55 protein-coding genes, 5 tRNA genes, 1 rRNA gene and 2 riboswitches (1 of these 63 running past the window's edge) are annotated in these 57,671 nt (G+C 42.9%); of the genes, 12 read left to right on the top strand and 49 right to left on the bottom strand.

What is annotated here, in order from left to right:
• The 8 genes from H8Z79_RS15865 to H8Z79_RS15830 all read right to left on the bottom strand — a co-directional run.
• Positions 1-996 carry the start of a hypothetical protein gene (locus H8Z79_RS15865; RefSeq protein ID WP_118041279.1) on the bottom strand. The gene continues 1,503 nt to the left of window position 1, outside the view, so 996 of the gene's 2,499 nt are visible here — the first part of the coding sequence; its start codon is at positions 994-996; the stop codon falls past the left edge of the window.
• Between the two features lie 202 nt (positions 997-1,198).
• On the bottom strand, positions 1,199-1,810 hold the full coding sequence (locus H8Z79_RS15860; RefSeq protein ID WP_118041277.1) for a single-stranded DNA-binding protein: 612 nt from the start codon (positions 1,808-1,810) through the stop codon (positions 1,199-1,201).
• Positions 1,811-2,486: 676 nt separating this feature from the next.
• Complete coding sequence (locus H8Z79_RS17650) at positions 2,487-2,699, bottom strand: helix-turn-helix domain-containing protein (protein ID WP_118041275.1); 213 nt, start codon at positions 2,697-2,699, stop codon at positions 2,487-2,489.
• 189 nt (positions 2,700-2,888) lie between these two features.
• The gene (locus H8Z79_RS15850; RefSeq protein WP_118041273.1) at positions 2,889-3,644 is read right to left on the bottom strand and encodes a CHC2 zinc finger domain-containing protein; all 756 of its coding nucleotides are present in this window, start codon (positions 3,642-3,644) and stop codon (positions 2,889-2,891) included.
• A gap of 15 nt (positions 3,645-3,659) precedes the next feature.
• On the bottom strand, positions 3,660-4,034 hold the full coding sequence (locus H8Z79_RS15845) for a hypothetical protein (protein ID WP_118041271.1): 375 nt from the start codon (positions 4,032-4,034) through the stop codon (positions 3,660-3,662).
• 39 nt (positions 4,035-4,073) lie between these two features.
• Positions 4,074-4,586: a hypothetical protein gene (locus H8Z79_RS15840; RefSeq protein WP_118041269.1), complete on the bottom strand. Its 513-nt coding sequence runs from the start codon at positions 4,584-4,586 to the stop codon at positions 4,074-4,076.
• A gap of 219 nt (positions 4,587-4,805) precedes the next feature.
• Positions 4,806-5,276: a hypothetical protein gene (locus H8Z79_RS15835; protein ID WP_118041267.1), complete on the bottom strand. Its 471-nt coding sequence runs from the start codon at positions 5,274-5,276 to the stop codon at positions 4,806-4,808.
• A gap of 63 nt (positions 5,277-5,339) precedes the next feature.
• Positions 5,340-5,684, bottom strand: a complete 345-nt coding sequence (locus H8Z79_RS15830) for a hypothetical protein (RefSeq protein ID WP_118041265.1) — start codon at positions 5,682-5,684, stop codon at positions 5,340-5,342.
• An 895-nt stretch (positions 5,685-6,579) separates the two neighbouring features.
• Here H8Z79_RS15830 and H8Z79_RS15825 point away from each other — a divergent pair.
• A complete protein-coding gene (locus H8Z79_RS15825; protein WP_015540865.1) occupies positions 6,580-7,251 on the top strand; it encodes a lysozyme family protein in 672 nt (223 codons plus the stop codon).
• A 127-nt stretch (positions 7,252-7,378) separates the two neighbouring features.
• Positions 7,379-7,451, top strand: a tRNA-Gly gene (locus H8Z79_RS15820).
• Positions 7,452-7,739: 288 nt separating this feature from the next.
• Here H8Z79_RS15820 and H8Z79_RS15815 read toward each other — a convergent pair.
• The 10 genes from H8Z79_RS15815 to H8Z79_RS15770 all read right to left on the bottom strand — a co-directional run bounded on the left by H8Z79_RS15815 (position 7,740) and on the right by H8Z79_RS15770 (position 19,801).
• Complete coding sequence (locus H8Z79_RS15815; RefSeq protein WP_015540864.1) at positions 7,740-8,924, bottom strand: phosphoribosylaminoimidazolecarboxamide formyltransferase; 1,185 nt, start codon at positions 8,922-8,924, stop codon at positions 7,740-7,742.
• Between the two features lie 16 nt (positions 8,925-8,940).
• Positions 8,941-9,654: an IMP cyclohydrolase gene (locus H8Z79_RS15810; protein ID WP_118041263.1), complete on the bottom strand. Its 714-nt coding sequence runs from the start codon at positions 9,652-9,654 to the stop codon at positions 8,941-8,943.
• 53 nt (positions 9,655-9,707) lie between these two features.
• A riboswitch (ZMP/ZTP riboswitch) is annotated at positions 9,708-9,788 on the bottom strand.
• Between the two features lie 52 nt (positions 9,789-9,840).
• Entirely contained in the window at positions 9,841-11,295 is a 1,455-nt protein-coding gene (guaB, locus tag H8Z79_RS15805; protein WP_015540862.1) for an IMP dehydrogenase, read from the bottom strand.
• A 68-nt stretch (positions 11,296-11,363) separates the two neighbouring features.
• Entirely contained in the window at positions 11,364-11,867 is a 504-nt protein-coding gene (locus H8Z79_RS15800; protein WP_015540861.1) for a DUF6106 family protein, read from the bottom strand.
• An 89-nt stretch (positions 11,868-11,956) separates the two neighbouring features.
• Positions 11,957-13,582 carry a chaperonin GroEL gene (groL, locus tag H8Z79_RS15795; protein ID WP_015540860.1) on the bottom strand — a complete coding sequence of 542 codons (1,626 nt, stop codon included), beginning with the start codon at positions 13,580-13,582 and terminating at the stop codon, positions 11,957-11,959.
• Positions 13,583-13,752: 170 nt separating this feature from the next.
• Positions 13,753-14,037 (bottom strand): co-chaperone GroES, encoded by a 285-nt coding sequence (groES, locus tag H8Z79_RS15790; RefSeq protein ID WP_015540859.1) that lies wholly within the window; start codon positions 14,035-14,037, stop codon positions 13,753-13,755.
• Positions 14,038-14,289: 252 nt separating this feature from the next.
• Positions 14,290-15,078: a GTP-sensing pleiotropic transcriptional regulator CodY gene (codY, locus tag H8Z79_RS15785; RefSeq protein WP_015540858.1), complete on the bottom strand. Its 789-nt coding sequence runs from the start codon at positions 15,076-15,078 to the stop codon at positions 14,290-14,292.
• A gap of 130 nt (positions 15,079-15,208) precedes the next feature.
• On the bottom strand, positions 15,209-17,278 hold the full coding sequence (gene topA, locus H8Z79_RS15780; RefSeq protein ID WP_015540857.1) for a type I DNA topoisomerase: 2,070 nt from the start codon (positions 17,276-17,278) through the stop codon (positions 15,209-15,211).
• A 48-nt stretch (positions 17,279-17,326) separates the two neighbouring features.
• A complete protein-coding gene (gene dprA / locus H8Z79_RS15775) occupies positions 17,327-18,214 on the bottom strand; it encodes a DNA-processing protein DprA (protein WP_118041289.1) in 888 nt (295 codons plus the stop codon).
• Positions 18,215-18,280: 66 nt separating this feature from the next.
• The gene (locus tag H8Z79_RS15770) at positions 18,281-19,801 is read right to left on the bottom strand and encodes a YifB family Mg chelatase-like AAA ATPase (protein WP_118041261.1); all 1,521 of its coding nucleotides are present in this window, start codon (positions 19,799-19,801) and stop codon (positions 18,281-18,283) included.
• A gap of 255 nt (positions 19,802-20,056) precedes the next feature.
• Between H8Z79_RS15770 and H8Z79_RS15765 the strand changes: the two genes are divergently transcribed.
• Positions 20,057-20,272: a helix-turn-helix domain-containing protein gene (locus H8Z79_RS15765; protein ID WP_015540854.1), complete on the top strand. Its 216-nt coding sequence runs from the start codon at positions 20,057-20,059 to the stop codon at positions 20,270-20,272.
• 89 nt (positions 20,273-20,361) lie between these two features.
• Here H8Z79_RS15765 and H8Z79_RS15760 read toward each other — a convergent pair whose 3' ends face one another.
• From H8Z79_RS15760 to H8Z79_RS15715, 10 genes are all read right to left on the bottom strand, one after another.
• The gene (locus H8Z79_RS15760; protein WP_015540853.1) at positions 20,362-21,288 is read right to left on the bottom strand and encodes a YARHG domain-containing protein; all 927 of its coding nucleotides are present in this window, start codon (positions 21,286-21,288) and stop codon (positions 20,362-20,364) included.
• Between the two features lie 47 nt (positions 21,289-21,335).
• Positions 21,336-23,291, bottom strand: a complete 1,956-nt coding sequence (locus H8Z79_RS15755) for a fructose-bisphosphatase class III (RefSeq protein ID WP_015540852.1) — start codon at positions 23,289-23,291, stop codon at positions 21,336-21,338.
• An 84-nt stretch (positions 23,292-23,375) separates the two neighbouring features.
• Positions 23,376-27,851: a PolC-type DNA polymerase III gene (locus H8Z79_RS15750; protein WP_118041259.1), complete on the bottom strand. Its 4,476-nt coding sequence runs from the start codon at positions 27,849-27,851 to the stop codon at positions 23,376-23,378.
• Positions 27,852-27,866: 15 nt separating this feature from the next.
• Positions 27,867-28,922 carry a flavodoxin-dependent (E)-4-hydroxy-3-methylbut-2-enyl-diphosphate synthase gene (gene ispG, locus H8Z79_RS15745; RefSeq protein ID WP_118041257.1) on the bottom strand — a complete coding sequence of 352 codons (1,056 nt, stop codon included), beginning with the start codon at positions 28,920-28,922 and terminating at the stop codon, positions 27,867-27,869.
• A gap of 66 nt (positions 28,923-28,988) precedes the next feature.
• Positions 28,989-30,161 carry a toxic anion resistance protein gene (locus tag H8Z79_RS15740; RefSeq protein ID WP_015540850.1) on the bottom strand — a complete coding sequence of 391 codons (1,173 nt, stop codon included), beginning with the start codon at positions 30,159-30,161 and terminating at the stop codon, positions 28,989-28,991.
• A 65-nt stretch (positions 30,162-30,226) separates the two neighbouring features.
• Positions 30,227-31,429 carry a 5-bromo-4-chloroindolyl phosphate hydrolysis family protein gene (locus H8Z79_RS15735; protein ID WP_015540849.1) on the bottom strand — a complete coding sequence of 401 codons (1,203 nt, stop codon included), beginning with the start codon at positions 31,427-31,429 and terminating at the stop codon, positions 30,227-30,229.
• A gap of 138 nt (positions 31,430-31,567) precedes the next feature.
• Complete coding sequence (locus H8Z79_RS15730; RefSeq protein ID WP_015540848.1) at positions 31,568-32,593, bottom strand: branched-chain amino acid aminotransferase; 1,026 nt, start codon at positions 32,591-32,593, stop codon at positions 31,568-31,570.
• Positions 32,594-32,686: 93 nt separating this feature from the next.
• Positions 32,687-33,178 (bottom strand): dihydrofolate reductase, encoded by a 492-nt coding sequence (locus tag H8Z79_RS15725; RefSeq protein WP_015540847.1) that lies wholly within the window; start codon positions 33,176-33,178, stop codon positions 32,687-32,689.
• A gap of 46 nt (positions 33,179-33,224) precedes the next feature.
• Entirely contained in the window at positions 33,225-34,073 is an 849-nt protein-coding gene (gene thyA, locus H8Z79_RS15720; protein WP_015540846.1) for a thymidylate synthase, read from the bottom strand.
• Positions 34,070-34,222, bottom strand: a complete 153-nt coding sequence (locus tag H8Z79_RS15715; RefSeq protein ID WP_015540845.1) for a hypothetical protein — start codon at positions 34,220-34,222, stop codon at positions 34,070-34,072. Before H8Z79_RS15715 ends, thyA begins: the two co-directional genes overlap by 4 nt.
• 162 nt (positions 34,223-34,384) lie before the next feature.
• Between H8Z79_RS15715 and H8Z79_RS15710 the strand changes: the two genes are divergently transcribed.
• Entirely contained in the window at positions 34,385-34,918 is a 534-nt protein-coding gene (locus H8Z79_RS15710) for a VanZ family protein (RefSeq protein WP_015540843.1), read from the top strand.
• A gap of 45 nt (positions 34,919-34,963) precedes the next feature.
• On the opposite strand, the gene H8Z79_RS15705 is transcribed toward H8Z79_RS15710, so the two are convergent.
• The 3 genes from H8Z79_RS15705 to H8Z79_RS15695 form a co-directional block, all read right to left on the bottom strand.
• Positions 34,964-35,404 (bottom strand): DUF308 domain-containing protein, encoded by a 441-nt coding sequence (locus H8Z79_RS15705; RefSeq protein ID WP_015540842.1) that lies wholly within the window; start codon positions 35,402-35,404, stop codon positions 34,964-34,966.
• Complete coding sequence (malQ, locus tag H8Z79_RS15700; protein WP_015540841.1) at positions 35,397-36,983, bottom strand: 4-alpha-glucanotransferase; 1,587 nt, start codon at positions 36,981-36,983, stop codon at positions 35,397-35,399. Before malQ ends, H8Z79_RS15705 begins: the two co-directional genes overlap by 8 nt.
• Before the next feature lie 212 nt (positions 36,984-37,195).
• Entirely contained in the window at positions 37,196-38,128 is a 933-nt protein-coding gene (locus H8Z79_RS15695; protein WP_015540840.1) for an alpha/beta fold hydrolase, read from the bottom strand.
• 155 nt (positions 38,129-38,283) lie between these two features.
• Between H8Z79_RS15695 and H8Z79_RS15690 the strand changes: the two genes are divergently transcribed.
• Positions 38,284-39,381 (top strand): DUF5067 domain-containing protein, encoded by a 1,098-nt coding sequence (locus H8Z79_RS15690; RefSeq protein ID WP_015540839.1) that lies wholly within the window; start codon positions 38,284-38,286, stop codon positions 39,379-39,381.
• Positions 39,382-39,477: 96 nt separating this feature from the next.
• Positions 39,478-39,693, top strand: coding sequence for a DUF378 domain-containing protein (locus tag H8Z79_RS15685; protein WP_015540838.1), 216 nt, complete (start codon positions 39,478-39,480; stop codon positions 39,691-39,693).
• Here the strand turns inward: H8Z79_RS15685 and deoD are convergent, their stop codons facing one another.
• From deoD to H8Z79_RS15665, 4 genes are all read right to left on the bottom strand, one after another.
• Entirely contained in the window at positions 39,694-40,407 is a 714-nt protein-coding gene (gene deoD, locus H8Z79_RS15680) for a purine-nucleoside phosphorylase (RefSeq protein WP_015540837.1), read from the bottom strand.
• A 61-nt stretch (positions 40,408-40,468) separates the two neighbouring features.
• Positions 40,469-40,541 (bottom strand) — tRNA-Gly (locus H8Z79_RS15675).
• 5 nt (positions 40,542-40,546) lie between these two features.
• A tRNA-Gly gene (locus H8Z79_RS15670) sits at positions 40,547-40,617 on the bottom strand.
• Positions 40,618-40,776: 159 nt separating this feature from the next.
• A complete protein-coding gene (locus tag H8Z79_RS15665; protein ID WP_118041253.1) occupies positions 40,777-41,709 on the bottom strand; it encodes a serine O-acetyltransferase in 933 nt (310 codons plus the stop codon).
• A 159-nt stretch (positions 41,710-41,868) separates the two neighbouring features.
• Between H8Z79_RS15665 and H8Z79_RS15660 the strand changes: the two genes are divergently transcribed.
• Positions 41,869-41,956 (top strand) — tRNA-Ser (locus H8Z79_RS15660).
• Positions 41,957-42,026: 70 nt separating this feature from the next.
• Positions 42,027-42,097 (top strand) — tRNA-Trp (locus H8Z79_RS15655).
• A gap of 116 nt (positions 42,098-42,213) precedes the next feature.
• Here the strand turns inward: H8Z79_RS15655 and H8Z79_RS15650 are convergent.
• From H8Z79_RS15650 to H8Z79_RS15620, 7 genes are all read right to left on the bottom strand, one after another.
• Positions 42,214-42,795, bottom strand: coding sequence for a thiamine phosphate synthase (locus H8Z79_RS15650; protein ID WP_225877035.1), 582 nt, complete (start codon positions 42,793-42,795; stop codon positions 42,214-42,216).
• On the bottom strand, positions 42,788-44,047 hold the full coding sequence (gene thiH, locus H8Z79_RS15645; RefSeq protein WP_118041249.1) for a 2-iminoacetate synthase ThiH: 1,260 nt from the start codon (positions 44,045-44,047) through the stop codon (positions 42,788-42,790). Before thiH ends, H8Z79_RS15650 begins: the two co-directional genes overlap by 8 nt.
• Before the next feature lie 15 nt (positions 44,048-44,062).
• A complete protein-coding gene (locus H8Z79_RS15640; RefSeq protein ID WP_015540833.1) occupies positions 44,063-44,827 on the bottom strand; it encodes a thiazole synthase in 765 nt (254 codons plus the stop codon).
• A 48-nt stretch (positions 44,828-44,875) separates the two neighbouring features.
• The gene (gene thiS / locus H8Z79_RS15635; RefSeq protein WP_015540832.1) at positions 44,876-45,070 is read right to left on the bottom strand and encodes a sulfur carrier protein ThiS; all 195 of its coding nucleotides are present in this window, start codon (positions 45,068-45,070) and stop codon (positions 44,876-44,878) included.
• 218 nt (positions 45,071-45,288) lie between these two features.
• Positions 45,289-46,467 (bottom strand): cation:proton antiporter, encoded by a 1,179-nt coding sequence (locus H8Z79_RS15630; RefSeq protein ID WP_015540831.1) that lies wholly within the window; start codon positions 46,465-46,467, stop codon positions 45,289-45,291.
• 50 nt (positions 46,468-46,517) lie between these two features.
• Positions 46,518-46,596: riboswitch (Fluoride riboswitch) on the bottom strand.
• A gap of 439 nt (positions 46,597-47,035) precedes the next feature.
• Positions 47,036-47,665 (bottom strand): flavodoxin family protein, encoded by a 630-nt coding sequence (locus H8Z79_RS15625; protein ID WP_015540830.1) that lies wholly within the window; start codon positions 47,663-47,665, stop codon positions 47,036-47,038.
• Positions 47,666-47,691: 26 nt separating this feature from the next.
• On the bottom strand, positions 47,692-48,837 hold the full coding sequence (locus H8Z79_RS15620) for an aldo/keto reductase (protein WP_015540829.1): 1,146 nt from the start codon (positions 48,835-48,837) through the stop codon (positions 47,692-47,694).
• Between the two features lie 193 nt (positions 48,838-49,030).
• On the opposite strand from H8Z79_RS15620, the gene H8Z79_RS15615 reads away from it, so the two are divergent.
• Positions 49,031-49,321, top strand: a complete 291-nt coding sequence (locus H8Z79_RS15615; RefSeq protein WP_118041246.1) for a hypothetical protein — start codon at positions 49,031-49,033, stop codon at positions 49,319-49,321.
• Between the two features lie 18 nt (positions 49,322-49,339).
• On the opposite strand, the gene H8Z79_RS15610 is transcribed toward H8Z79_RS15615, so the two are convergent.
• The 5 genes from H8Z79_RS15610 to H8Z79_RS15590 all read right to left on the bottom strand — a co-directional run bounded on the left by H8Z79_RS15610 (position 49,340) and on the right by H8Z79_RS15590 (position 53,616).
• Positions 49,340-49,960: a methylated-DNA--[protein]-cysteine S-methyltransferase gene (locus H8Z79_RS15610; RefSeq protein WP_118041244.1), complete on the bottom strand. Its 621-nt coding sequence runs from the start codon at positions 49,958-49,960 to the stop codon at positions 49,340-49,342.
• Positions 49,961-49,997: 37 nt separating this feature from the next.
• Complete coding sequence (locus tag H8Z79_RS15605) at positions 49,998-50,537, bottom strand: hypothetical protein (RefSeq protein WP_015540826.1); 540 nt, start codon at positions 50,535-50,537, stop codon at positions 49,998-50,000.
• 225 nt (positions 50,538-50,762) lie between these two features.
• The gene (locus tag H8Z79_RS15600) at positions 50,763-52,121 is read right to left on the bottom strand and encodes a M20 family metallopeptidase (protein ID WP_015540825.1); all 1,359 of its coding nucleotides are present in this window, start codon (positions 52,119-52,121) and stop codon (positions 50,763-50,765) included.
• 78 nt (positions 52,122-52,199) lie between these two features.
• Complete coding sequence (locus H8Z79_RS15595; protein ID WP_015540824.1) at positions 52,200-52,682, bottom strand: CinA family protein; 483 nt, start codon at positions 52,680-52,682, stop codon at positions 52,200-52,202.
• 49 nt (positions 52,683-52,731) lie between these two features.
• Positions 52,732-53,616 carry a 4Fe-4S binding protein gene (locus H8Z79_RS15590; RefSeq protein ID WP_015540823.1) on the bottom strand — a complete coding sequence of 295 codons (885 nt, stop codon included), beginning with the start codon at positions 53,614-53,616 and terminating at the stop codon, positions 52,732-52,734.
• Between the two features lie 84 nt (positions 53,617-53,700).
• Here H8Z79_RS15590 and H8Z79_RS17525 point away from each other — a divergent pair, with 84 nt between their 5' ends.
• From H8Z79_RS17525 to H8Z79_RS15575, 3 genes are all read left to right on the top strand, one after another.
• Positions 53,701-54,033: a LysR substrate-binding domain-containing protein gene (locus H8Z79_RS17525; RefSeq protein ID WP_334291032.1), complete on the top strand. Its 333-nt coding sequence runs from the start codon at positions 53,701-53,703 to the stop codon at positions 54,031-54,033.
• 99 nt (positions 54,034-54,132) lie between these two features.
• On the top strand, positions 54,133-55,161 hold the full coding sequence (locus H8Z79_RS15580; protein WP_015540821.1) for an RluA family pseudouridine synthase: 1,029 nt from the start codon (positions 54,133-54,135) through the stop codon (positions 55,159-55,161).
• A gap of 32 nt (positions 55,162-55,193) precedes the next feature.
• Complete coding sequence (locus tag H8Z79_RS15575; RefSeq protein WP_118041242.1) at positions 55,194-56,543, top strand: MATE family efflux transporter; 1,350 nt, start codon at positions 55,194-55,196, stop codon at positions 56,541-56,543.
• 31 nt (positions 56,544-56,574) lie between these two features.
• On the opposite strand, the gene H8Z79_RS15570 is transcribed toward H8Z79_RS15575, so the two are convergent.
• Together H8Z79_RS15570 and H8Z79_RS15565 are read right to left on the bottom strand one after the other, a co-directional pair.
• On the bottom strand, positions 56,575-57,216 hold the full coding sequence (locus tag H8Z79_RS15570; RefSeq protein ID WP_118041240.1) for a DUF4317 family protein: 642 nt from the start codon (positions 57,214-57,216) through the stop codon (positions 56,575-56,577).
• 276 nt (positions 57,217-57,492) lie between these two features.
• Positions 57,493-57,671, bottom strand: a 23S ribosomal RNA gene (locus H8Z79_RS15565); the annotation flags it as partial.

Here is a 57,671-nt window from a genome sequence, read left to right as displayed (position 1 = left end):
AGAAACGATTGTTTCCGGACGGGTCTTTTCGGATAAATTCTGCATATTTTTAATAACTTTCGCCAAATCTGAAAACAATCTATTTTCCGATGGTGAGCGCATATCCTTTTTAACGGTCTTGATATCATCCCTGATATCAGCAACAATTGCTAAAATTTCGTCCCATTTTGACCGCCAAACCTTGCCATATTCTGCATTTCTCTCCTGACGTCCCAAATAGAGATCTATATGCATCTGCCCTTCGGCTTTTGTTCCGTTGGTATTATCAGGCAGCTTGATCGCGTTAATTCGGTCGATTTCCAGCTGCAGATCCTCTACAAGTTTCTCGGCATACCGTTCTGCACGTTTGGCGGTACGACCGATGTTTTCTTCCCATTCGCTCTCCGGGCGGATTGTTTCACGGAAGACTCCGACCTGCTGCTTTATCTGGCTGTAATACCAGCTCTGGGAATCTACGTCCTGTATTGCTTCATCGCAATAAAGCGCATCCTTCCAATTGGCCTGACCCATGCGGTAGATCGTACAAGCGTTCCTGCGGACATCGGAATTAACCATCAGAAATCTCTGAGTGCTAAGAGCTACTAAATGCGATAAAATCAAGGTCTTCCACTCTGTCGCCTCGACCGTATCCCAGTCTGAGAGCCATGCAACATCATTTTTGACTTTCAGCCATTCCGTTCCACCCTGCTGATGGATCGCAGATTCAATATCATCTTTAAGGCGCTGGTTACTATCTGTCATCATTACTGCATCCAATTTGCCCTCGGCCGCCAAAACTGCAATGCCACGCATCAGAGAGCTCTTGCCGAGTCCACATGGTGCATCGATCACAGTGATTTTTCCGGGCTGGATACCCTTAAGAAAAACTGTTAAATTATAAAGTTCTTCAACGATCTGGAGCCGTTCTGGACTCCAGACCCTCATGTAACTCGGAAGCGTTCCATTTTTAAGCGCCATCTGGAAGCTGTCCGGCTGTGCTTTGTAACGTCTACTCATATTTACCCTCCTCCCAACGAGGGAAATAATCCTCAATTGACATCTGCGGGTCTTCCGATTTTTGATCGCGGCACCTATTCACGTTTTCCGTAATCGCTCTACTAGACGCCTCCAATCTACTCGTTACCAGCTGTAAATTTCTCGATTTTTTCATTTTATGTTCACCTCAATTGTCAAAATTCTTTTGTACATCTGCCCGTTATTAATTAAACGGGCAGTCATCTACGCCCTCTGGAATTTCCAGAAAGTCCGTTTTCGGCTGTGCATACGCCGGTGCTGCCGGATAATCGCCATTTCTTCCTGGGGCAAATCCATTTCTGGACTGCGGCTGTCCGCTCCTGCAGGCATCCTGATAAATAGGTGCGCTGTTGCGATAATTCGGAGTCGGAGCCTGCTGCTGTGCAGGTCTCTGCTGATAGTTACCATTGTTCTGCGGAGTCGGTGGCGTCTGCGGTACGTTCTGCTGTGGACGCGGTGCCTGTCCAGACGGCTGATTGTTCTGCTGGTTCGGATTTTTGCTCAAGAATTTGACTTTGCGAACCATAATAGTTGTGCTCGGAATTTTTACGCCGTCACGATTGGTATATTCATCCGTTGTAAGTTCGCCTTCTGCGTAAATCGTCATCCCTCTAGCTCCATACTGTGCTACATATTTCCCGGCCTGATAATTGGCCATGCAATGCAGGAAATCTGTTTTGCCAGCAATAGAGCTGTCCGATGCAATGTTAAACAGTGTTACCGGCTCGCCGTTGGATTTGGATTTTCCAACTGTCGGATCCTGCGCGAGCCTTCCGATAATAGTAATGTTGTTCATAGATAGATTTTCTCCTTTAAAAATAGAAATAAAAATTAAAAATGTTATGCGAGAAAACCAAATAGAATGTTGTATAAAATTTTAAAATTGAGGTTCCTGCCGGGATTCCGGCTATAAGAATTTAGAAAGAAGAAAAGAAAAAGAGACAGTGATATCAGATTTCTTTTCAAATCTTAATTTGAAACTTGATTTTTTTTTACAGAATTATTCCTTGTTTGGAGATTCCATTTCCTATTTCTTTTCAAAATTTCACCTGTATTCAGGATCCATTTCTATCAGAATATATCTGTTTTCAGGGATTCTGTATTATTCAGAATAATCCCATTTTTCAGATATTTCTGTTTTCCTACAAAATTTCTTCTATATAATGCGGATGATCCGTATCTACAGAATGATTCTGTGGAAAATGGAAAAGAAATTTCCGAGTCTGAACAAAACCTGTTCGTAATTTCGTCCAGATAATTCTGTGTTGCTCAAGTTTTTAAGATTTTTTACTCGGCCCTACCTGCAATGGGTAGAGCGCATTTCATCTGATATCATCTGTCTCTTTGTAAAATTTGGATTTTCTAAAGATTTTTTTTGAGATGATATATAGCAAGTTCCTTCTAATGATTATAATATAAAATTTGTGAACATAGTATTCGACTTTCAAGGTACTTTTTTTGAGATTATTATGTTAATCTCTGGTTTCCACGTCGATAATTTCGACAGGGACCTCATACAAATTCGCGTATGCTAACAGCTGCACGTATGAGGGATTCACTTTGCCGCGTTCGTGGTTCGTCAACGTTGCAGGTGACATGTGCAGTTTCTCGGCTGCTTCTTCCTGCGTCAAATTTTTGTTTACGCGACAGGCGGCTAAAGTCCATTTTAAATTACTAACGTCCATTTTTTGCCGTCCTTTCTGTGCTGGGGTTTACGTGTTACTAAAGTTTTCCTAAAATAATAATATAATATAAAGTGTTGCAAGCTTTTTTTTGGAGTTCTTGCTATCTCCTCTTTACACATATATATTAACATACATATGTTCATTTGTCAATAGTTTTTTCGTAATTCTTTTAGTTTTTCTATTGTTTTTTTATGATGCTGTCCTTCTTGCAATCTGAATCGTCTTTATTTTATTCATTATAGCATCACATTTTCTAATCTGTGCCAGGCAGTAATCCCGGACATCTTTTTTAAATACAGGGTCGCGGGCAGCGCTTCTGCCGTACTCGGTCCATGGATTATCCAATTCCACCAGTACCTGCTGGAATTGTTCTGCAGTATCTCTGCATTTACCAACCAGAATGCCTTTTGCTGTTACTGGATCATTTTCCAGCAGTTCGTAAAAGGAATTTGAGCGTTCCTGTCGATAAATTCCGAATTCTTCCAGACCGTCACGATCTACAAAATACCCGTCCGGAAGTTCCTCGTTTTTGTCATCTGCGCAGTTTACATAATTCTTTACATATCTTGCGGAAGGGAAACCAATCCCGATAAACTCTAAATCTTTTACAGACAATACCGGATATTTTCTCTTCTCAGGTCTGTCATATTCTGGAAGGCTTCGTCCGAGGATAGTCGTCCAGATAAATTCAACCGCCTGTATGTACTGCAGGTTTTCAAACATCATTACCAAATCGATTGCGTTTGCGCTGCGGTTGCAAGAGAAACCTCGTATGTACCCGCGATCCCCTAAAACACAGTTTCCCAAATGCCTGTCGTTATGTCCAGGGAATGGACATAACATCCTCTTGTGCGTAACATGGATGTTGTAATATGCCAGAGTCTGCTCCAGCTCCCGTTGGCCAATCTGCCGTTTCATGTCATTTATGGCGTCCAGTTTGTTCATTTTTTCGCCTCCTTCCTATACGCGATGATAACCTACACTGGGGATCTGGAGATTAAATCCCTCCACAATCGCCAGGGCGTCCAGATGCTGCAAGTCCGTCTCCGTTCCGTGGTTTATCGCACGTACCGCTTGTAAACAGATCTGCCCAGAGCTCTTCATGGTGGTTGTCCGCCCGAACAGGATTATCGCCTCGGCTGGTTTCAGATCCTCCACAACCGCCCTGACAAGATCACCGGTGGCGTAAATTTTATAGCTGCCGGTTTCTCCCGGTACCAATATAGAAAATTCCGCAAACTCGTTGCCGTTTTTTAATACATGCAGTTCCGGCACCTGTTCGGCGTAGCCGGCTAATATACACAAATTAAATGCCGGCATTTTCAGTGCAACCATACTATCACCTCCTCTCACAACAGCTCTACTAAGCTATTTTTATACAGACACTTTCTCAATAAATCTAAATCCGTTTGCAGATGTTTTCTTTTTGCTTCCGTCTTGTCTATAGAACCACTGTCCTTTAACAATCCCTTCCTCAACAAGTTCAGTTGCTTTCGGATGCTTACGGCTGCCTGACCATTCAAGGAATGCACACTTCCATCTCTCCTCCGCAGGTTCTCTTCTTTTCTCTTCTGATTTACATTCTTTAAGCAATTTTTCAATTTTCTCATCTGTAAGATTTCCGATATATTCTTCGTCCAGAGCATAAAAATCTGTCTGATTGTAATAATTGCTTGTGTGATGCCATGATGAGCGAGTTAAGCATACTTCTTTCAGTACTTTTACTGGCAGCTTCTGTAGTTTGGAGATTGAGCATTTAAGCTCAATCTCTGATACTGATATCGCCTCTAAAATATCAGACTTACGCCATCTGCTTAATGGCCTCTCACCATTTTCATACGCTTCAACCGCATTATTGCTCATGCTATATCCATAGTATCCTGACATTGGTATTTTCCCCTTTCATTTTCCCGGAGGAACGTTCCTCCGGGAATGCTTACACGAATATTATTTTACATCGTAGATTTCGCCGTCATCATCGATGTATAATGTCACTTCTGGCGAACCTTCCGTAGCTACATATAACACTGCTACGCGGGTCTCCGTATTAAAATCAATCTGTTCATATTTCGCATCTCCATTCTCTATATAGCTAGTCCCATGGAGCTACAGATCGTACGTGGTACAAATGTCGTCCCAGTCTACAAGCACATCATCCTCCTCGACATCGCAGAGAGCCACCAGCCAATCAGCCTTCTTGCCTACAATCTCCTCTTCCAGGCCTATTGGCGCCTCTGTAGGAGTGTTTATTTTATAAACCTCGTCTACCTTGTTATTGCTATCAATGCAGATCTTAAAGCGCCAATCCTCTCCGTCCTCATTTTCCAGATAAATGTACTGTTTATTCCAATCATCTCTGCTTTCTCTCTCTCCAACTGTTACTACAGCAATGTCTTCCGGATTTTCCGGATTAATGCCGGTGTAGCGGTGTTCTTTCCACTCCTCGTTCCTGCCTACACAATCGTTTTTCTCTGTGTAGTTATACCCAAGTGCTTCCAGAACTTTAATTGGTGTAAAATCCATGCCTTCAAGTGCCTTTACAGTTTCTGCTGTTGCTAATGCGTTTGTTTTTGTCATTTTTTTTCTCCTTTCTGTGGGCCGGAGGGAAGCCCCTCCGGAAATATATTGTTAAATTATTTTTTATGCAATTTCCTTTTTATCTGCAAGAGCTGCCTGCATGCGTTTCAGGCTATTTCTAATAGCTGTCAAAGTCGTAATTTCTCCATCTCTGGTATAAGTTCCGGATGCATATACGTTCCTGCAGCTACAACTAACATCATACCTGGCGGTATAAGTGCGTCCGCCTTCGGTCCACGCTACCTCTCTATAGGTATTTTCGTGTTCCATGTAGCCTCTACCAGATGCATATTTCGGTGGAGTCCAAAAATACGAATTACGAAATCTTTCTGCGGTCTCCACGATAGCCGCTACCGTTGCTACAATATCGCTGTCATAGTTGTCTGCTAATTTTTCTGTTTTTCTCATAATCAAGTTCTCCTTTCAATTTCCCTGCGGCGGCGGAATATAAACGCAAAAAAGGCAGTGTAGTATTGTTTTAATATACAGGTTAATCTAATAATCTGTATACGCATAGCGTTATTACACGCTAATGCTACAATACCACACTGCCAATATGGTCGATTTCCGTGTCAATTCTATTATGCCCATCTCATCATCATTATATAGGGGCAGACCCGGTTTATCCCACACTGCTTTTAAGTACAGGGGTTCATGTTATTAATTTTTTAAAGTGCTGTGTTGCCTATACACACAAGAGATTTTAAATCAATATTTTTTTAATCCAGCTCTCCATGTAGCCTTCAGCCCGTCAGCGTCCTATCTCTCTATAGGAGGCCCGCTTCCTTGCCATGCCTGTCAGGATTTTTATTAATTTGTTATCTCTCTTGTTTGTAACTATAATATATCATACCCTCATCTATATGTCAATAGGTTTTTTGTAATTATTTCAGATTTTTTATATTTTGTAAAAACGTACATTCGGGAAATTCTGCAGTTGCCATATACTACACTATTCAGCTGTTAAAAATCAAGCGTTTCGCCAAATTGGACTAAGGCGATTTTTTCTTCTATATATATAATGTAATTCGGATTTTTTCAGACATGATTTTGGACATAAAAAATAGAGAGGACCCGAAGATCCTCTCACGATAAATTTAGGAGCATAATGTGCTCATAATGCCCTTTTTCAGAGATTTTTTAAAAATTTATGCTAAAATTATGCTAAAATCAGGAGTCTGGAGCCCGGAATGCCAGTGTTTATGCGGGTCTTTCAAATTTACACAGTTTTTTCACCAAATTTTAAGAAAATCCTTAGAATTCTTTTCTTTTCAAATGACCACCAGCAAGCTACAATAGAGATATGAAAACACAAAAGCAAAACACAAACCTTACGAAAAAACAACGGCTTAAGAACCGCCAAAAACAGGTACAGATCCAGAAACTGATTCTGGCATCTGTATGTATCATTCTTCTTGGTATTGCAGTTCTCCGTCCCGTTTATAACCATAAACCAAAAACCTGTACGATCAACTCCACCTGTGAGGGCTACCGCAGCAAAGTTGAAACAGAAGCAGCGAATTATGATATGTCAGATTATGTTGATCTGATTCTTGCACTCATGATGCAGGAAAGTTCCGGACAGGGTACAGATGTTATGCAGTCTTCGGAAGGCGCCTACAACACCAAATACCCACAGGTGCCTAATGGAATCACCGATGTAGACTACTCCATTTCCTGCGGCATTCAGGAGCTGAAATATGCCCTTAATAAAGCCGGTGTCACAGATCCTGATGATCTGGATCATATCCGACTTGCACTTCAGGGGTACAATTTCGGTGCAGATGTATACTTCAATTATCTCGAAAAAAACGGAATCACCTCCTGGTCTGTCGAAAGTTCCGAAGCTTTCGCCAAAATCGCCAGCGGCGAGACTGCACGTTCCGAAGAAGATCCACTGTATACCACCGCCGGTCCGTGGGACTACGGAGACCAGCATTATCCCGAACACGTATTACGCTATTATCATATTTAGTCCCTTTTTATGCCGGAATTATATTTTTATAAATTTTTCAAATTTTTTCAAAAAAACATTTGACAAGTACAATTATATCTGGTATTATATGTCTTGTCGATGAGGAACACACCTCAGCAAGACACATGCGATAGTGGCGTAGTTGGTAACGCGCGACCTTGCCAAGGTCGAGACCGCGGGTTCGAGCCCCGTCTATCGCTCTTTTTATTTAAGAGTCAGGATAATTTCCTGATTCTTTTTTATTTCTAATAATGCACCTTTTATTACGCAATGCCCTGTTAATCCTATTTCTTATATTATCAGCAACCTTCTATATATTTAACCTTATATTTCCTTCACCAATACCTCCCACTGCTTCGCTTTGCTCCCGTCCCCTATATACAGACCACCCGGTCATTTATGTATCTCGTTAAAAACCTCTGCAGAAAGTTCCAGATTTCATACAGATACATAAATGACCGGGTGGTCGTAATATAAATATTTTTTCTTTAATGATGGAACAGTCTGATTCCCGTAAACGCCATCGCCATTCCATATTTATTACAGGTCGCGATCACATCGTCATCTCTCACGGATCCACCCGGCTGTGCAATAAATTCCACACCGCTCTTATGTGCTCTCTCAATATTATCACTAAATGGGAAGAACGCATCGGAACCAAGTGTTACACCTTTTAACTGATCCAGCCATGCACGTTTTTCTTCTCTTGTAAATGCTTCCGGTTTCTCAGTAAATCTTCTCTCCCATTCTCCGTCAGCAAGCACATCCATGTATTCCTCACCGATGTAAACATCGATCGCATTATCTCTTTCTGCTCTGCTGATGCCGTCCTTAAATGGAAGTTTCAACACCTTCGGACTCTGACGGAGGAACCAGTTGTCAGCTTTCTGTCCCGCAAGTCTGGTACAATGTACACGTGACTGCTGTCCGGCTCCGACGCCGATTGCCTGACCGTCTTTTACAAAGCATACGGAGTTGGACTGCGTATATTTCAGAATGATCAGAGAAATTTTAAGATCACGTTTTGCATTTTCTGTAAGAGTTTTGTTTTCGGTTACGATGTTTGAGATCAGTTCATCATCGATTGCAAGATCCTGACGTCCCTGTTCAAAAGTCACACCAAATACCTGTTTGTGTTCCAGCGGCGCCGGTACATAATCAGGGTCGATCTCGATCACATTGTAATTTCCTTTTTTCTTCTGTTTCAGAATTTCCAGTGCTTCTTCTGTGTATCCCGGTGCGATCACACCATCAGAAACTTCTCTTTTGATCAGCATTGCTGTATCCTTGTCGCAGACATCAGAAAGGGAAATAAAATCGCCGAACGATGACATTCTGTCTGCGCCTCTCGCTCTTGCATATGCACATGCAAGCGGAGAAAACTCTTTCCAGTTCATATCATCTACCCAATAGATTTTTGCAAGTGTCTCTGTAAGTGGAAGTCCTACAGAAGCCCCTGCCGGTGAAACATGTTTGAAAGAAGTTGCAGCCGGAAGTCCTGTGGCTTTCTTAAGATCACGTACAAGCTGCCAGCCGTTAAATGCATCAAGGAAATTGATATATCCCGGTTTTCCGGAAAGAACTTTGATCGGAAGATCTTTTCCCTCTTCCATGTAGATTCTGGAAGGTTTCTGATTCGGGTTGCATCCGTATTTTAACTGTAATTCGTTCATCTTCACCTTTTCCTCCTTAGTTGTTCTTATTTATGATTTTTGTTGTATAAGTACCTGTTGCAATATCAATATAACGTACAAACAGAGAAACTTTATTATCTTCATTCAGGCTATTCCAGAGCAGTTCTGTAAATGCCTCTATATCATCCGGAATATCAACCAGTTTCGGTTCTCCTTCAAAGCTCGGAAGCGGATTTCCGTCACATTTGTATGTATGAATGAAACGACCTTCTCCGGCAACTGCTTTTTCATAAGCGTATGTATAACGGAGACAGGAATCCGGATTTCCATTATCACTTTTCAGAATGGACATCGCATAGCTGTAATTTCCATTCTCAATGTGCATCACACCGGAAATTCGAGGTGTATAGTTCGGTCCATCCGGTTCAAATTCACGAGATCGTAAGGACTGCTCAAAAGTAAGCTGTTTGTCCAGCCCTTCATAAATTGTATCTGTCTGATCACCGTTTGTCACGATGGTTTTGTTTCCAAGGACACGCACCGGTGCATAAATGATCAGGCTCGGATCTGTCAGCTTAGAAGGATCAAACGCCTGTGTACGGATACCTTCTCCTTCTGTGACAAATACGCGGTTTCTGCTGTTTTCGCTTCTTCCCATGATAAAGTAAGCAGTTACTGCTTTTGTTCCGTCTGCGGAACGTCCGATGATAATTCCGCGTCCCGGATAAGAATTGTTTTTCAGTTCATTTTCCAGTGAGATTTTTTCCATGATCATTCTCCTTTAGTGTAATAAAGTAAATCGACCGCCTGGTCAGTCTGTCATCAGGCTGCCCAGGCGGTCGGCACATTCACTTACTGCACTCCCTGTAGTTCATCCTACTTCCGCCAGTCATGCAGTCGTTGTCTTCATAATATACTAATTTATTCAGTTTAGCAAGAACAAAAATTGAAACAATTATTCGTCCACGCTGTAGTTCGGAGCTTCTTTTGTAATATGAATATCATGTGGGTGAGATTCTTTCAGGGAAGCTGCAGAGATTTTTACAAATCTGCCGGTTGTCTTCAGTGTTTCGATATCTTCTGCTCCACAGTAACCCATACCGGAACGAAGACCTCCCATAAGCTGGAATACAGTATCCTCCAAATGTCCTTTGTAAGCCACACGGCCTTCTACACCCTCCGGAACAAGTTTCTTCGCATTCTCCTGAAAATAACGGTCTTTACTGCCGTTTTCCATGGCTGCGATAGATCCCATACCACGGTATACTTTGTACTTACGTCCCTGATAAAGTTCGAATGTTCCCGGACTCTCATCGCATCCTGCAAAGATACTTCCCATCATGCAGACATTCGCACCGGCTGCAATTGCTTTTGTGATATCTCCGGAATATTTAATACCGCCATCTGCGATAACCGGAATACCGTAGCGTTTTGCCACTTCATAACAATCCATAACTGCTGTAATCTGCGGAACACCAATACCAGCAACTACACGTGTGGTACAGATAGAACCAGGTCCGATACCAACCTTAACTGCATCTACACCAGCATCGATCAGAGCTTTTGTAGCTGCGCCGGTTGCAACATTACCTGCAATTACCTGAAGATCCGGATATGCATCCTTGATCTGGCGTACGGCACGGAGAATATTTTCGGAATGACCATGCGCAGAATCTACTACGATTACGTCAACATTTGCTTTTACAAGAGCATCTACACGTGCAAGCACATTGGATGTAATACCAACAGCTGCACCGCAGAGCAGACGTCCCTGCTCATCTTTTGCTGCAAGAGGATATTTGATCTGTTTTTCGATATCTTTAATCGTGATCAGACCTTTTAAGTTAAAATCGTCATCTACAATGGGTAATTTCTCTTTACGGGATTTGGCAAGAATTTTCTTTGCCTCTTCAAGTGTGATTCCTTCTTTGGCTGTGATCAGTCCCTCAGAAGTCATGCATTCTCCGATTTTCTTTGTGAAATCAGTTTCGAATTTCAGGTCACGGTTGGTGATAATACCTACCAGTTTTTTGCCTTCTGTGATCGGCACACCTGAAATACGGAATTTTGCCATCAGATTATTGGCATCTTCGAGTGTATGATCTGCGGATAAAAAGAATGGATCAGTAATAACACCGTTCTCAGAACGTTTTACTTTATCTACTTCCTCAGCCTGTGCTTCAATGGACATATTTTTATGAATGATACCGATACCACCCTGTCTGGCCATCGCAATTGCCATTCTATGCTCAGTAACTGTGTCCATTCCTGCACTCATCATAGGAATGTTCAGCTTGATTTTTTTCGTTAAGTGTGTTGTAACATCTACCTGATTCGGAATTACTTTTGAATATGCCGGAACTAACAGGACATCATCAAATGTAATGCCTTCACCGATAATTGTACCCATTGCATTTCCTCCCTTGTATTATGTTGTTTTGATTTTGATTCAAAGTGTAACAAAAAAGAACTGAGGTGTCAATCCAAAAAAACTTTGCTCGGAGCTGAATTTTTGATAGCTTTTGCCATCTCATCATCCGGCTCAATGATGATCCGGCTGTTCTCTCCACCGGCTTTCATGATGATTGCAAAACGTTTGTGCTCCGGATTTCCTGAAGAATAATCCAGTGTTTTCATGCGGCTGTTTCCATTGTAATAATCCATTTTGTGGGAATTCAGCGGAGCGATCAGATCTGCTTCTGACAGATTCACAGACATCACTTTTTTACGTTTTGACTTTGCCATAACCATGTCAATGTCAAATTCCCCGTTTACAAAAAGATACTCGTACTCCAGATCCGTCCGTGGAATCACAAAATAACATGCAACTCCCAACGCAATTGCCAGGACCAGAAGCAATGGATTGATAAACAGCCCGGCTCCTGCCGCAAGAACTGTCAGCACGATCAGCCCATACTTCACTATGGCATCCTTCGCTGTCGATTCTTTCTTCACAAGAAATTCTGAATAAAGATCACTCATATCATTTTCTCCTTAAATGTATTTTAATAATTCTATCACAAAAAGGGATCAGCGTCTATGACGCCAATCCCTTAATTTTTGTACTTTATTTACATCATGCCGCCCATTCCCGGAGCACCTGCCGGCATAGCCGGAGTATCTTCTTTGATTGTGGCAACTACAGACTCTGTAGTCAGGAGTGTAGAAGCAACACTTGTTGCATTCTGAAGAGCACTTCTTGTAACCTTAACCGGGTCAAGGATACCAGCGCCTACCATATCTACATATTTCTCATTCAGAGCATCGAAACCAATGCCTGGTTCGGATTCTCTTACTTTGTTGATAATAACGGAGCCTTCCAGTCCTGCGTTTGCAGAAATGTGGAATAACGGAGCTTCCAGAGCTTTGAGAATGATGTTCGCACCAGTCTTCTCATCACCTTCCAGCGTTGTAGCAAGCTCAGCAACTTTTTTGGATGCGTGGATGTATGCAGATCCGCCACCTGCGATGATTCCTTCTTCTACTGCTGCTCTTGTAGCTGCAAGAGCATCTTCCAGACGAAGTTTTGCTTCTTTCATCTCAGTTTCAGTTGCAGCACCAACACGGATAACAGCTACGCCGCCTGCCAGCTTTGCAAGTCTTTCCTGTAATTTTTCTTTATCGAATTCAGATTTTGTTTCTTCGATCTGTTTACGAATCTGAGCAACACGGTCTTCGATTGCTTTCTTGTCACCAAGTCCATCAACAATAACTGTGTTTTCTTTTGCAACTTTAACGGATTTTGCACGTCCAAGCTGAGCCATTGTAGCTTCTTTGAGTTCCAGTCCCAGTTCTTCGGAAATCACCTGACCGCCTGTCAGGATTGCAATATCCTGAAGCATTTCTTTTCTTCTGTCACCATATCCCGGAGCCTTAACAGCTACTACCTGGAATGTTCCTCTTAATTTGTTTACAATCAGAGTGGTAAGTGCTTCACCTTCTACATCTTCAGCGATGATGAGAAGTTTTGCACCGGCCTGAACAACCTGCTCCAGTAACGGAAGAATTTCCTGAATGTTACTGATTTTTTTGTCAGTGATCAGGATATATGGATCTTCAAGGTTTGCTTCCATTTTTTCCATATCTGTGGACATATATGCGGAAATATATCCACGGTCAAACTGCATACCTTCTACAAGATCAAGCTCTGTATGCATGGTCTTGGATTCTTCTACTGTGATAACACCGTCGTTGGAAACTTTTTCCATTGCATCTGCAACTAACTGTCCGACTTCTTCATCACTTGCAGAGATAGAAGCAACGTTTGCAATCTGAGCTTTTCCACTGATTTTCTGGCTCATCTCTTTGATTGCATCTACTGCAGTATCTGTTGCTTTTTTCATACCTTTTCTCAGGATGATCGGGTTTGCACCTGCTGCCAGGTTCTTCATTCCTTCATGAACCATTGCCTGCGCAAGTACGGTAGCTGTAGTAGTACCATCACCTGCTACGTCGTTTGTTTTGGATGCAACTTCTTTGATAAGCTGTGCACCCATGTTTTCAAAACCGTCTTCCAGTTCGATTTCTTTTGCGATTGTAACACCATCGTTTGTGATAAGCGGAGCACCAAACTGCTTGTCAAGTACTACGTTTCTTCCTTTTGGTCCGATTGTGACTCTTACTGTATCTGCAAGTTTGTTTACGCCAGCTTCAAGTGCGGCTCTTGCTTCTGCGCCAAATTTAATTTCTTTTGCCATGATGACTGTCCTCCTGAATATTATTCATAACTGTTCAGTACCCTCTCAGTTACGAGTCAAAATGCATTCCAACTCACCTTCGGTGATAGCATTTTGCCTTGTATGTCTCGGGCTTTTGGCAAAAACATGCCAAAACACCTCGCGGGATACTACCTACTGCATACTTACTACTATTCTACAATTGCCAGAATGTCGCTCTGTTTTACGATGATATATTCTTCACCGTCAAGTTTTACTTCTGTTCCTGCATATTTGGAATAGATAACTTTGTTTCCTACAGCAACTTCCATCTTCACTTCTTTGCCTTCGACTACTCCACCAGGTCCTACAGCGATAACTTCTGCCTGCTGTGGTTTTTCCTGCGCCTGTCCCGGAAGTACGATACCGGATTTTGTTGTTTCTTCTGCTTCTAACTGTTTTAATACAACTCTGTCACCTAAAGGTACTAATTTCATGATCTATGTCCTCCTTTATTGTTGCTTTCTTTTTATTACTAGCACTCATTTCACTTGAGTGCTAATCACTGTCCCTATATTATTGAAATTTACGATTTTGTGCAACTCTTTTCACAGTCATAAATTAGCATATATCTATTTATTATCTTTTATTATCTTTTATTTTCTCTCTTTTTCTTACTTTCTGATTTTAAATAAAGAAAAACCTTTCCTCAAAAACGGGAAAGGCTTTCACTCTACATATAATTCTGTTTATGAAGACTTTTTATTTCTCTGCGCCTTGATTTCTTCCAGTTCGTCAAAAATCACTTCATTCAATACTTTAATGTACGTACCCTTCATTCCGGAAGAACGGGACTCGATAACCCCTGCACTTTCGAACTTACGAAGTGCATTGACAATAACTGATCTCGTAATACCCACACGGTCTGCAATCTTGCTTGCAACCAGAATGCCTTCCTCACCATCAAGCTCATCGAAGATATGAATGATTGCTTCCAGCTCAGAAAATGACAGAGTATTAAATGCGGATTTAACAACCTGCTGCTTGCGATCCTCTTCTGCATTTTCTTCATGGACTGCACGCATCATTTCCAGACCGACAACGGTCGTACCATATTCACTGACAATGATATCCTCAATATCATACGGTCTGTCATTTCTGTACATAAATACAGTTCCCAGACGTTCTCCCGCAATATCGATCGGATTGATGATACCATAGCAGCTGCTGTTTACATGTTCAAAGCCAAGGGTCTGGAGATTTACATTTTCTTTGGTAGATAATACACCCAGGAAACGTTCATTCAACAGGGAATCGATATGTCCGCCTACGTTATCTTCAATCAGTTCAGTGATTTCTTCAACTCCCGGACACAGACTGATTCCAAGCACTTTACCCTTTTTGCTGAGTACCAGAATGTTAGAGCTTAAAGTTTCCATCAGTACCTGACAGATATCATTAAACACAACCTTACTGGAACTGCTGTTGTGCAAAAGTTTATTAATTTTTCTGGTTTTATCCAACAACTGAACGCTCATTACGGCCTCCTTCTCATGTTTTCTCGATGTTTCTGTCTTTATGTTCTAATTTTACACGTTTCGTAGTGAAAACACAAGATATTTTTATATTTTTTTCGATTTTGTCCGCATTTTCAGAAAATTTATATATTTAGTCTTCTTTAGACTTTTGCTCCACATAACCGCAAGTTGTCTCACTGCAGACAATCTTATTTCCTTTTTCGACCATATAGCTTCCACACTTCGGACATTTCTTTGCCGATGGCTTCTGCCATGACATGAAATCACATTCCGGATTGTCGATACAACCGTAATATTTACGTCCCTTCTGAGTCTTTTTCAACACGACATCCTTACCGCACTTCGGACATGCCACACCAATCTTTTCATAATATGGCTTGGTGTTTCTGCACTCCGGAAATCCCGGGCACGCAAGGAATCTTCCGTGAGGTCCATATTTGATGACCATGTTGCGACCGCAGACATCACACACTTCATCACTGACTTCATCCTGGATCTCAACCTTTTCCAGTTCCTTCTCTGCCGCGTCTACATCCCGCTTCAGATCCGGATAGAAATTACGGACAACTGTCTTCCACTGCACCGTACCTTCTTCCACGCAATCAAGCAGCCCTTCCATCATCGCAGTAAAACGAACATCTACAATGCTTGGGAAAGCCTGTTTCATAATGTTGTTGACAACTTCTCCGAGTTCTGTCACGTAGAGATTTTTCTGTTCTTTGGACACATAACGGCGGCTGATGATCGTTGTGATCGTCGGCGCATACGTACTCGGACGTCCGATTCCCTGCTCTTCCAGTGCTTTTACCAGAGATGCCTCTGTATAATGTGCCGGCGGCTGTGTGAAATGCTGTTCCGGCTTTAATTCTGTCAATTCCAGTTTCATGCCCTTTTCGAGGCTCTGACTTAATACATTGCCTTTCTGATTGTCCTCTTCCTGTACATATACAGACATAAAACCATCAAACACAATCTTTGAAGCAGCAACCGTAAATGTATATTCTCCTGCTCCGATCTTTACAGATGTTGTCTCATATTTTGCCGCAGACATACGGCTGGCAGTAAAACGTTTCCAGATAAGCTGATACAGACGGAACTGATCTCTGGACAGAGATTCTTTGATCATTGCCGGAAGTCTGGTAATATCGGTCGGACGGATTGCCTCATGCGCATCCTGGATCTTCTGTTCCTTTTTGACTGTCTTTCCTGTAGTAGAAACATAGTTATCTCCATACTGCGCTTCGATATACTCCCTTGCTGCCTGATCTGCCTCCTGTGAGATTCGTGTGGAATCAGTACGCAGATAACTGATCAAACCAACGGTACCGCTGCCCTTAATGTCTATACCTTCATATAACTGCTGTGCCAGACGCATTGTTTTCTGAGTGGAAAAATTTAACGTCTTGGCAGCTTCCTGCTGCAGAGTACTGGTCGTAAACGGAAGCGGCGCATTCTTGGTACGTTCACCCTTTTTGACTTCTGTAATCTCATACTGTGCGTTTTCCAGTGCTTTCAGGATCTTATCCATCTCCGCTTTGTTGTGGATTGGAAGTTTCTTATCCGTACCGTAGAATTTAGCCTGCAGAGGTTTCTTCTCTCCCTTTATCTTAAACTCGCCGTCAAGACTCCAGTATTCTTCCGGAATAAAGGAATTGATTTCCTCTTCTCTGTCACAGATAATGCGCAGCGCAACTGACTGTACACGGCCTGCACTTAATCCTCTTTTGACCTTAACCCACAGAAGCGGGCTGATCGTATAACCTACCATTCGGTCAAGCATTCTTCTTGCCTGCTGTGCATCTACAAGATTCAGATCCAGATCACGCGGCTGCTTGATTGAAGCCTTCACTGCGGTCTTGGTAATCTCGTTGAAAGAAATTCGGCGCATTTTGGCCGGATCTTCTTTCAATGCCTGCATCAGATGCCAGGAAATTGCCTCTCCTTCACGGTCGGGGTCAGTTGCGAGATAAATTTTATCTGCTTTTTTGGCTGCCTTTCTGAGATTGGCCAGAAGTTCGCCTTTTCCCCTGATTGTAATATATTTTGGTTCAAAATCATTCTCCACATCAATACCGAACTGGCTTTTCGGGAAATCACGCACATGTCCGTTGGATGCCTGTACATCATAATTACTTCCCAGAAATTTCTTTATAGTTTTTACTTTCGCAGGTGACTCTACTATCACCAGATATTTCGCCATGCTATCTCTCCTATTCAAAAGCTTCCGGGAAATCACGGTCACTCATTGTTATGCAGTCTTTACATAGTAGTGCCTGCCGACTTCAAGTGCCAGTCCTGACAGTGTCAGTTCCAGCAAAAGACTGCCGATTTTTTCCGGCGGAAGTCCTGTTTTCTGAATCAAAAAATCCATAGATTTTGGTCGTAAATCGAGACAACTATACACCAATTTCAAATCGGTTGCAAGCCCTAAGTCATTTTTTGTCTTTATTTTAACGGGATTTTCATACTCTATCCCCATCTCACGGAGCAGGATTTCCGGCGTGTATGCAATTCCTGCACCATCGTAGATCAGTTTATGACATCCCATACTTCTCTCCTCATTGACCGGTCCCGGCACAGCAAAAACTGCCTTTCCCTGATCAAGTGCCCACTGCGCCGTGATCAGGGATCCACTCTTTTCACGCGCTTCTACGATCAATACAAGATCTGCCAGGCCACTTATAATTCGATTCCGGGCCGGAAAGAAGTAATTTCGGGCCTTCGTTCCCGGTGTCTGTTCACTGATGATTCCTCCGCCTGTACGCAGAATACGCTGATAAAGCCCTCTGTTGCCTGCCGGATAACAAATATCCGGTCCGTTTCCAAGGACTGCCCATGTTCCACCTCTTCCCTCCAGTGCTCCTCTATGTGCCTCCGTATCAATTCCGTATGCCATTCCACTTATGACCTGTACTCCCGCTTCACTTAAGTATTTCGCATAACGAAATGCCTGTATGCGCCCATAAGGAGTAGCTGCCCGCGCACCGACAATCGCTGCTGTCGGTTTTTTCGGATCCGGAAAGGTACCTCTGACATATAACTTCTCCGGCATTCCCGTATACTGACACAATTTTTCCGGATATTCTTTATCCTTTGCCCCTACCTCCCTGATCGGTATTTTTTGAGTTTCTTCCATATATATATCTCCTCTATACATTATCTCTTTTACCTGATTTTTATTCTGAATGATTTCAATCATTTTTCAGTTCCAGTATTTTTTATCAAAGGAACGATACGATAAAGCCTCTCCTAAATGTTCTTTGTTGATTGTCTCCGAAGCATCCATATCTGCAATCGTCCGCGCCACCTTTAAAATCCTGTGATATGCTCTCGCACTGAACGGCATATGCTGAAATGCCATCTTAAGAAGCCTGCCTGCTGAATCATCCAGATGACAGAAGTTTTCGACCTGCTTCCCGCTCATTTCTCCATTAAACTGAATCTTTTCGTCTTTAAAACGTTCTCTCTGGATCTGCTGTGCTGCTTCTACACGCATACGGACCTGTTTCGTATTTTCTCCAATCTTCCCATTGCTCATCCCGTCGAAATCTACCGGTGAGACATCTGCACAGAGATCCAGTCTGTCCAGAAGCGGCTGACTGAGTTTTCCCAGATATTGCCCTACCTGTGCCGGTGTACATCTGCAGCGGTTCATATCCGGATAATATCCGCATGGACATGGATTCATTGCTGCACACAACATAAAATGTGCCGGAAAATCATACGTTCCATAAACACGTGAAATGTGGATCACCTTATCTTCCAGTGGCTGACGCAGGATTTCCAGACTTCTTCTGGAGAACTCCGGCATCTCATCCAGAAACAATACCCCTCGGTGTGCCAGCGTGATTTCTCCCGGCCGAGGATTCCTGCCGCCTCCTGCCAGGGCCTGCGCAGAACAGGTATGATGCGGACTTCGAAAGGGTCGTATACGAATCAGCGGGTCTTCTGCCGGCAGCAATCCGGCAATACTGTAGATCTTCGTCAGTTCCAATCCTTCTTCTACCGTAAGTTCCGGCATGATTCCGGGAATCCGTCTGGCGATCATCGTCTTACCGGCTCCCGGCGGACCGATCATCAGAAGATTATGAAATCCACTGACAGCAATCTCCACAGCTCTTTTCAGACTTTCCTGACCATGAATCTCACAAAAATCCGCGGGATTTTCCTGTGAAATTTTTTTTCCTTTTTCTACTGGTTTCTTATAAGAATCCGGCACACTGACATATCGTATCATCTCCTGCAGATTAGATACACCGATAACCTTCATATCCGGAATCAGATGTGCCTCTTTCAGATTGTCATACGGAACCACACAGAAACGGCATTTTTCTTCACGCGCCCGAATGATCATCGGCAGGATTCCTGAAACCGCATGGATTTCCCCATTCAGACCTATCTCTCCGGCCATCATTACATTTCCCAGCTGTTCTGCTGCAAGCACTCCGGCGGCCGCAAGCACAGCCGCTGCCAGTGGAAGATCAAAACCTGCGCCCTCCTTCCTGATATCCGCCGGTGCCAGATTTACGGTAATTCTCTTGGGCGGGAGCGCAATTCCGTTATTCTTAAGGGCAGTACGCACTCGATCCTGTGCTTCTTTTACCTGAGTCGACGGCAGACCGACCATAGTAAAAGAAGGAAGTCCGTCACTTACATCTGCTTCAACCTTTATGAGATGAACTTCCATTCCTGAAATAGCTGCTGAAAAAACACTTGCAAACATAAATCTCCTTTCTGTCTGTAAATGCTCCCGATCTGCATTTTCTTCTCAATAAGACTCATATAAATCTGTATTTTGTTATATTACTTATGGGAATTTAAAGATTTCAGCCATCCTCAAATAAGAGCTGGCGTAAAAAGATAGATAGAATTTGTATATAAGCTCTCTGTATTTCATTTCATTATAGTCCATTTTGCTCCCAAACGCAATAGCACATTTCGGTCTGTTTTATAATTGCAAAAAACAGGAGGTGCGCTTATGAAGTTTCAACGTATTCAGGATCTTCGTGTAGATTCTGACCTTTCTCAGCGACAGCTTGGTGAAATTCTGCATATCAGTCAGCGTTCCTATTCTCATTATGAAACAGGCTCACGTGGCATTCCGATTGAAATGCTCATCCGCCTTGCTGACTATTATGACACAACGATTGATTATCTTGTAGGTCGTACTGACAACAAAGCACCTGTAAAATAATCATTTCTGTTTCATCAGCGAAAAAAAGAGGAAGCCATCCCCGATCGGATAGTTTCCTCTTTTTCTTTCATTTATAAGCTCAAAACTGCTCAGTTTCCTTCACTTGCCTTTTGATCTTCCCACTGTTGGATTTTATTGATGTTTGCGATTTCATACTCATTAAAAACAGACCCCTGCTCTGCATCAAAAGTTTCCGGATCTATGGTTCCCTGATACCAGGATTTGCTGTTGAAATAATCCGCAATATAATCCGTCACAAACTGTCTTCCATGACGCGCATAAATCTCATTTTTCGCAAGTTCCAGCTGATCCGAGGTATATTTGGAAATTTCTTCATCTGTAAGATAGCGGTTGCTGCTCTCCGGAAAGAAATATTCCCCGCTCTCCGCGGTAACCTGCGTCTGCTCTTCTGACGGTGTCGGTGTTGCAGTCGGTTCCGGTGGGTTGAGTACAACCTGATTTCTGCTCATGATACAGCTTACATTCGGATACACGGAAGATACCGGTTCTGCAGTACTCACCCGCAGATAAAGCTGTCCGTTATCAAATGTCAGATTACCGGAAGCTGAATTTCCCGCTGAATCACCAAATGAAAATGCCGCCGCATTTCCGGCAACTTCTGCTGTTATATCTGCAGACACTGCCTGCGTCTGTCCTGCATCCGTCTGATAAAAACTAAAAGACACCGCATTCTGACTGATGTTGTAAACATTGATCGTTACAAGTCCGTCTGTACTGTACCAGTAATCCCAGAAATCATCCGGATTAAATGTAACTCTCTGCTCCGGGACCGGGGTAGGTGTTGCTGTCGGCCGCGGTGTCGGACTTGGAGACGGTATCGCCGTAGGCTCCGGGGTCGGAGTCAGTTTCGCCGCATTTTCAATTGCTTCTTTTTTTTGCTGCGCTTCTCTTGCACTTTTCTGAAAACTCGCCAGAAGAAGAGCTGCTGCTGCAAACATAATAAAGATTGATATCAGGATGATAAGCAGTATTTTCAGCCTGTTTTTTCTTCTCATTGGTACCACCTCTGTTCCAGTCACCTGTTGTTCTTTCTTATTTCTGTTTATTTCTTTTCTTTTATGTAGCCCTTACGATATGCATCCAAAAGCTGCATAAGTTCTTCAATACGCTCCCGCAGTGCCTTTCCGGTATCAGTGTCACCCACCAGGCGTCTCTTTGACGTATAATGTACGGACACTCTGTTTGATACGATGTCGCTTTCTTTTGAAACGGCATCTTCCTTGGATGTAAACGGTTCATGTGCACTTAAGATCAGCCCGTAGGAGTTGTAAATCAGAGTATAACCTGCAATTCCGGTCACCTTCTGATATGCCTTGCAGAAGCCGCCGTCAATAACGATCACCTTGCCATTGCATTTTACCGGGCTTTCTCCCTCTCCCTGATGTACCGGTACGTGACCATTGATAATATGTCCGTGCTCCGGAGAAAGGTCGAATTCCTGAAGCAGCGTATCCACTACTTTTTCATCTTCAAGCAGATGATAGTATGCACCTTTCGTCTCTTTGTGTGTTTCTTTATCTGCTATAAAATATCTCTCAAATGTGGTCATCTTATCCTTGCCAAATAATGGTGACGACGGACTTGCCCAGATAAACCAGAGAATATCCATCCCTTTTCGCTGTTCCATACTGTCCACTGCAAAAAATGCTCTTCTTACATAAGTCTCAAGTATGTCATACAGTTCACGCCCTTTGTATTTCTTTCCGTAAATCTGGATTTCTTTCAGGCTTCCATCCTCGTTCAACGGAATACATCCATGGAAAAGCAGATTTCCATTATATATCTTGTACAGGCCGCCTTTATCCAGAAGCAGGCGCATATGTTTCTGAAGTTTTTCGCAGTTGCGGAAAGCTGTTTCCATACGTTCTATCACATCACGCTCTCCTGCTGTCAGCTCATATGGATGTTTCCAGTCAATCGTCGGGAATTCTGTATCCAGCATCGGATATTCTTTTCCGTCCGAAAGTGTAACTGTTCCCTTTACCGGATCGATCCTGTGAAGCAGACAGCGGTCTTCCATATGAAATTCTCTGTGTCTGTGGATAAGCTGTCCTTCCAGCTTGAACTGAATGATAGAAATTGCCTTATGCATCTTCTGACCCAGTTCTTTTTCCAGTGCATTATAATTGGAAGTTCCCTTCATCTCAAATGCATTACACGGATCATCTTTGTAAACTTCCATGGCAAAAGTAGCGAGCGGAAGCATATTGATTCCATAACCGTCTTCAAGAATATCAAGATTGCCATATCGAATACTGTTACGCAGTACCGTTGCAATACATGCACGCTGTCCGACAGCAGCTCCCATCCATACAACATCATGATTTCCCCACTGAATATCAAGGGAATGGTAATTCATCAGACGATCCATAATAAAATGCGGACCCGGTCCACGGTCAAAAATATCACCAAGAATATGCAAATGATCCACAACAAGCCGTTGGATCAGTTCTGCAAGCGCAATGATAAAATTCTCTGCACGTCCAATCTGAATGATCGTATTTACAATCGAATCATAATACGCTTCTTTATCCAGAACCTCTGCCTTTTCCGTAATCAGTTCCTCTATCACATAAGCATAATCCGCAGGAAGTGCTTTACGTACCTTGGATCGTGTGTATTTTGATGCCGTTGTCTTGCAGACTTCGATCAACCGATACAGTGTGATCTTGTACCAGTTTTCCATATCCTCTTCCGTCTTTTTGACAAGCTGCATTTTTTCTTTCGGGTAGTAGATCAAAGTTGCCAGAGCTTTCTTGTCACTGTTGCTCAGCGTATGGCCAAATACATCATCTATTTTCTTTCGAACTGCTCCGGAGCCATTTCGGAGCACATGGGAAAATGCTTCATATTCACCATGCAGATCCGACATAAAATGCTCCGTGCCTTTCGGAAGGTTCAAAATCGACTGAAGATTAATGATCTCCGTAGAAGCCTTTCCGATCGTCGGATACAGTTCTGCAAGTCTCTGCAAATATCTCAATTCCGCTTTTTTCATATTCTTCTCCTTTTTGCTATGTTAACACATCCTGCTCCTCATTCAGTAATCACAACTTACGGAACCGCCTTTATGTATGCAGGATTAAGCAATCACCCCATCAAACAATGAGAACTGATTGGATTGCGGAATATCTCCGAACAATCCCAGGTCATCCATAAGATCAATGACTGTTTTGCTGACTTTTGTCCTGTCTCGAAAATCATCTTTTGACAGGAATTTTCCCAGCTTCGCCGCATCTACCACGGCCTCGGCAGCCTTATCTCCCATACCTTCAATACAGTTCAGTGCCGGCATCAGTTTCCCATCTATGATCTGGAAACGGTTTGCCTTCGCACGATAAAGGTCGATCGGCATAAACTCCAGACCACGCGCATACATTTCCTGCACGATTCGCATATCTTTGATGGTATCCTGTTCTTTCTTTGATGCTGCATCACCTTTCTTACGCAATTCTGCCAGATAAAAATCCAGACGCTCACGTCCCATACACATAGTTTCATAGGAAAATGCCGTTGCACGGATGCTGAAAAATGCAGCATAATATGCCAGTGGTTTAAATACTTTGAACCAGGCAATTCGCCACGCCATCATAACGTATGCCGCAGCATGTGCTTTCGGGAACATGTACTTGATCTTTTTGCACGACCAGATATACCATTCCGGCACATTATGTTCTCTCATAGTTGCTTCCCACTCATCACGAAGCCCCTTACCTTTACGTACAGCCTCCATGATGGTGAACGCGAGACTGCTCTCTACCCCCATACTGATGAGGTAGATCATGATATCATCTCGTGTACAGATTGCGGTAGAAATTGTTGCTTTTCCCTCTTCGATCAGAGTCTGTGCGTTGCCAAGCCATACATCCGTACCATGAGACAGACCTGCAATACGTACAAGGTCAGAAAAATACTTCGGCTTTGTATCAATAAGCATCTGCATCGCAAAATCCGTACCAAACTCAGGCACTCCGAGGCAGCCTAGCTTACAGCCGCCAATATCTTCCGGTTTGATTCCCAATGCCTCCGTACCTGCAAACAAAGACATAACTTCTTTGCTGTCCAGAGGAACATCCCTGGCACTTAAGCCTGTAAGATCCTCCAGCATACGAATCATTGTCGGATCATCGTGTCCGAGAATATCAAGCTTCAGAAGGTTTCCGTCAATGGAATGATAGTCAAAATGTGTCGTGATGATATCACTGTTTTCGTCATTTGCCGGATGCTGTACAGGAGTAAATTTCTCAATTTCCTCCCCTACCGGAAGAACAATGATACCGCCTGGGTGCTGTCCTGTCGTTCTTCGGATACCCGTGCATCCCTGTACGATACGGTTGATCTCACAATAACGTTTATGCTGCCCGCGTTCTTCATAATAATTTTTCACATAACCGAATGCTGTTTTTTCTGCAAGTGTGCCGATGGTTCCTGCCTTGAATGTCTGACCCTTGCCGAAAATAACCTCCGTATAACGATGGGCATTTGCCTGATATTCACCGGAGAAATTCAGGTCAATATCAGGCTCTTTATCACCCTTAAATCCAAGGAACGTTTCAAAAGGAATGTCGAATCCCTCTTTATTCATCTTTGTTCCACATTTCGGGCAGACACGATCCGGCATATCGCATCCCGCCATACCACCGAATTTTTTTACGTCCGGTGAATCAAAATCACTGTATTTGCAATTCGGACAGAGATAATGTGGCGGCAGCGGATTTACTTCTGTAATACCGGACATAGTTGCTGCAAGTGAAGAACCTACAGATCCTCGTGAGCCTACCAGATATCCGTCTTCGTTGGATTTCCAAACCAGTTTCTGCGCAATAATGTACATAACTGCGTAACCATTTGAAATAATGGAATGAAGTTCTTTATTCAATCGGTCTTCTACGATCTGAGGAAGTACTTCTCCATACATCTCATGTGCTTTATTAAAACAGATATCCTTCAGATCCTGATCGGAGTTCTCAATGACCGGAGGATACTTGTCCGGATGAATCGGCGATATCTTCTCGATCATATCGGCAATTTTGTTTGTATTTGTGATGACAACTTCTTCTGCCTTTTCACTTCCGAGATACGAAAATTCTTCCAGCATTTCTTCCGTCGTGCGCAGATACAGCGGAGCCTGATTATCTGCATCAGAAAAACCATTTCCGGCCATAATAATGCGGCGGTAAATTTCATCCTCCGGATCCATAAAATGCACATCGCAGGTTGCGACAACCGGTTTTTTAAACTGATCACCCAGTTTGACGATTTTTTTATTGATCTCGATCAGGTCTTCATTGGACTGAATACGGTCATTCTTTTCATCTGCCAGCATAAATGCATTGTTTCCGAGCGGCTGGATTTCCAGATAATCGTAGAAATTTACAAGTCTTGCAATCTCAGGTTCCGGTGCATTTCGAAGAATTGCCTGATACAGTTCCCCTGCTTCACAGGCACTTCCGATCAGAAGCCCGTCCCTGTGTTCCAGAAACAGACTCTTCGGTACACGCGGACGACGACGGTAATATTTCAGATGCGACTGGCTCACAAGCTTATACAAATTAATTCGCCCTGTCTCATTTCTTGCCAGAATGATTGCATGATAAGTCGGCAGTTTCTTGATCGTGTTGACTGATACGTTTCCCTGCCGGTTCAACGCATCCACATCATAAATATCACGTTCTTTCAGCATTTCCACGAAACGTACAAAAATCTCCGCAGTACATGCCGCATCGTCAACCGCTCTGTGATGATGATCCAGTGATACTCCGACTGCTTTGGCAACCGTATCCAGTTTAAAACGGTTCAGCGCCGGCAGAAGGAAACGCGCCATACCAACTGTATCGACATATGTATACTCCTGAGGCAGTCCCTGTCTTTTGCAGTTTTCGATAATAAAGCTCATATCAAAGTCCGCATTGTGTGCTACCATAACCGCACCTTCACAGAATTCCAGAAACTTCGGAAGTATTGTCCGAATATCCGGTGCATCCATAACCATAGAATCATTGATGCTTGTCAGCTGCTCTATTCTGTACGGAATCGGTACTTTCGGATTTACAAATGTTGAAAAACGGTCTGTGATCACTCCGTTTTCCACACGGACCGCACCGATTTCAATGATCTGGCATGTCAGCGGTGAGAATCCGGTTGTCTCAATATCAAATACAACGAATTTCCCGTCTATTGACTGTCCTTTGCTGTTGGTCACGATACCTTTCAGGTCATCAACCAGATAAGCTTCCATTCCGTAAAGAACTTTGAAATCGGATTCCTTCGGTACACACCCGCCCCATGCATCAAAACAGTGATTCGCCTCAGGGAAGGCCTGTACGACACCATGGTCTGTGATCGCAATTGCCTTATGGCCCCACTCATAAGCACGTTTTACCAGGTCTTTTGCCGTGGTAACACCATCCATATCACTCATCTTTGTATGGCAGTGCAGTTCCACACGCTTCTGCGGACTGGTATCCATTCTTGTACTGCGAAAATCTGCAATCTTTTTGATCCCGGAAATGGAACCTACTGTAAGCTCACTGTCAAAACGGTCGATTGTCGTGACACCTTTAAATTTCAGAAAGGCACCCTTCTTCACAGATTCCGTTATCTCCGGTACCTGTTCGTTACGCAGAAACATCTTGATCACGATGGAATCTGTAAAGTCCGTCACAGGAAAAATAAGAATTGTTTTTTCGTTACGGATTTCTCTTGCTTCCACATCCATAACCTGACCACGGATAATAACTTCTCCCATCTCACCTGTGATGGATTCCAGATCGATCGTATCGCCTTCAAAATCTCTTCCATACACCACATCCGGATTGCTGTCCCTGCGGAAACCGCCATGAAAATCTCCTCGTGCACCTTTCTTTTCGAAAGTTTTCTGTTTCTGATCCGTTTTACTTTTTGCCTCTGCTTTTTTGCTGTCCTTTTTGTCCGCTGCGGCTTCTTCCGTCTTTTCTTCCTGTGTCTCTTCCGGGGTAAGTTTTGCATGTTTCAAGACATTTGCAACCTCCTGGCGGATCTGCAGTGCTGCATTCTTGCGGTACTTACTTTCCTCCGCCTCCACAAACTGCAAATTGATCTTAAGATTCATTCCACAGCGCTCGCAGAAAACTTTCTGCAGATACTCCACGAGAATCTCACTTTTTTCTCTGGAAATCACAGAATCGGGAAGTGTCAGATCCATCTGTTCATCAGACGGAAAACTGATCTGCGAACGTTTGAACAGATTGTACTCAAGCATATTATAGTTCTTCAGTTCTATTTCCATGCTGGAACGGTAAACATCCAGAAAATTCGCCGGAGAATACTGTTTTGACAAATGGAACCGTTCGATCACTGTCACCTGCATTTCCAGCCCTGCAAAAAACTGTCGTTCAATCTGGTTTTCCAGTGCCATGATATATTTCTTATGGATCCAGCGCTCACTGTGGATATATACCCACAGTCTGGTTTTTGCCGGATTGCAGGCTACTCTCGAAACAGTAACCATCTCAAGCCATTCCTGCAGCTGGTCTTTTACTTTTAGGTTGGGAAATACATCGAAAAATTCTTTTTCCACGTTTTATGCCTCTCTTTATGCTTCCCAGTGGAGCAGTTCCTCGCGAAGTGTGTCCAGAAGCTGCTCTTCCGGTACCTTCTTTACGATTTTTCCTTTTTTGATAAGAAGTCCCACACCGACTCCGCCTGCGATTCCGATATCTGCTTCTTTTGCCTCTCCCGGACCGTTTACTACACAGCCCATGACAGCAACCTTGATGTCCAGCTGAATATCCTGTACCATCGCCTCAACCTGATTTGCCAGTCCGATCAGATCAATACGTGTACGTCCACAGGTCGGACAGGAAACGACTTCAATGCCTCCCTTACGCAGTCCAAGTGTCTTAAGGATTCGTTTCGCGGATTTGATTTCTTCCAGCGGTGCACCTGTCAGAGAAACACGGATCGTATCGCCGATTCCCTGTGACAGAATAATCCCCAGGCCTACTGCTGATTTGATATTTCCGGAATAAAGAGTTCCTGCCTCTGTAATTCCCACATGAAGCGGATGATCTGTCTTTTCGGCAATCAGCTCATGCGCTTTGGCGCACATCATAACATCAGAAGATTTGATACTGATCACCAGATTATCATAACCCATTTCTTCGATAATACGAACTTTGTCCAGTGCACTTTCCACAAGACCTTCTGCAGTCACACCATGATATTTTTCTACAAGTTCTTTCTCGAGAGAACCGCTGTTTACACCAACACGGATCGGAATGTTGCGTTCTTTTGCCACATTCACAACCGCCTGAATACGGTCTGTACTTCCGATATTTCCCGGGTTGATACGTATCTTATCGGCACCGTTTTCCATTGCTGCAATTGCAAGACGATAATCAAAATGAATATCTGCAACCAGTGGAATATGAATCTGTTTTTTGATTTCTTTTAAAGCCTGTGCTGCTTCCATCGTCGGTACGGCGCAGCGGATGATATCACATCCGGCAGCTTCAAGTTCCAGAATCTGACGCACAGTTGCCTCTACATCTTCTGTTTTTGTGTTTGTCATAGACTGAATCAGAATCGGATTTCCTCCGCCGATCTTTTTATCTCCTATCTGCACAACTTTTGTATGATCACGATACATAATCTTCTCTCCTTTTAGCGAAAAAGCGGAGCTGTCTATACCAAACAGCCCCCTCTTATCCATATATCAGTGCTGGATCTCCAGCAGTTTTACTTTCAGGTCATTCTCCATCTTAAGCATTTCTGCCTCGGCAGCCTGCCGTTTCTCTCTGCCTTCTCTCTGGATTTTCATCACATCATCCAGTGTCTGGATCAGGTCTGCATTTGTCTTCTGTAAAGTTTCCATATCAACAATACCACGCTCGGATTCTTTTGCAGTCTCCACGGATGCCATATGAAGTTTCTCTGCATTTTTGCGAAGCAGTTCATTCGTAAGATCAGATACCTGACTCTGTGCCCCGGCAGCCTCTGTGGAATGTGCAATACCAAGCGCAAGCACCATCTGGCTTTTCCAGAGCGGGATAGTGTTGACCAACGTTGTCTGGATTTTTTCTGCCATCATTGTATCGTTGTTCTGCACCAGACGGATCTGCGGTGCTGTCTGAAGCGAAATCATTCTGGTAAGTTCCAGATCATGAAGTTTCTTTTCGAATCTGGCACATTTGCTGTCCAGATCTTTTGCTGCCTGTGCATCTTCCGGAAGGCCGGTTATCTTTGCTTTCTCTTCCAGTTCTTTAAGCTTTCCGTCCCTCATTCTGGAAAGGCTTAACTTGCCTGCCTGAATGTACATGGACAGTTCCTTGAAATACAAAAGGTTCTGTTCATACATCTTATCCATCATCGCAGAATCCTTAAGGAGACGCACCTGATGCTGCTCCAGTGTCTCAGAAATCTTCTCGACATTTGCCTCTGCTTTGTCATATCTGTTTTTCAGAGTTTCAATCTTGTTGGCCTGTTTCTTAAAGAAGCCGAACAGACCCTTTTCTTCTTCCGCGTCAAAACCCTTTAATTCTCCGACTACTCCGGTCAAAAGATCTCCTACCTCGCCGAGATCCTGTGAACGTACATTTTTCAGTGCTTCATCAGAAAAATCAGCCATCTTCTTCTGTGTTCCGGCTCCATACTGCATAACCTGTGTCAGATTTTCCAGATCGATCTTTCCTGCAAAATCTTCAACCATCTGCTGTTCTTCCGGTGTAAGAACAGTCTGTGCCATCTTCTGCTGTACCGGATTCATTTCCTGCGTAACCTCCATCAGCTGTACCTGTACTTCCGGTTCTTTTTCCTGTTCCATGACAAGTTCCGGCTCCAGTGTCAGCGACGGCATTCCTGTTTCTGCCTGCTTCATTTCATCACCCATAACGTTTTCCCTCTCATTTTCTGTGTGTCGTATATCCTTGCTGCTTTTATTTTGAATTGCTTAAATTACTTTTTCTCAAAATCATTTTCTGTCAGCCCCTCCTGTGCAAGCATGGTATGCAGGACGGAAATATCACTTGAAACATCCCAGGCCGTATCCTGAAATACAGAATCCAGAAGTTTTGCAAATGCTTCGTTCAATGTATCCAGAGTATCCTCAATTTCTTTCTTTGAGGCTCGGATCGTCTCGCCCTGAATCGGCTGTCTGTCCATATCTTCATAAGCATCCAGAAGTTTCACTGTCATCGGCAGGTAATAATCCATCATCTTTTTGAGATCCGGAATGATCTCCGGGTGCTCCTCTGCTCTCTGGAAAATCTGCTCTACGATCTGTTCCATTTTGGCAATTTTGGCCGAAATCTCCTCTCCCGGAATCGCATCATTACTTGCATGGATTTTCTTAATATATGCTTCACCCTTATCAAGGACTTCCTGCACCTGAGGATTGATCCGGCTCTGTTTTTCACTCTCCCGCATTCTCTTCTGCGCTTCCTCGGCACTGCGCTGTTCCAGAGCCTTCTGCGTTTCTTCATACTGTCTGTAGGTCTCATTGCTTGTGATAAGGCAGGTCTCTTTCATATCTGTTCTGCCTTCCGGGAACCAGTTCTTCGCGATCATATAGTGAATATCTTTTTTGACCGATTTTATGCTTCTGCCCGCTGTTCTCGCCAGATCTTCAAAACTACAATATGTTTTGTATCCCAGTGCTTTTTTGTATTTATGGAAACGTTTCAGTCTTCCAAGACCTGTGCATCCACTGCCGATCATCCCGACTCCTGCAAGCGTACCGATCAGCGTCACAACTGTGGAACCGACACCTCCGTGTCCCATGACTGCCTGCAGGATCTGCACCGTCAAAAGCCCTATCGCCATGCTTCCGGAAAGAATTCCTCCAAATACGATCAGTAAGATATCCTTTACTTTTTCTCCACCGGTATTACCATAAAGCTCCGGATGCATTTCTGTATTTTCGACAGTTCCCCGTACTTTCTGTGCCTGTGCTCCGGTATACGATTTATGATATCCGGCTTTCTCCGGGTGTTCTTTCTGATATTGCTTCAGGGTACTGTTTACCATCCTTGTGATCGACTGGTTCAATTCCTGATAATTGCTTGTTTTGACCGCATTTTCTATTGTTGTCTGAACTTCACGGACCTTCTGCTCTACAAAGCTGAAATCCGGTCCATTGTCATAAGATTTTTTGTCCATGCCATCCTCCTGTAAACTATTTCTTATTATACAAAAATACGGACAAAAAAACAAGGTACAGGAAAGCGTCCTGCACCTTGTCTTGAATTGAAGTTACTGTTCACTCCGTTCACAGCAACTAATTGCATACATAATAACTTATTCGATAACTTTGATCCATCCTTCCGGAGCTTCGATGCGTCCCATCTGGATTCCGGTAAGTGTCTCGTAAAGTTTCTTTGTTGTCGGTCCCATTTCTTCCATTCCGCTTGGGAAACAGATTTCTTTGCCGTGGTCTACGATCTTTCCGACCGGAGAGATAACTGCTGCAGTACCGCAAAGTCCACATTCTGCGAAATCTTTTACTTCGTCCAGATATACTTCACGTTCTTCGACTTTCAGTCCGAGATAATGTTCTGCAACATAGATCAGCGAACGGCGTGTAATAGATGGAAGAATACTGTTGGACTTCGGTGTTACAACGGTGTTGTCCTTTGTAACAAAGATGAAGTTTGCTCCACCTGTCTCTTCAACTTTTGTTCTTGTAGCAGAATCAAGATACATATTTTCGTCATAACCCTGACGATGTGCATCCATGATTGCATGAAGGCTCATTGCATAGTTCAGACCGGCTTTGATGTGTCCTGTTCCATGCGGTGCGGCACGGTCAAAATCTGTAACACGGATCGTGATCGGTTTTGCACCGCCCTTGAAATACGGTCCAACCGGTGTGGTAAGGATACGGAACTGATATTCATCAGCCGGTTTTACGCCGATAACAGGGTTGCTTCCGAACATGTACGGACGTACATAAAGTGTTGCCCCTGAGCCGTATGGCGGTACATAAGCTTCATTTGCTTTGATTGTCTGTACGACAGCATCAACGAAACGATCTTCCGGGAATGCCGGCATTTCCAGTCTTTTTGCAGAATTTGCAAGGCGCTCTGCGTTGAGGTCCGGACGGAATGTTACGATATGTCCGTCTTCTGTTGTGTAGGCTTTCATACCTTCAAATACAGTCTGTGCATACTGGAATACACATGCACACTCATTCAGTGTAACGTTCGGATCTGTGGTCAGAGTTCCTTCGTCCCATTTACCATCTTTGAAGTTGGCAACATAACGATAATCTGTCGGAATATAGCCGAATCCGATGCTGCCCCAGTCAATGTTCTTTTTTTCCATAATATATCTTCCTCCATTCGTATGGATATCTTTGCTACCCATTTTAGCACTTTATTGTGGTGACTTCAATGTGAAAATCACAGAGAAAAAGATTTATTTTACTCTTTCATATTTTACGAAGGAATATTCCAGATCAAAGTAGGTCTGTTCGTCACTCTCGGCAGTGATCTTCCATTCCGGCATCCCATCAAGATTCGGGAAATAACTGTCTGCCTCATATCCGAAGTCAATCTTTGTCACATGGGCGGTATCGCAGTACGGAAGAAGCTGCTTGTATACGCTGTCCCCGCCGATACAGTACACTTCCTCAGACGGATATTTCTTAATTTCCTCAAGAAGTTCCTCAATTGTATGAACGATGATCGCATCTTTCACTTTGTAATTTTTGTTTCCGGTAAGCACGATATTGGTTCTGTTTTTCAACGGAAGACCATTCGGAAAACTTTCCAGTGTCTTACGTCCCATAACAACCACTTTACCGGTAGTTTCCTGGCGAAACATCTTCATATCTGCCGGAATGCTTACCAGAAGTTTGTTGTCTTTGCCGATTGCCCAGTTTTTATCTGCTGCTACGATAATATTCATTTTAATGTTCCTTTCTCAAAGTAAGTTTCTCCCCGATCTGCATGTTTCAGACCGCGATCGGAATATTTTTGATCTGTGGCCAGGTCTGATAATTTTCTACGATCAGATCATCTGTTGTAAAATCATAAAAATTTTTGATTTCCGGATTCAGTCTCACGGTCGGTGCCGGATACGGTGTACGGCTGATCAATTCTTTGATCACCGGTACATGGCGGTCATAAATATGACAGTCTGCAATTACATGTACAAGCTCACCTGCTTCCATGCCGCATACCTGCGCGATCATCATCAGAAGGATGGAATACTGGCATACATTCCAGTTGTTTGCTGCCAGAATATCCTGTGAACGCTGATTCAGCACCGCATTCAATGTAAGTTTATCTTTTCCCGGTTCTTTCGTCACATTAAAAGTCATGGAATATGCACATGGATACAGATTCATCTCATGAAGATCCTGATGCACATAAATATTGGTCATAATGCGACGGCTGTACGGGTTATTTTTCAGATCGTATAATACACGGTCTACCTGATCCATCATACCTTCTTTGTACTGATGTTTTACCTGTAACTGGTAGCCATATGCCTTGCCGATCGAACCATTTTCGTCTGCCCAGCTGTCCCAGATATGGCTGTGCAGATCATGGATATTATTAGATTTTTTCTGCCAGATCCATAAAATTTCGTCCATTGCACTTTTCAGAGCTGTCTTGCGCAGAGTCAGCGCCGGAAATTCTTCGCGCAGATCATAGCGGTTCACCACGCCAAATCGTTTGATCGTATATGCCGGTGTGCCGTCCTCCCATACTGGACGTACTTTCTCGCCTTCTGTACTTGTCCCGTTTTCTATTACATCTTTACACATATTAATAAAAGTAACATCTGCTAAACTCATTCTACTTCTCCCTTCATTTCCCCATCATATAGATTTATATTCTCCAGATCCGCTTTCGTTCCCGGCTCTGTACCATTTCCGTATAAATTATAACACATCACAGCATAAGATGCACCTTCTGAAAAATCCAGCGCATCATAGATATTCATCTTTTTTCCTGACATTCTTTTTTGACACTGTTTTCTTTCATTTTACCACCTATCGTTTTTTCTGTGAACCTCCATATTCATTTAAAAACCATTGTATTTTTCAACATTTTGTCATTTTTTCCTATCTTTACTTTTTTCTGGAGCCATGCTATATTAAAACCCATGAAAATACTGATTACACTTTTGAAACCCTTATCTTTTCTTCCTGCGCTTCTTATGATGTATCTGATCTTTTCATTCTCGGCCCAGACCGGGGAGGTGTCTGGGGAATTAAGTTACAAAATCAGCTATAAGATTGTAGAAGTCAAGAACGAGGTTTTACACGAAAACAAGGATTCTTATGAATTAAGCTATGAAGCAGACAATATTCATTTTTATGTAAGAAAAGCAGCGCATATGACTGAATATTTCCTTCTGGCCGTAGCAGTTTCTTTCCCGCTTTACGTTTATCGTATCCGCGGCATCTGGCTGTTCCTTCTTGCCGGCATCTTCTGTGTCGGTTTTGCCGGACTCGACGAATACCACCAGTCCTTTGTCGGCGGCCGTGGTCCGTCTGTCAGGGATGTTTGCATTGACAGCTCAGGTGCATTGATCGGGATCATTCTGGTTCAGCTGTTTTGCTGGTCCTCCTTACATACACCCGGTTCTTCTTCACGCAAACGTAAAAAAAATCGCAAAAAGCGCCGCAGATCCTGATTCTGCGACGCTTTTTCTTATCTATAAGAATCTCTGTCGATATTCTTATTCTTCTTTTTCTGTATCGGCCTGTGTTTCTGTCTCTTCAGAATCATCCAGACCTCCCGCAAGTCTTGCACGGTCTGCAATACTCATGGTTTTCTTTTCTTCTGCCGGCTGTGTTTTCCTGATGATCTGTGCCTGTGCTTCCTGCTCTGCATGTTTTTCTTTCTCACGACGAAGATAATTTCTTCCACCGACAAAAAGCATTACAGCACCGACAACGATAAATGCGGCACCTGCTGCAAAAAATCCCCAGCTTCCGCCCTCAACTCCATCCAGCACATTTTTACAGAGCCGATATCCTGTATACAAAAGATAGCATCCTGCCAGGATCATAAGTATCATACTTCTGGTCGGTACTTCCTGTTTCTTTTTTTCCTGCGGAGCTTCACCGGAAGTCGTCACTTCTGTCTCCTGCTCTGTCATTTTATCCTGTTCACTCATTATGTCTCTCCTTTTTCTCTGCCTTGGTCTCTGTTTCTGCCTCTGTCTTTTCCTTCTCAGGCTTACTTTCTTCTGCGATGACCGGTTCTTTTTCTTTTGCCAGACGACCGTAAATTCTGGTTACTTCTCTCATATGGTACAGTGTTGTCTCGGAAATCTGGTTCTTTGTAAGTCTCCATTTCCAGTTGTCACCAAGTGTAGACGGTGCATTCATACGTGCTTCATTGCCAAGACACAGATAATCCTGAATCGGGATGATTGCAAGTTCTGCCACACTTGACAATGCCGTACGGATCAGCGCCCATACACAGTCATTAACCGGCTGTTCATAACAATTTATGTACTCTCTGACAAATTTCAGATCATGTCCCTGAAGGTTTTCGAGCCAGCCTTTTGTTGTTTCATTATCATGTGTTCCTGTATAAACGACACAGTTGCTGTCATATTTATATGGAAGATAACTGCTGTCCTCACTTCCATCAAAAGCAAACTGCAATACTTTCATTCCCGGGAATCCACTTTCTTTCAGCATTTCCAGAACACTTTCTGTAAGGAATCCAAGATCCTCGGCAATCACGCGCAGCTCCTTGATTTCTTTATGCAAAGCGCGGAACAGCTCCATCCCCGGTCCCTTTTCCCATTCACCGTTTTCGGCAGTCTCATCCCCATACGGGATTGCATAATACTCATCAAATCCGCGAAAATGATCAATACGCACAACATCATAAAGCTTCAGACTGTGGCTCATTCGCTGAACCCACCAGCCATAATTGTCTTTTTTCAGTTTTTTCCAGTCATACAGAGGATTTCCCCAAAGCTGTCCGCTCTCAGAAAATGCATCCGGCGGACATCCCGCAACGGCTTTTGGATTATAGTCTTCATCAAACTGGAGCATCTCCGGATTTGCCCATGCGTCTGAGCTGTCCAATGCTACATAAATCGGTACATCTCCGATGATCTGAATGCCTTTCTCGTTGGCATATTCTTTAAGTTTGTTCCACTGCGTGGTAAAGCAATACTGCTGAAAGCTGTAGAATCCGACTTCTTCTGCCAGTTCTTTCTCCGCTTCTTTTACGGCTTTTGAATGGCGGTCTTTTAATTCTTCCGGCCAGTCGATCCAGCACTTGCCATTCTGAGCATTCTTGATTGCCATAAACAGGCAGTAATCCAGAAGCCAGTCTTTTTCTTTTTTCAAAAATACCATATAATCCGGATCATTTTTTAAATCAGCTCTTTCATATGCTTTACGGAGCAGTTTGTAACGGGACAGATACATCTTCTCATAATCAACATAGGATTCACTTCCGCCCCAGTCACAGCTTTCACATTCTTCTTTTGTCAGTAATTTCTTATCAATCAAAGTCTCCAGATCAATAAAATACGGGTTTCCTGCAAATGTGGACACTGACTGATACGGAGAATCCCCATATCCGGTCGGTCCCAGCGGAAGGATCTGCCAGTACTGCTGTCCGGCCATCTTCAGCTGATCTACAAAATCATAGGCCTCCTTTGAAAAACATCCGATTCCATACTTTGACGGAATACTGGATATTCCCATCAAAATGCCGCTTGCTCTCATTTTATCTCCTCCAAATCTGGTAAATATTCACAAAAATATAACTGTTCAGTACCCTCACAGTTACGAGTCAAAATGCATTCCAAATCACCTTCGGTGATGGCATTTTGCCTTATAGGTCTCGGGATTTTGGCAAAAAACATGCCAAAACGCCTCGCGGGATACTACCTTCTGAATAATTACACAAAAATCATTATACCAGAATTGTTGCTATTTTAAAATCCTTTTTTCTTTATGTAGACAGCAATATCCTTCCAGACTTTTTCGTGATCTTTTTCATTCAGGATTTCATGTCTCATGCCCGGATACAGTTTGCCCCTGACATCCAGATAACCGGCTCTTCTCATCGCATGAACCGCCCCTGCAAACTTACGTACATTACCAAGGCACGGATCTTCGGCTCCACTGATAAAAAGAATTGGCATTTTCGGTCTGGTACATCTCCACCGATGAACATCATATGCCTTTTTCATCAGATCAAACAAGGCCAGATATGCATCATCTGTAAAAGTAAATCCGCATAAATCTGATTCGGTATATGCTTTATAAACTTCCGGATCCGAACAGATCCACGAATTTCTGTTCCCTTCGCCGCGGAATTTCATTGCATATGCGCCAAGTGACATTGCCTCAAGCAGTTTACTTTTATGATGCGCACCCAGAACTCTGCCTTCAACACGGGCAATCGCCTTACCGAGCGGTCTCGCTTTGTTTTTACTCGGAGAACCGCAGACGATCAGCATATCGATACAGTCATCATGTTCTGCTGCAAAAGCACGAACCGCCAGAGATCCCATGCTGTGCCCGAACAAAATCACCGGGAGGTCCGGAAAATGTCTGTGTATTTCTTTATTTACTGTCTCGATATCCTGAAGCATTGCCTCTGCTCCGCCACCGTACATATATCCCAGATCATCCGGATTCTTCACGCTCTTTCCATGTCCGCGATGATCATGAATAACTGTTATGTACCCTTTTTCCGCCAGATATTCCATAAAAGGAATATAGCGTTCTTTATGCTCGCTCATTCCATGAACCAGCTGAATCACTGCTCTGTACTCTGTCTTTTCTTCCGGCATGATGCATAATGCAGAAATTTCCAGTCCGTCCGCCTCAGACAAAAATGCGCCTTCCTGTTTTCTTATCATGTTTTTTCCTCCACGGTTTTATCGGTAGTTTCTTATATATTATTAGTCTTCATTGTAGAGTGGGGAATTGACCTTGTCAAGCAATGCAGGCTTCTGTTATAATGAAATTTGTACAAATAGAACACTTTTTAACCTGAACTTCATAAGGAGGAAATATGGATACAAACAATCAGGAATTTTATGAGGATGAGGAAGTGCAGGAAATTCCAGTCCGAAAGAAAAAGAAGAAAAAAGGACTGATCATCTTTCTGGTCATCCTTATTCTGGTAATCGCGGGCAGCGCCGGATATTACTTCTACGAACGTCAGAAACCAATTGAAACTACAAAAGATTATCTCGAAAACATGCGCGCAATGAATTTTGACGGCATGAAGGCTCTTCTGCAGAGTAATGATATGTCCGCACTCGATGACGCTGACATCACAAGTAATGCCTACACCTCATTTTTCAAAAAAATCAACGAAAAAATGAGCTACAAGATCACAAAGACAAGCTTCCACATCCAGAACGGAACCGCTTCTGTAACTGCACATATCCGCTACCTTGACGGTGCTGACATTTACAAAGAAACCATTACAGAGTTTTTGAAACAGATCGTTTCCACCGCATTTTCAGGATCAACACTTACCGAAGAAGAAACCGAGCAGAAACTTGCTGCCCTGCTCGAAGAGAAATCTTCTACTGTAGAAGACAAATTTACTGAAACTGACATTACTTACCCGGTAATTGAAGCTGACGGTCAGTGGAAAATCGTTGCCCTTGATGCCGATACTGTAAGAGTCATGTCTGCAAACTTTACCAACGTACAGGATGAGATTGACCAGTCCCTTGCGGGTCTGAACAATCCTGACGCAGCAGCCGAAAGTGCAACTCCGAGCAGTACAACAAGCATAGATATGGAAAATGATCATTTCACACTGAAACTTACTCAGTTCCGTATCGCACAGGAAATCGACGACAGCAACTGCCTGATGCTCTACTGTGATTACACCAACAACAGCAGTTCCACTTCAAGCGCACTTGTCGATGTACAGCTATCTGCATCGCAGAACGGAGAAAAGCTTTCTCCTGCAGTACCCAAAGAAGATGATCCGGCGATCAACAACTACATTGCAGAAGTTGAACCCGGCAATACCGTAACGATCTGTTACGCATTTTCTCTGAATGATAAATCCGATGTCACACTGGAGGCATCTGAAGCTTTTGCATTCGGAGACGGCAACGTCACCTCACAGACAATCAAATTACAGTAAAATAAATTTTCAGCACAAAAATTCGCAGCAGAAAAATCTGCTGCGAATATTTTTTTGCAATTATGGAATACTAGCACTGTGAAAGGATGGTGACTTATGGGAAATAAATTCTTACAGTATTTTTCACTTACAATTGCCATAATCGGTGCGATCAACTGGGGCCTGATTGGTTTTTTCAATCTGAACCTCGTTGCCCTTCTCTTTGGCAGTATGAGCTGGCTCTCGCGTATTATCTACGGTCTGGTCGGAATCTGCGGTCTGTATCTTCTGTCTTTTTACGGACTGATCGATCAGGACAGAACAACTTCCTGATCAGCAGGACTCCAGAGCCACCTTCATCATATTTTCGAAGGATTCCTGTCTCGCCAGTGAAGAAAGCTCTTCATGTGTCACAAAGGAATCTGAAATTGTCAGAAGGCAGGCTGCATTTTTGCCAAGAAGCTTCGCATTGTGAAACAGTGCGAAGCTTTCCATTTCTACACACTCGCACTGATGTTTCCGATAAAGTTCCCGGAAATCGTCCATATTATCTTCCGCATAAAATACATCAGAGGAATGAACTCTCGCCGGTTTTACCGGGATCTGCAAATTTTCTGCCGTCTCAAGGATCTTTGCATTCAGTTCTTTCGATGGATACATCACATCATCCTGACATCCGTTCTGTACTTTTGCAAAGCTGGATCGGCTCCATGCACTGTCCACAAGAACTACGTCATACACTGCCAGGTGGTCTGTATATGCGCCTGCCGACCCAATACGGATAATATTTTCCACATCATAAAACTTAAACAGTTCATAAGAATAAATCCCCATAGACGGCATGCCCATTCCACTTGCCATTACAGTAAGTTCCTTACCTCTGTACGTTCCGGTATAACCATATGCATTCCGGACTTTATTTACAAGTTTTGCATTCTCCAGAAAGTGCTCGGCTACATACCTTGCACGAAGCGGATCGCCCGGCATGATGACCGTTCCTGCGATTTCCTCTTTTTTTGCTTCAATGTGTGGGGTTGGTATCGGCATATTTCATTCCTCCTTAATTTTATAATAGAAAAAAGGACTCTGAAATCTCAGAGTCCTCAAGAGCGATAGACGGGGCTCGAACCCGCGGTCTCGACCTTGGCAAGGTCGCGCGTTACCAACTACGCCACTATCGCATAAGAGCGGGTGATGGGAATCGAACCCACGTATCCAGCTTGGAAGGCTGGTGTTCTACCATTGAACTACACCCGCATATCGCTGTGCTTGCGATGCGTTTTTGTTTCGCTCGCTTCAACGATATTGAGTATATCTTATAACTCAGGATTTGTCAACAGGTATTTTTAAATTTTTTTAATTTTTTTTATAATATATTTTTTCCTGTTATTTTGGGTAGTTTTGTCAATTTACATTTTAGTCCTGCCAATCCCATACATCGGCTTTTGACACAGCATTACGCGGCTTCTTAATTACAAGTTCCGGACTCTTGGCGCTGACCTTTGTATTCGCCGGAATAGATTCCGTAATAAAGGTATTACCACCGATAATCGTATTCTCGCCGATCACGGTCTCACCACCCAGCACAGATGAATTTGAATAAATCGTTACATTATCGTGGATTGTCGGATGACGTTTGACATTTGCAAGCTGCTGTCCCTGTCTGGTAGAAAGTGCTCCCAGAGTCACACCCTGGTACAGTTTCACATTGCGGCCAATTTCTGTAGTCTCACCGATTACCACACCGGTTCCATGGTCAATAAAGAAATAATCGCCGATCACTGCCCCCGGGTTAATATCGATGCCGGTCTTGCCATGCGCATACTCTGTCATAATTCTTGGGATATGCGGAACATTCTCCACATAAAGAATATGTGCCAGACGGTATACATAGATTGCAAACACACCCGGATAGGAAGAAATAATTTCTTCTTTGCTCTTTGCAGCAGGGTCTCCGTCAAAGCCTGCCTGCACATCTTTCAGAAGTCTCTCCTGCACTTCCGGAAGCTTTTCAAAAAATCCGCCGCAGATACGATCTGCCTGCTCTGATGCCTCCTGCTGCTCCATTTCCTGATTTGCATACAGAAGTGCGATTTCAATCTGCTCTTTCAGTCTGTCGTAAAGATCATTCAGTCTATAACCTGTATAATATTCCGGAAACATGCCTGCTGCAGAATCCGACCAGAAGTATCCCGGAAATATCACAGCCCGCAGTTCCTTTACCACATCGATGATCACAGCCCTGCTCGGAAGGCTTCTTCCGTTCTTCGGCATAAATAATTCTTCATTTTTATAATTTTCAGTCAATGCGGATGTTGCTTTTAAAATCGCATCTTTTTTTCTGTCCATAAGTCAACCTCTTTCCATTCAATTCAATGCTTTTATATTAACATATTATTATAGTATCCTTTTCACGTCAACAAAAAGAATTGTCCTTTCCGCATAAAAAAGATTGACCTTTCCCCCATCACCTTATATAATGGAACATGTTTGGTGGATATCAGACATGGAGATGTACCCAAGTGGCTGAAGGGTCCGCACTCGAAATGCGGTAGATCGGGCAACCGGTGCGAGGGTTCAAATCCCTCCATCTCCGCTTGACAGCAACAGCGTTATCTGCTATAATTTTATTCGTTGCAGATGAAGTAATTACGCTTCGCTGATACAGGGGATTGGTCAAATGGTATGATAGGGGTCTCCAAAACCTTTGGTGGGAGTTCGATTCTCTCATCCCCTGCTCATTAAGAGCCTGAAAGCCTTTAAAATCAAGGCATTCAGGCTCTTTTGTTTTTCCCGAAAAGGACAGGGTACCACTCAGGATCCCCCCTCCTTATTCTGACAGCAGATTCTAGGCTACATTTTCATAAAACCAGACATCATACATCCGCCGGCCGCACCTGCATCCATCACATGCGGCAGACGCTCCATATTGATACCGCCGATTGCATATACCGGCACCGGACATGCTTTGCAGATTTCCCGAACAAATTCCAGTCCCTTTCCCTTCAGTCCTTTTTTGCATTCCGTTTCAAAGATCGTTCCAAGGATAATCTGCGTGGCTCCGTTTTTTACAGCAGTCTTCATATCTTTCATACTGTGACAGGAAACACTGATTTCCTGAAAATCTTTTCTGAGATTTCTTCGTTCCTCTTCTTTCATTGACTCAAGTACGGGAATGGACAGATGAATCCGTCCGCAGCCCAGACTTTTTGCTATAGAAATTCTGGAGTGCAGGAAACAATTTACGTCTTCTTCTCTGCACATGTCCAGAACTTTTTCTGCCAGCATTTTATATTCCTCATCCACCAAATCTTTTTCTCGTAAAATCACCGCATGCGGATGCAGGCAGATCACTTTTTGCATCTGCTCAAAAAAATCCCCCTGCACCAGCGCACGATTCGTAATTACTATGGTATGTTCATATTCTTTATACATAGATATAATCATTCAGAACCGGCTGCAAACCGCCCTGCTCCATATCTTCATACATTTTTCCGAAGGAACGGTCATCGTTGATTTCAAACTGTTCATCCCCTACATTATCATCTTCTTTGCCTTCATATTTTTCTTCATGATCACCGATTCCGGTCGAAACACCTGCCGAAACTTTTGTTGCACAGATTTTTGCGATTCCGTTTCGAAATGTGGCACTTTCACGGCTGGACACCGTAATTCCCGCAAACGGAAGGAATATACGATATGCACACAATACCTGGCAAAGTTCTTTTTCTCCCACATCCCGCGGATTGATCCTGTCGTTGTTGACAATCGGACGTAGACGCGGACAGCTCAAAGAAAGCTCTGCATGTGGATATTTGCGATTAATGTAGTAAACATGCAGCGCTGTAGCCAGAGCATCTTTCCGGAAATCATCCAATCCCAGAAGCGCAGAAAATCCGGCTCCTCTCATACCTCCCATCAATGCACGTTCCTGAGCATCAAAACGGTATGGCCAGACACGTTTATGTCCCATAAGATGAAGCGTCTCATATTTATCTGTATTATAAGTTTCCTGAAAAACCGTGACGTAATCCACACCACATTCATGCAGATATTGATATTCGTCTACATTCACAGGATAAATCTCAATTCCGATATTTTTGAAATATTTTCTTGCAATCTTTACAGCTTCTCCGATATATTTCACATCAGAATATGCGCGGCTCTCTCCTGTCAGCATCAGGATTTCTTCCATACCGGTCTTTGCAATGACCTGCATCTCATGTTCAATTTCTTCAAACGTCAGCTTTTTACGCCTGATATTATTGTAGCAGTTAAATCCACAGTAAACGCAGTAATTCTGGCAGTAATTCGCAATATATAACGGAGTAAAAATATAGACCGTATTTCCAAAATGATTCTTTGTAAGTTCCTCTGCTTTTCTTGCCATCTGTTCAAGATACGGTGCCGCTGCCGGAGATAAAAGTGCTTTAAAATCTTCTATCGAACAGGATTCATGCGAAAGTGCCCGCTCCACATCTCCTGCGGTATAAGCGTCATAATCATACGTATCCATTGCATGAAGTACTTTATCTTTTATGTCGGATTCGATAACCTGCATTCCCTCCATATATTCCATATGATTTGTACGGAAAGACGGATCCTGCTCAAGTCTGTGTTTTCTCTCCAGCGCTGCCGGTGGAAGTTTGTCACTGTCTATAAAATATACCTGATTTTCTTCATTCATGATTCCGTTTCCTCCTTAGCGCAAAAATCCTGTCAGCGGATCGGATGCGCTTCCACCTCTGGCAAGCACTCGTCCCATTCCGGTAAGATAAGCTTTTCTTCCGGCTTCAATCGCCAGTTTAAATGCAGATGCCATTTCCGGCACATCTCCGGCCGTAGCAATCGCAGTATTTGCCATAATTGCGGCTGCACCCATCTCCATTGCTTCACATGCCTGAGATGGTTTTCCGATTCCCGCATCTACAATGACCGGAAGATCAATCTCATCAATCAGTATCTGGATCATAGCTTTTGTTGCAAGACCTTTGTTGCTGCCGATTGGGGCTGCCAGCGGCATAACCGCAGCTGCACCTGCATTCTGAAGGTCTCTTGCCACATTCAGATCTGGATTCATATAAGGCAAAACAACAAATCCTTCCTTAGCCAGAATTTCCGTTGCCTTGACCGTTTCATAGTTATCCGGGAAAAGATACTTCGCATCACGCATAACTTCAATTTTTACAAAATTTCCGCATCCCATTGCCCTGCTCAGCCTCGCAATACGTACCGCCTCTTCTGCCGTTCTCGCTCCTGATGTATTTGGCAGCAGCGTCACTCCTTTAGGGATAAAATCAAGAATATTTTCACTCTCCTGCGTGTTGGCACGGCGAAGTGCAAGCGTAATGATCTCCGCACCGCCCTGTTCAACTGCAGCTTTGATCAGATTCAGATTATATTTTCCTGATCCAAGAATAAAACGACTTTTAAATTCTTTTCCGCCTAATACTAATTTATCTTCCATCTTCTTTTCTCTCTTTCTGTTTATTTTGCCTGATTCATTGCAGGATTTTCAGCCTCCTCCGACAAAACGAAGAACTTCTATTTCATCATTGTCCTGAATCGTCACATTGCCGAGATTTTCTCTTGGGATGATCTCAAAATTGCGTTCTACGACTACCCATTCTGATTTATAACCCGCCTCATTCAGATATTCCAGCAGATTTTTTCCGGCAATGTCTTTATCCTCACCATTGATTTTTACCATCTATACGCTCCTTTCACTTTCTTATATACGCAAAAAGGCACCGAACAACACACTTATGGTGTTGTCCGGCGCCTGAAATATCCTGTGAAAAGTGGTGCCCCCAGTTCACACTCAACCCATTCATCCGGGCTGCATATATGCAAAATATTATACAAAATTCAAAGCGACTTTGCAAGTGTTATTCTGGAGGCTTTTACATTATACATATTTTATCCTATTCATTGTTTATTCAGTAATTTCTTATATGACAAATCAATAGCAAATGCCCCCAGCGGCGCAGTAAGTACTATTGCCAGAACTGCCATAGTTAATACGGTATCTCCACAGGCAAACCCCAATGCAAGCGGGATTCCTCCAATTGCAGCCTGAACAGTTGCTTTCGGTGTATAGGCCACCATAGCAAACAATCGCTCTTTTCTTTTAAGCCCTGTTCCCAGCAGGCATACAAATACACCAAACATTCGAAATATCAATGCTCCAATAATAACAACGAAAGCTTTGGATCCGACTTTTCCAAGGTATTCAATATTTACAGTTGCGCCTACAAGCACAAACAGAAAAACTTCTGCCGCAACCCATAACTTTCCATATTTTACAGAGAGTCTTTCAGCAACAGCTTCTCTCTTTTTCTGTAATCCTATTCCAATAAACATAACCGCAATCAATGAGGAAAACGTAATTGCTGTTGTCAGTTTATCTTCAATTACTACAAGCAAAAATGAAATACTCAAAATGATAAGCACTTTTGATGTATCCCGGATATGTACTTTCTTAAAGAAATATGCCAGCAACACGCCAAGTAACAATCCTATCGCAATTCCCCCAAATATGGAAACCGGAACATTTACAAACTTAAGTATAGAAGCACCTTCCCCCTGCATCATTCCGACAAATGTGGAAAACAGAACTATGACATACACATCGTCAACGGATGCACCTGCAAGAATCAATTGTGGAATTCCTTCTTTTACTCCATAGCCCTCATCCATAAGCTTCACCATCCTGGGAACAACAACAGCCGGTGAAACTGCTGCAAGTACTGCGCCCATAACAGCCGACTCTAATACGCTTAATCCCATTAGTTTTGGTGCCAGCAGAATCATACCCAGCAATTCAAAAGATGCCGGTACAAAACACATAAGCACTGCAGGTCTTCCAATTTTTTTTAGTCCGGACAGATCCAGTCCAAGACCTGCCCTTGTAAGAATAATGATCAATGCTATTTTGCGAAGTTCTGCAGATATTCCAAGAATACTGCCATCCAGCAGATTAAGCCCATATGGTCCCAGAATAACTCCGGTGATTAACATTCCAAGTAAAGCCGGTAATTTAATTTTCTGGCATATCCATCCCATGAACATTCCCAAAATAAGAATCAGTGAAATACTTAATAACATAAAATTCCTCCCTTATATACGCAGAAAAAGCTGAGACTTTCTGCGTCAGTTTACTCGCAGAAGTCATCAGCTTTCATAAGCGGTTTAAGTAATTTATTACTCAGGGAGAACTTCATTCCCTTTATAGCCTTAATAAGAATAGCACATGAGCTCCTCTTTCGCAAGAAAAAAACATTTTACTCAAACAATTCTACCCCAAATCAGACTTATTCACATTTGAACCATCCATTTTTGTCGCTTGCCATGACTTGCACTATATTTTCCAAGGTATAAGTCATCTAATTTTTAAAATCTGGATGACTTTATACTCATTTACTATTATCTGAGGTATCTCAAATCTGAAATTTGGTGGACCCGGATAACCAATAAAGAAATTACAGCAATCCCTGCCAGTACCTGTCCTGTCATATTTATTTCCCCATCGTATAGAATTAACTATTTTGTCAATTTCCAGATGTTTTCCCCTGTTGCCTCTAGTTAGTTGCCACTGACTTTATTTTAGCACAAAAAAACAGCTATGTATATTCTCAATTAAATATACACAGCTGTTTATGTAGATTTGTTTTTCTTATCGGATAAAATGTGTTGCTACTCTTTCTTCTTTTTCAGGAAGTCCTAACTGCTCTTTGCCAAGTGCGATGCTCTTCATCAGGAATGTCATATTGGCAGCAAGGGTGCGCATGGTCTGCTTGCCTTCTTCGTCCTTTTCGGCTTCACCCGGAGTTCTTCCGTGAATACTGTTCCAGTACTGGCTGGATGCAATCGGCATTCCGGATATGGTAAAATATTTATTGAGTTCGTCAAATGTCGCCGAACATCCGCCTCGTCTGGCACAGGCGATACTTGCACCGACTTTCATCGTCTTATCAAAATGACTGCTGTAAAACAGGCGGTCAAGACAGGCGACCAGCGTTGCATTTGCAGACGCATAATAGACCGGACTTGCAACCACAAGACCATCTGCTTCTTCAAATTTGGGTGCAAGTTCATTTACGATATCGTCAAAGACACATTTACCTTTTTCATAGCAGGAATTACATGCAACACATCCGCGAATGGCTTTATTTCCAACTGTCACTGTTTCCACATCGACTCCGTTTTCTTTAAAAACTTTCTCCATCTCTCGCAGTGCGATTGATGTATTTCCATTTGATTTCGGACTTCCGTTTATCATAAGTACCTTTAAATTTTCTTTCATGATCTTCTTTCTCCTGTCTGTGCTTTTTAACATCCAAATAATTTTGCTGTTTTTTCCATACGTTCCGCGATTGGCACACCGAACGGACACCTTGCTTCACATGCCTGACATCCGATACATTCAGATGCTTTGTGCTCCAGCAATTCATAATGCGACTGAACCGTTGCCGGAACTTCCGGCTGCATCGTCGCAAGATCATAAAACTTGTTGATCATTGCGATATCCAGATTAGATACACATGGTTTGCAATGACCGCAGTATGTACACTCTCCTCTGTAGGAGTGAAAAGGTGCACTGGCAATCACTGATGCATAATCCTTCTCCTCTTCGTTCGCATTTTCGTATGCTGTTGCCTGATCCACCTGTTCTTTTGTATCATAGCCGCACATGATCGAACAGACCGCCGGACGTGTCAGTGCATAGTGAATACACTGTACCGGTGTCAGGCTTACTCCAAACGGGGAACGTTTTTCATCAAAAAGTCTTCCGCCTGCAAAACCTTTCATTACTGTAATTCCCACATCATTCTGTTCACATACCTTGTACAGACGTGCACGATCCGGGTCTGTTCCTTTCAGATTTTCATCAAATTCCTCCGCGAACATCGTATCAATATTTTCACTTGCAGGAAGCATATCAAATGCCGGATTGATGCTGAAAAGAATCATTTCCACATAACCGGACTCTGCCGCCTTTACCGCTACTTTCGGGTTGTGGGAACTCATACCGATATGACGGATCACTCCGTTCTTTTTTAAGTCCATCACATACTCCAGATAATCCGAATGCTGGATCTGCTCCCATTCTTCTTCAGAATCCACATAATGAATCATTCCGAGATCAATATAATCTGTCTGCAGTCTCTTCAGAAGATCTTCAAAAGCCGGACGCACATATTTCATATCTCTTGTACGGAAATACTGCTCATCTTTCCATGTAGAACCGATATGTCCCTGAATAAACCATTTGGAGCGGTTTTCTTTGATTCCCTCTCCGATAATATTTCTGGATTTCGGATCTGCCATCCAGCAGTCCAGAATGTTGATTCCCTTTGATGAAGCATAACGAATCAGCTCAATACTTTCCTCTTCCGGATGACGTTCCAGCCACTCACCGCCAAAACCAATTTCACTGACCTCTAATTCAGTTTTTCCCAATCTGCGTGTTTTCATTAGTTTTCCTCCAATAAATATAATCATCCTATTTTCACACGAAATATTAAACATTTTTACAACAGTATAACATAAGCTTTTCCGAATTATAATCGTCTAAAAAAATTTCATAGTTTTTATATCTTTTGACAGTTTAGTTAGTTTTGACTAATCTATATTTATAAAAAATATATTCTGTCGGAGGTGACAATTTATGAGTTCAACAATTCTGAAACTCTTGCTGTTGCTTGGAATCATCGGCCATGCATGTAATATGTACTGTGACCGCATTTTATCTATTTTTCCAAACGGACAGCTGAAACTGGAAAATTTCAAAGATCTCAACAATGAGAAAAAATGGCACACCTTCTTGAAGGGGTATCCCCCAAAATTTCACCATATTGCCGATATTTATCCTGCTGTTTCCATTTCGAATCATAGGTACATTACATATCGCTGCGATGACTTCCATGTTGGTCTGGATGATCCTGCCATAAGAAAGTGATATGCTCCCTTCTTTTTTTCAGATTCCATATTTTTTGAGATCTACTTTGCCATTGACCACTTCTACGCCGTCTGCTTCCAGAAGTTTTGCCTGTGCGCCGTCTCCTCCGAATGCAAAAGCTCCGGCAAGTTCTCCCTTTGAATTGACTACCCGGAAACACGGGATATGCTCCGGATCCGGATTTTTGTGCAGGGCATTTCCAACTGCCCGTGACATTTTGGGATTCCCTGCCATTTCTGCAACTTTCCCATATGTCGCAACATGACCTTTGGGGATTCGTTTTACCGCCTCATAGATTCGCTTCGTCGGACTGTCTGTGATCAGATCATAACTTTCGGCAATCATTCTCCTGATGTCTTTATCCGGTATGCTTCCATCCAGTATAATCGTATTCCAGTGTTCTTTATTCTGGTGGTATCCCGCTGTCACAGACTCATATGCAGATCGCCAGAAATCACGCCATTCCGGATCAGCTTTTACATTCAGATTAATATATCCGTTTCGTTCATAAATCCAGAGGAAAGCCTTTTTGCTTCCTTTTACCCTTATCAACTGCCAGTTCGGATCATGGAACGGTTTTTCTTCGTATACATTTTTAAATGACATTCCGAACTTTAATACTTCTTCACGTGTTTTCATAAATAGAATACTTCCTTATTTCTGCAATTTTCATAGCTTATTTCTCCCTTATCAGCGCCTCCGCCAACGTTTTAAATTGCTCTGCAACGTCTCGCCAGTTTTGTTCTGTCATATCCGGAACAGATGCCAGTGGCTTTATGGGTCTGTCTTTTTCTCCGATCATCAGTTCTCTGAGTTCATGATCCAATATCTCATCATCGATCTGCTTCCATCTGGAATTTTCTTCTTCACTCAGATCATCCAGACCAAATTTCTCCAAAATACAGTCCATTATTTTGCTTTCGATTTTATAATACTCCGACAGATGTACTTTCACCGGCCGGATAATATCTGCAATATATGCCTCACTTGCATCATGCAGAAGACATACAAGCTGTATCCTCTTCGACCATCCTCTTGCCCTTGCTTCTTTCATGCAGTTTATCGAATGCTGTCCGACGGAATAAAAATATTGTAAATGTCCTCCTCCACGACATAACAGACTCAGTGCATGCGCAAGATCTTCCAGTGATACATCTTCACTGTTCATATGCATGGGGTCAAACTTTTTCCCGGAAAATGTGTTCATCACACTCATATCTTTCCAACTCCATTCTCATCTTTTCCAGACGATCTAATGCCTCGTCCGGCATCTCTTTTTCATCATTGCTTCTGTTCTCCCACAGGTTACCACGATTTCATTGTAAATATCTCCTGTTATCCCAAAAGAGAACCTTCCCTGCCCGACGGCAGAGAAGGTTCTCTTTATTTGTTTAATCGCTATCATAATTTCTGTTGTAAACCAACAGATTTCAGAAAACGATCAGATTTCAAGAAGATTTTTGATTGCTTCCATATATACAAGTACAGCTTCTTCCATTCCTGATACAAGCATAAATTCATCTGCACCGTGAATACGGTAATCGATTCCCGGCATTTCCGGTCCGAATGCGATGATGTTTTTAAGTGATTTCGCATAAGTTCCGCCGCCGATAACCATCGGTTTATTCTCTGTGTCACCTGTTACATCGACATAAGCTTTGTACAGTGCATTTACAAGCGGAGACTCTCTCGGGAAGAACAGAGAATCACCGATTCCAAGGATCTCAATACGTCCGTTTCCATCTTCCAGTCTGTCTTCGCACATCTTACGGACTTCCTCACCCTTGAGCGTAACCGGTACACGGATGTCGATCGTAGCAGAAATCACACCGTCTTCTGTCTTGACGATACCATTGCACAGTGTCAGTTCGCCGTATTCATCAGCAAACTTAAGACCAAGGCCAGAACCATCGCAGGCTGTACCAATATGTTCATTGTAGAATTTTACAAAATCATCTTCGAAGCCGGCTTTTGCAAGACATTCAAATGTCACCCCTGCTGCATTGACACCAAGCATCGGTGTGCTGGCATGTGCCGGAACACCTTTTGCATAAATGCTGATCTCACCATTTTCTTCTGTTACTTTGTATTCCTGAAGTTTTGTCTCAGCAAACGCTGCCTCAAGCCTTTCTTTCAGTCCTGCTTCTGCCGGAACTACGGTATTACAGGTGTCACACACAGCATTGGAAACAAAACCGCCATTCATGGAAATAATTTTTGTATTTTTGGAATATGCCATCATTCCCATCTGACCCTTTTCACCATGGATACATGGGAAGTTTGCATCCGGTGTAAAACCACAGGATAATTCCTCTTCCACCTCGTTGTAATGTTCCATACATTTTGATCCGGTTTCCTCGTTACATCCCATGATCAGGCGGACTCTTTTGTTTAATTTCACACCTGAATCACGTACGAGTTTCATTGCATAAAGAGCTTCCAGAACCGGACCCTTGTCATCTGTAGTTCCGCGTCCGTATACATGGTCACCTTCTCTGGTAAGTTTAAACGGATCATATGTCCAGTCACCGCCTACCGGTACAATATCAAGATGTCCGGCGATACCGACGATTTCCTCTCCTTCGCCCATCTCTGCATAACCACAGTAATTGTCAAGATTTACTGTTTTGAAACCAAGCTCATCTGCAATTTTTAATGCTTCCTCAAGAACCTTTGCAGGTCCCTCGCCAAACGGCATTCCCTCTGCCGGAGTTCCAAGCTGCGAATCAATTGCAACCAGTCTTCCGAGATTTGTCAGCATTTCATCTGTCAATCCATGAATTTCTTCTTTGATGCTCATTATCATTTCCTCCAGATAATATTATCCTGCCAGAAATCATATATTCTGCAGTCTTTCTTAAATATACACTCTTTTACGTTATATCACAAGTGTTTCTAGTTTTTTAAATACCATATCTGTATACATCTGCTTGATTTCATGACGACTCATTCCGGCAACCTCTGCATGTACTTCAAAAGTATTTACTTTATCTTTTACGCGAATACAAAAATATACAACGCCCTGTACACTGTCCGCATTATTGGGATCAATATTACCTGTTGTTCCCGTTATTCCGACAGCAATATCCGTATGCAGCTTTTCCTGTACTGTTTTTGCCATTGCCTCTGCACATTCTTTGGAATATACCCCATACTTTTGTATAATTTCTTCCTCAACACCAATAAAGATTTTGGTCTCATTCAGATATGTGACATAACCTCCCGGAAAAATTGCAGATGCACCTTCTGTATCTGTGATCGTGGATGCAATCATACCGGATGTGCAGCTTTCCATTGCCGAAATCGTTGTATGTGTATCAATCATTTTTTTAATGATACTGTCTTTTTCTTTCTGTTCCATACTCTTCATCTCCAAATCGAATTGCTGCCTTTATCCTAACAGATATTGCTCATCCAATCAATTCCTTTTCCACGTTTTCAAAACCAATGCGCTCTATTGTTTCTGCAAAACGTTCGCCTTTGTTTCCATGATCCCTGAAGAAAAGAATTGCTTTTTCGATGACATCCAGAGTTTCTTCTCTGGAAGTAAAAATTTTGCCGAGTGCTCTTCCTTTTGATACTTTTTTGCCCCATCTTCCGCCAATATAAATCTTATAACCATATGTACCATCTTCGATTGTGTGGAACGGACATTTTCCAACACAGCGTCCACAATGTCGGCACTGTGCCTCATCAATTGTGATTTTTCCGTCCACTACTTTTGCAGCCTTGTTCGGACAGGCTGCTTCGATCGCACATTTTTTACATCCTTTGCAAATATCAGTATCTACTTTCGGAATGCGCTGGCCGATGATTCCCACATCATTTAAGTTCGGTTTTACACAGTTGTTCGGACATCCGCCTACTGCAATCTTAAATTTATGCGGCAGTGCAACGTCTCTGTATCCATCATAAAAACGTTTGTAGATTTCCTCTGAAATCGCATAAGAATCCAGAAGTCCATACTGGCAGGTTGTCCCTTTACAGGATACGACCGGACGGACTTTTGCCCCTGTTCCTCCTGTTATCAGATTTTCTTTGGCAATAAACTCTCGAAATTCGTCAATATTTTCATACGGGATTCCCGGAATTTCCACAGAAAGTCTTGTTGTATACAAAAGCTCTCCGTTTCCGAACTTTTCCGCTGCATCTGCCATACAACGCTGCTGCGCTGCCGTTACTTTTCCGTTTACCGTCAGGACCCGTGCAGAAAAAAGATCTGTTCCGCGGTTATTCAGAAATCCCATTCCTTTTACTCTTTTTTCGTCCTCTTTACTTACTGTTAATGCTGACATATATTTCCCTCATCCCATTTCATATTTTGATTTGCATTTCATAATATACCACTTGAGTATGTATTTGAAAAATGATATTATTTTATAGAAATAATAGGTATTTTCTATACAAGGAGCATACCATATGACAATACGACATCTGACTATTTTTATTGCAGTGGCCTTCTCTTTGAACGCCTCGGTAAAAAGCTTTACCTCACAGAGCGCGGCAGACTTCTGCGCGCAGAACTTGACGTTGGAATTGTAGAGGGTGAAATTCTTTCTCCTGACCTTACCGTTCTCCCGATTATCGAGGACTGTCTGATACTTGCCGTCGGCAAATATCATTCTTTTTATCATAGAAACTGCATTCATGTTCGGGATCTTGCGGGAGAAACCTTTACAATGCGTGAGCGGGGAAGCGGAACCCGGCAATGATCTGGAAAAACTGCTCCACACATACAAAAATATCAAACTCCCGCCAAATATGGGAATACTGGAATAAAAAGAATCTTATGCAAATAAAGGAACTTTTTTATGGAAAAATATATGACTCTCACCGTTGATGAACATATGGCCGGGCAGACTGTCGAAAAAGTTCTCCGCACCGCTCTGAAGCTCACAAAAAAACAGATCAGCCATGCCAAATTTCAATCGGACGGGATACGCAAAAACGGAATACAATGTCGGACAACAGATATTGTACAGACCGGCGAGCAGATCATGATCTGCATCGAGACTGCTAAAAACGATTCGAATCAGCTGGTATCATTTTGTGAGGATGCACATCCTCTCGAAATTTTATATGAAGATGAAGATATTCTCGCAGTAAACAAGCCGGCCGGAATTCTTACACACCCTTCCGGTGCACATTACGCAGACACACTTTCCAATCAGGTAGCCGGATATTTTCATAAGAAAAAACTCTCCTGCCGCGTCCGCCCGATAGGACGGCTCGACAAAGAGACTTCCGGTATTGTTTTGTTTGCAAAAAATCAGGTGTCGGCGCAGCGGCTTCAAACTCAACGTGAATCCGGCATTCTTCATAAACAATACATTGCCGTAGTAAAGGGTGATTTTTCTGATGATACAAGTGCTTCATCAGATACTGCGTGGCACACGGTTTGTTTTCCGATCAGAAAAACAGCAGATCATCCATTGCGGATGGAAGCAATAACTGATTTCGGCAGTTCTTTTTCTCCTGAATCTGCTGACTTTGTGGCACCTCTGGTTGATATGGCAACATTGCTTTCTGCAGTCACACATTACCAGGTTCTTTACAGTTCACCGAACTGGTCGGTCGTAACTTTAAAACTGGATACCGGACGCACGCATCAGATCCGTGTCCACATGAAGGCTCTCGGGCATCCGCTTCTTGGAGATACTTTGTATCAGAAAACTTTTCCGGCAGATTCTGTATCCGAACAGCCTGTATTTCATCGCACAGCCCTGCATGCATGGAAGATCCAATTCCGGCATCCGTTTAACAATGCATGGATTTCACTGGAAGCTCCCCTCCCTGATGATTTCTGTAACTGTTTTCAAAACATCAATTTTAGTTTATAATTACTTTTATACACAGAATATTGGAGGTTTTTATGTCTGCTCAAATTCGAGATATGACAAAGGGTTCTCCGGCGAAGCTTATTCTGCTTTTTGCAGTACCGTTGATGCTGGGGAATATTTTTCAGCAATTATATACGATGGTTGACACGATTGTTGTCGGACAGGTCGCCGGAGTACAGGCTCTTGCCGCACTCGGTGCTGTCGAATGGATCATGTGGATGGTTCTTGGTGTTTCCACAGGTGTCACACAGGGATTTTCTATTTTAATCTCTCAGCATTACGGTGCACGTAAATGGAATGATCTCAAAAAAGCAGTCGCTCACAGTTATCTGCTTACTGCCATTACTGCGGTTTCTCTTCTGATTGTCAGCCAGCTTACAGCCAGATGGATTTTACTTCTTTTAAATACGCCGGATAATATTATAGGAATGTCTCTGATTTATTTACGGATCGTTTTCTGTGGTATTCCGTTTGTTGCAGCTTATAATATTTTTGCTTCTGTGTTGCGTGCACTCGGAAACAGCCGTACACCGCTGGTTGCCATGATCATTGCTTCCCTGATCAATGTTGTACTGGATCTCGTTTTTGTCGCCGGACTTCACTGGGGTGTTGCCGGAGCTGCATTGGCAACCGTTACCGCTCAGGCATTTTCCGCACTGTATTGTTTTATGATTGTTTGCAAAATTGATATTGTACATACTTCTAAAGAAGATTTTGAAAAGGTACCCGGCCTTAACAAAAAGCTTCTCGGACTTGGTGCACCGATCCTTTTTCAGGATGTCATCATTTCCGTCGGAGGTCTTGCCGTACAGTTTGTCATCAATGGTTACGGTTTTCTCTTCGTCGCCGGTTTTACTGCCACCAATAAGCTTTACGGAGTACTCGAGATGGCTGCAATTTCCTACGGTTATGCCGTTGTCTCCTATGTAGGTCAGAACCTTGGTGCCGGAAAGATCGAACGGATCAAAAAGGGTGTACATGCAAGTGCTTTTCTTGCATTTTTCACTTCAGCATTTATCAGTATCATGATGTTTCTTTTTGGAAAGATTTTACTTTCCATGTTTATCTCCGGTGATTCCACGCAGGCGGAACAGGTTCTTGATATCGCATGGCATTATCTGTTCATTATGGCATCCTGCCTGTGTATTCTGTATTTCCTTTACGTCTATCGCTCTGCTCTGCAGGGACTTGGAAATACGATGATTCCCATGCTGAGCGGTGTCATGGAATTTTTTGTACGTGTCGGTGTTGCTCTCCTGCTTCCGAAGTTTATCGGACAGAATGGCATTTTTTATGCAGAGATTGCTGCTTGGACAGGAGCTACCGTACTTCTTGTTGTCAGTTATTACATCAGTATTCGAAAATTTAAGTCTGCTAATTAAAAAATTCTTACCACCGGCAGTAATTCGGTCATCAGTCGCACAACTGTAAAATTTTTAATAAGTCATTTTTCGGTAGATCCGGATTGCTTTGATAGACATCAATGTAATCCGGATCTTCTGTTCTGTCCTGAAATGCCGGAAATAAAAATCCACACTCCGGCTCTCCCGGCTCATAATCGCCACTCACCGGACAAATTGCACAGATAAGATATTCATACATTTCTTCTGATTCCCAGAGGCTTTCCTTATCTGATGCCTTGAGTGGAATATCATACGTATTATGAAAAAGATATACCGCATAATCATGATCTGTATGATAATTTCCAGCTACATATTCATAAAATGCTTCCAGAAGCGCGTCATTTTTCAGTGCACTGGATTTTATCCCAAGTAGCAGCTGGCGGATTCCTCCCGGCCGACACGCGTTCTCGGGAAGAATGTATCGTTTCAGATTTTTGTTTGTAGACGAAAATGGAATTATTTTGGCTATCGCAAGATTTTTTTCCTTCTCTGTTGGTTTCAGTTTCAGAAAATTTGTATTAAAGGTTCCGTCAATGAAACCTTCTGAATCCATGTAGCTTCCCGCAATGCGCGTCATAGAAGTCCGGGACAATGTCATTCTCCGTGTCAGCTCCAGTATTTCTTCTCTGTTAATCGGTATAATGGATGGCATGATAAATTCCTTTCCTGATGTTTTTCTTATTTTAACACAAAAAAACCGAAGCGAATAAAATCTGCTTCGGCTTCATTATCGTATCTTCAAAACCACATACATGTTGACATTTGCAACCAGATCATGACCATGCGTTCGCTTTCGCCGAGCCTGGTCACCTCGCAACTTCGTTGCTCAGTGCCTTTTGCTTCGCAAATGTCTGTCTCCTCACGTCTCCGTTTTGGAATGCAAGCATTCCTCACTCCACGTGCGGCGACAGCCGCTCGTCTCAGCTTTTTGGTCAAGCCCTCACCCTATTAGTAGCAGTCAGCTCCATGTGTTACCACACTTCCACCTCTGCCCTATCAACCTCGTCGTCTTCAAGGGGGTTTACTCCTTTCGGATGGGATATCTCATCTTGAGGGGGGCTTCACGCTTAGATGCCTTCAGCGTTTATCCCTTCCGGGCTTGGCTAC

This window comes from Blautia intestinalis (assembly GCF_014297355.1).
GTDB classification, from domain to species: domain Bacteria; phylum Bacillota; class Clostridia; order Lachnospirales; family Lachnospiraceae; genus Blautia_A; species Blautia_A intestinalis.
This window is presented reverse-complemented; position numbering and strand designations above follow the sequence as displayed.

Excerpts from the sequence above, each read along its gene's own strand:
- H8Z79_RS15860 (WP_118041277.1), bottom strand. The coding sequence starts at position 1,810 with ATGAACAACATTACTATTATCGGAAGGCTCGCGCAGGATCCGACAGTT.
- H8Z79_RS17650 (WP_118041275.1), bottom strand. The coding sequence starts at position 2,699 with ATGGACGTTAGTAATTTAAAATGGACTTTAGCCGCCTGTCGCGTAAAC.
- H8Z79_RS15850 (WP_118041273.1), bottom strand. The coding sequence starts at position 3,644 with ATGAACAAACTGGACGCCATAAATGACATGAAACGGCAGATTGGCCAA.
- H8Z79_RS15845 (WP_118041271.1), bottom strand. The coding sequence starts at position 4,034 with ATGGTTGCACTGAAAATGCCGGCATTTAATTTGTGTATATTAGCCGGC.
- H8Z79_RS15840 (WP_118041269.1), bottom strand. The coding sequence starts at position 4,586 with ATGTCAGGATACTATGGATATAGCATGAGCAATAATGCGGTTGAAGCG.
- H8Z79_RS15835 (WP_118041267.1), bottom strand. The coding sequence starts at position 5,276 with ATGACAAAAACAAACGCATTAGCAACAGCAGAAACTGTAAAGGCACTT.
- H8Z79_RS15830 (WP_118041265.1), bottom strand. The coding sequence starts at position 5,684 with ATGAGAAAAACAGAAAAATTAGCAGACAACTATGACAGCGATATTGTA.
- H8Z79_RS15825 (WP_015540865.1), top strand. The coding sequence starts at position 6,580 with ATGAAAACACAAAAGCAAAACACAAACCTTACGAAAAAACAACGGCTT.
- H8Z79_RS15815 (WP_015540864.1), bottom strand. The coding sequence starts at position 8,924 with ATGAACGAATTACAGTTAAAATACGGATGCAACCCGAATCAGAAACCT.
- H8Z79_RS15810 (WP_118041263.1), bottom strand. The coding sequence starts at position 9,654 with ATGGAAAAAATCTCACTGGAAAATGAACTGAAAAACAATTCTTATCCG.
- guaB (WP_015540862.1), bottom strand. The coding sequence starts at position 11,295 with ATGGGTACAATTATCGGTGAAGGCATTACATTTGATGATGTCCTGTTA.
- H8Z79_RS15800 (WP_015540861.1), bottom strand. The coding sequence starts at position 11,867 with ATGAGTGATCTTTATTCAGAATTTCTTGTGAAGAAAGAATCGACAGCG.
- groL (WP_015540860.1), bottom strand. The coding sequence starts at position 13,582 with ATGGCAAAAGAAATTAAATTTGGCGCAGAAGCAAGAGCCGCACTTGAA.
- groES (WP_015540859.1), bottom strand. The coding sequence starts at position 14,037 with ATGAAATTAGTACCTTTAGGTGACAGAGTTGTATTAAAACAGTTAGAA.
- codY (WP_015540858.1), bottom strand. The coding sequence starts at position 15,078 with ATGAGCGTTCAGTTGTTGGATAAAACCAGAAAAATTAATAAACTTTTG.
- topA (WP_015540857.1), bottom strand. The coding sequence starts at position 17,278 with ATGGCGAAATATCTGGTGATAGTAGAGTCACCTGCGAAAGTAAAAACT.
- dprA (WP_118041289.1), bottom strand. The coding sequence starts at position 18,214 with ATGGAAGAAACTCAAAAAATACCGATCAGGGAGGTAGGGGCAAAGGAT.
- H8Z79_RS15770 (WP_118041261.1), bottom strand. The coding sequence starts at position 19,801 with ATGTTTGCAAGTGTTTTTTCAGCAGCTATTTCAGGAATGGAAGTTCAT.
- H8Z79_RS15765 (WP_015540854.1), top strand. The coding sequence starts at position 20,057 with ATGAAGTTTCAACGTATTCAGGATCTTCGTGTAGATTCTGACCTTTCT.
- H8Z79_RS15760 (WP_015540853.1), bottom strand. The coding sequence starts at position 21,288 with ATGAGAAGAAAAAACAGGCTGAAAATACTGCTTATCATCCTGATATCA.
- H8Z79_RS15755 (WP_015540852.1), bottom strand. The coding sequence starts at position 23,291 with ATGAAAAAAGCGGAATTGAGATATTTGCAGAGACTTGCAGAACTGTAT.
- ispG (WP_118041257.1), bottom strand. The coding sequence starts at position 28,922 with ATGTATCGTGATCATACAAAAGTTGTGCAGATAGGAGATAAAAAGATC.
- H8Z79_RS15740 (WP_015540850.1), bottom strand. The coding sequence starts at position 30,161 with ATGGGTGATGAAATGAAGCAGGCAGAAACAGGAATGCCGTCGCTGACA.
- H8Z79_RS15735 (WP_015540849.1), bottom strand. The coding sequence starts at position 31,429 with ATGGACAAAAAATCTTATGACAATGGACCGGATTTCAGCTTTGTAGAG.
- H8Z79_RS15730 (WP_015540848.1), bottom strand. The coding sequence starts at position 32,593 with ATGGAAAAAAAGAACATTGACTGGGGCAGCATCGGATTCGGCTATATT.
- H8Z79_RS15725 (WP_015540847.1), bottom strand. The coding sequence starts at position 33,178 with ATGAATATTATCGTAGCAGCAGATAAAAACTGGGCAATCGGCAAAGAC.
- thyA (WP_015540846.1), bottom strand. The coding sequence starts at position 34,073 with ATGAGTTTAGCAGATGTTACTTTTATTAATATGTGTAAAGATGTAATA.
- H8Z79_RS15715 (WP_015540845.1), bottom strand. The coding sequence starts at position 34,222 with ATGAATATCTATGATGCGCTGGATTTTTCAGAAGGTGCATCTTATGCT.
- H8Z79_RS15710 (WP_015540843.1), top strand. The coding sequence starts at position 34,385 with ATGAAAATACTGATTACACTTTTGAAACCCTTATCTTTTCTTCCTGCG.
- H8Z79_RS15705 (WP_015540842.1), bottom strand. The coding sequence starts at position 35,404 with ATGAGTGAACAGGATAAAATGACAGAGCAGGAGACAGAAGTGACGACT.
- malQ (WP_015540841.1), bottom strand. The coding sequence starts at position 36,983 with ATGAGAGCAAGCGGCATTTTGATGGGAATATCCAGTATTCCGTCAAAG.
- H8Z79_RS15695 (WP_015540840.1), bottom strand. The coding sequence starts at position 38,128 with ATGATAAGAAAACAGGAAGGCGCATTTTTGTCTGAGGCGGACGGACTG.
- H8Z79_RS15690 (WP_015540839.1), top strand. The coding sequence starts at position 38,284 with ATGGATACAAACAATCAGGAATTTTATGAGGATGAGGAAGTGCAGGAA.
- H8Z79_RS15685 (WP_015540838.1), top strand. The coding sequence starts at position 39,478 with ATGGGAAATAAATTCTTACAGTATTTTTCACTTACAATTGCCATAATC.
- deoD (WP_015540837.1), bottom strand. The coding sequence starts at position 40,407 with ATGCCGATACCAACCCCACACATTGAAGCAAAAAAAGAGGAAATCGCA.
- H8Z79_RS15665 (WP_118041253.1), bottom strand. The coding sequence starts at position 41,709 with ATGGACAGAAAAAAAGATGCGATTTTAAAAGCAACATCCGCATTGACT.
- H8Z79_RS15650 (WP_225877035.1), bottom strand. The coding sequence starts at position 42,795 with ATGTATAAAGAATATGAACATACCATAGTAATTACGAATCGTGCGCTG.
- thiH (WP_118041249.1), bottom strand. The coding sequence starts at position 44,047 with ATGAATGAAGAAAATCAGGTATATTTTATAGACAGTGACAAACTTCCA.
- H8Z79_RS15640 (WP_015540833.1), bottom strand. The coding sequence starts at position 44,827 with ATGGAAGATAAATTAGTATTAGGCGGAAAAGAATTTAAAAGTCGTTTT.
- thiS (WP_015540832.1), bottom strand. The coding sequence starts at position 45,070 with ATGGTAAAAATCAATGGTGAGGATAAAGACATTGCCGGAAAAAATCTG.
- H8Z79_RS15630 (WP_015540831.1), bottom strand. The coding sequence starts at position 46,467 with ATGTTATTAAGTATTTCACTGATTCTTATTTTGGGAATGTTCATGGGA.
- H8Z79_RS15625 (WP_015540830.1), bottom strand. The coding sequence starts at position 47,665 with ATGAAAGAAAATTTAAAGGTACTTATGATAAACGGAAGTCCGAAATCA.
- H8Z79_RS15620 (WP_015540829.1), bottom strand. The coding sequence starts at position 48,837 with ATGAAAACACGCAGATTGGGAAAAACTGAATTAGAGGTCAGTGAAATT.
- H8Z79_RS15615 (WP_118041246.1), top strand. The coding sequence starts at position 49,031 with ATGAGTTCAACAATTCTGAAACTCTTGCTGTTGCTTGGAATCATCGGC.
- H8Z79_RS15610 (WP_118041244.1), bottom strand. The coding sequence starts at position 49,960 with ATGAAAACACGTGAAGAAGTATTAAAGTTCGGAATGTCATTTAAAAAT.
- H8Z79_RS15605 (WP_015540826.1), bottom strand. The coding sequence starts at position 50,537 with ATGAGTGTGATGAACACATTTTCCGGGAAAAAGTTTGACCCCATGCAT.
- H8Z79_RS15600 (WP_015540825.1), bottom strand. The coding sequence starts at position 52,121 with ATGAGCATCAAAGAAGAAATTCATGGATTGACAGATGAAATGCTGACA.
- H8Z79_RS15595 (WP_015540824.1), bottom strand. The coding sequence starts at position 52,682 with ATGGAACAGAAAGAAAAAGACAGTATCATTAAAAAAATGATTGATACA.
- H8Z79_RS15590 (WP_015540823.1), bottom strand. The coding sequence starts at position 53,616 with ATGTCAGCATTAACAGTAAGTAAAGAGGACGAAAAAAGAGTAAAAGGA.
- H8Z79_RS15580 (WP_015540821.1), top strand. The coding sequence starts at position 54,133 with ATGGAAAAATATATGACTCTCACCGTTGATGAACATATGGCCGGGCAG.
- H8Z79_RS15575 (WP_118041242.1), top strand. The coding sequence starts at position 55,194 with ATGTCTGCTCAAATTCGAGATATGACAAAGGGTTCTCCGGCGAAGCTT.
- H8Z79_RS15570 (WP_118041240.1), bottom strand. The coding sequence starts at position 57,216 with ATGCCATCCATTATACCGATTAACAGAGAAGAAATACTGGAGCTGACA.